The sequence below is a fragment of the Allokutzneria oryzae genome, from assembly GCF_042429765.1.
Taxonomy (GTDB): Bacteria; Actinomycetota; Actinomycetes; order Mycobacteriales; family Pseudonocardiaceae; genus Allokutzneria; species Allokutzneria oryzae.
Genome location: NZ_JBHLZU010000032.1, coordinates 115,344 through 173,014, shown reverse-complemented (window position 1 = coordinate 173,014; position 57,671 = coordinate 115,344). Strand labels below are relative to the sequence as shown.

Annotated in this window: 25 protein-coding genes (2 of these 25 cut by a window edge); 3 read left to right on the top strand and 22 right to left on the bottom strand. The window is 70.8% G+C overall.

Going from position 1 to position 57,671, the window contains the following annotated elements:
* The 15 genes from eccB to ACFFQA_RS34300 form a co-directional block, all read right to left on the bottom strand.
* Nucleotides 1-327, bottom strand: the 5' portion of a protein-coding gene (gene eccB, locus ACFFQA_RS34370; protein WP_377861386.1) for a type VII secretion protein EccB. 1,095 nt of this gene lie to the left of the window's left edge; only the first 327 of its 1,422 coding nucleotides appear in the window; it begins with the start codon at nucleotides 325-327; the stop codon falls past the left edge of the window.
* A gap of 9 nt (nucleotides 328-336) precedes the next feature.
* Nucleotides 337-1,698, bottom strand: a complete 1,362-nt coding sequence (gene eccD / locus ACFFQA_RS34365) for a type VII secretion integral membrane protein EccD (RefSeq protein ID WP_377861383.1) — start codon at nucleotides 1,696-1,698, stop codon at nucleotides 337-339.
* On the bottom strand, nucleotides 1,695-5,636 hold the full coding sequence (gene eccCa / locus ACFFQA_RS34360) for a type VII secretion protein EccCa (RefSeq protein WP_377861381.1): 3,942 nt from the start codon (nucleotides 5,634-5,636) through the stop codon (nucleotides 1,695-1,697). Before eccCa ends, eccD begins: the two co-directional genes overlap by 4 nt.
* Nucleotides 5,633-6,787 (bottom strand): type VII secretion-associated serine protease mycosin, encoded by a 1,155-nt coding sequence (mycP, locus tag ACFFQA_RS34355; RefSeq protein WP_377861378.1) that lies wholly within the window; start codon nucleotides 6,785-6,787, stop codon nucleotides 5,633-5,635. Before mycP ends, eccCa begins: the two co-directional genes overlap by 4 nt.
* An 87-nt stretch (nucleotides 6,788-6,874) precedes the next feature.
* Nucleotides 6,875-8,401 (bottom strand): hypothetical protein, encoded by a 1,527-nt coding sequence (locus tag ACFFQA_RS34350; protein ID WP_377861376.1) that lies wholly within the window; start codon nucleotides 8,399-8,401, stop codon nucleotides 6,875-6,877.
* 37 nt (nucleotides 8,402-8,438) lie between these two features.
* Nucleotides 8,439-8,990 (bottom strand): hypothetical protein, encoded by a 552-nt coding sequence (locus ACFFQA_RS34345; RefSeq protein ID WP_377861373.1) that lies wholly within the window; start codon nucleotides 8,988-8,990, stop codon nucleotides 8,439-8,441.
* 1 nt (nucleotide 8,991) lies between these two features.
* The gene (locus ACFFQA_RS34340; RefSeq protein ID WP_377861371.1) at nucleotides 8,992-9,297 is read right to left on the bottom strand and encodes a WXG100 family type VII secretion target; all 306 of its coding nucleotides are present in this window, start codon (nucleotides 9,295-9,297) and stop codon (nucleotides 8,992-8,994) included.
* 31 nt (nucleotides 9,298-9,328) lie between these two features.
* The gene (locus ACFFQA_RS34335) at nucleotides 9,329-9,643 is read right to left on the bottom strand and encodes a WXG100 family type VII secretion target (RefSeq protein ID WP_377861369.1); all 315 of its coding nucleotides are present in this window, start codon (nucleotides 9,641-9,643) and stop codon (nucleotides 9,329-9,331) included.
* Between the two features lie 51 nt (nucleotides 9,644-9,694).
* Nucleotides 9,695-10,288 carry a helix-turn-helix transcriptional regulator gene (locus tag ACFFQA_RS34330; RefSeq protein WP_377861366.1) on the bottom strand — a complete coding sequence of 198 codons (594 nt, stop codon included), beginning with the start codon at nucleotides 10,286-10,288 and terminating at the stop codon, nucleotides 9,695-9,697.
* 237 nt (nucleotides 10,289-10,525) lie between these two features.
* A complete protein-coding gene (locus tag ACFFQA_RS34325; RefSeq protein WP_377861363.1) occupies nucleotides 10,526-30,154 on the bottom strand; it encodes a WXG100-like domain-containing protein in 19,629 nt (6,542 codons plus the stop codon).
* A 5-nt stretch (nucleotides 30,155-30,159) separates the two neighbouring features.
* Nucleotides 30,160-30,492, bottom strand: coding sequence for a WXG100 family type VII secretion target (locus ACFFQA_RS34320; protein WP_377861361.1), 333 nt, complete (start codon nucleotides 30,490-30,492; stop codon nucleotides 30,160-30,162).
* Entirely contained in the window at nucleotides 30,489-30,911 is a 423-nt protein-coding gene (locus tag ACFFQA_RS34315; RefSeq protein WP_377861358.1) for a YbaB/EbfC family nucleoid-associated protein, read from the bottom strand. Before ACFFQA_RS34315 ends, ACFFQA_RS34320 begins: the two co-directional genes overlap by 4 nt.
* 10 nt (nucleotides 30,912-30,921) lie before the next feature.
* Nucleotides 30,922-31,479 carry a DUF899 family protein gene (locus tag ACFFQA_RS34310; protein ID WP_377861355.1) on the bottom strand — a complete coding sequence of 186 codons (558 nt, stop codon included), beginning with the start codon at nucleotides 31,477-31,479 and terminating at the stop codon, nucleotides 30,922-30,924.
* Complete coding sequence (locus ACFFQA_RS34305; protein WP_377861352.1) at nucleotides 31,454-32,377, bottom strand: oxygenase MpaB family protein; 924 nt, start codon at nucleotides 32,375-32,377, stop codon at nucleotides 31,454-31,456. Before ACFFQA_RS34305 ends, ACFFQA_RS34310 begins: the two co-directional genes overlap by 26 nt.
* A 7-nt stretch (nucleotides 32,378-32,384) precedes the next feature.
* Nucleotides 32,385-33,374 (bottom strand): terpene synthase family protein, encoded by a 990-nt coding sequence (locus ACFFQA_RS34300; RefSeq protein WP_377861350.1) that lies wholly within the window; start codon nucleotides 33,372-33,374, stop codon nucleotides 32,385-32,387.
* Nucleotides 33,375-33,545: 171 nt separating this feature from the next.
* Between ACFFQA_RS34300 and ACFFQA_RS34295 the strand changes: the two genes are divergently transcribed.
* Entirely contained in the window at nucleotides 33,546-34,643 is a 1,098-nt protein-coding gene (locus ACFFQA_RS34295) for a polyprenyl synthetase family protein (RefSeq protein WP_377861347.1), read from the top strand.
* A gap of 219 nt (nucleotides 34,644-34,862) precedes the next feature.
* On the top strand, nucleotides 34,863-37,670 hold the full coding sequence (locus ACFFQA_RS34290) for a helix-turn-helix transcriptional regulator (protein WP_377861344.1): 2,808 nt from the start codon (nucleotides 34,863-34,865) through the stop codon (nucleotides 37,668-37,670).
* 40 nt (nucleotides 37,671-37,710) lie between these two features.
* Here the strand turns inward: ACFFQA_RS34290 and ACFFQA_RS34285 are convergent, their stop codons facing one another.
* From ACFFQA_RS34285 to ACFFQA_RS34275, 3 genes are all read right to left on the bottom strand, one after another.
* The gene (locus ACFFQA_RS34285; protein ID WP_377861341.1) at nucleotides 37,711-38,853 is read right to left on the bottom strand and encodes a hypothetical protein; all 1,143 of its coding nucleotides are present in this window, start codon (nucleotides 38,851-38,853) and stop codon (nucleotides 37,711-37,713) included.
* A 166-nt stretch (nucleotides 38,854-39,019) separates the two neighbouring features.
* A complete protein-coding gene (locus tag ACFFQA_RS34280; protein ID WP_377861338.1) occupies nucleotides 39,020-40,039 on the bottom strand; it encodes a pentapeptide repeat-containing protein in 1,020 nt (339 codons plus the stop codon).
* Nucleotides 40,040-40,166: 127 nt separating this feature from the next.
* Nucleotides 40,167-41,072 (bottom strand): LysR family transcriptional regulator, encoded by a 906-nt coding sequence (locus ACFFQA_RS34275; protein WP_377861336.1) that lies wholly within the window; start codon nucleotides 41,070-41,072, stop codon nucleotides 40,167-40,169.
* A gap of 575 nt (nucleotides 41,073-41,647) precedes the next feature.
* Here ACFFQA_RS34275 and ACFFQA_RS34270 point away from each other — a divergent pair.
* Nucleotides 41,648-42,352, top strand: a complete 705-nt coding sequence (locus ACFFQA_RS34270) for a type 1 glutamine amidotransferase domain-containing protein (protein ID WP_377861333.1) — start codon at nucleotides 41,648-41,650, stop codon at nucleotides 42,350-42,352.
* A 24-nt stretch (nucleotides 42,353-42,376) separates the two neighbouring features.
* Here the strand turns inward: ACFFQA_RS34270 and ACFFQA_RS34265 are convergent, their stop codons facing one another.
* From ACFFQA_RS34265 to ACFFQA_RS34250, 4 genes are all read right to left on the bottom strand, one after another.
* Nucleotides 42,377-53,026, bottom strand: a complete 10,650-nt coding sequence (locus tag ACFFQA_RS34265) for a protein-glutamine glutaminase family protein (protein WP_377861331.1) — start codon at nucleotides 53,024-53,026, stop codon at nucleotides 42,377-42,379.
* A gap of 13 nt (nucleotides 53,027-53,039) precedes the next feature.
* Nucleotides 53,040-54,308, bottom strand: coding sequence for a hypothetical protein (locus ACFFQA_RS34260; RefSeq protein ID WP_377861328.1), 1,269 nt, complete (start codon nucleotides 54,306-54,308; stop codon nucleotides 53,040-53,042).
* A 4-nt stretch (nucleotides 54,309-54,312) separates the two neighbouring features.
* Nucleotides 54,313-54,726, bottom strand: a complete 414-nt coding sequence (locus ACFFQA_RS34255) for a YbaB/EbfC family nucleoid-associated protein (protein WP_377861325.1) — start codon at nucleotides 54,724-54,726, stop codon at nucleotides 54,313-54,315.
* A gap of 113 nt (nucleotides 54,727-54,839) precedes the next feature.
* A protein-coding gene (locus ACFFQA_RS34250; protein WP_377861322.1) for a right-handed parallel beta-helix repeat-containing protein crosses the window boundary here: on the bottom strand, nucleotides 54,840-57,671 show its 3' portion. Its footprint extends 492 nt past the window's final position; only the last 2,832 of its 3,324 coding nucleotides appear in the window; its start codon lies beyond the right edge, outside the window; the stop codon is at nucleotides 54,840-54,842.

The following is a 57,671-nucleotide window of genomic DNA, read 5'->3' as shown; positions in this document are numbered from 1 at the left end:
GCCCGCACCCGTGACGGCGAGCTTGGCGGAGGCGTAGTTCAGCGTCGGGCGCAACGTGCCGTCGAGGTAAAGGTACCTGGTGCCCGTCTCCTGCTCGACGATGATCGTCCCCGGTTGCTGCCACGCGGTGCTGCCACCCGGCGCCACAAGGCCGTAGAGCCCGAAGCCCACGCTGAGCAGGAGCGCGACGACGACCCCGATCACCGTGCCGGACCCGGCTCGGCGCAGCGGCGACTCCTGGAGGTCCGGCTCACCTCTGACCAGCGCGGCGACCATCCTGCCGACCAGGAACTGGTGCGCGTGCAGCTGATCGCGCTTGTTCTGCATCCCGCTCCCCTATCCGGCCAGCGAACGCACGAGCGCGAACACGTTCAGCACGGTGAGCGCGAGCGGCACGACGGCGATGGTCAGCACGGTCTCGGACAGGTCGGCGGCGCGACCCCAGATCGGCAGCAGCCGCCGCCCCGGCAGCCGCCGGGCTCCCGCCACGAACAGACCGGCGACCACGACGGCACCGACCAGCAACACGACTCGCCACACCAGGCCCGAGACGGCGACCAACGCGACCAGCAGCAGCGCGAGACCGAGCACGCCGGGAAGCACCGCGGCGAGCCGCTGCCACGCGCTGACGAGCACCCGCGACCGCAACAACAGCGCGGCACACAACACTGCGACGAGGCATCTCGGCGCCCAGGCCGGTTCTGTCACCAGCACGGCAAAACTCGCGGTGCACACCGCTCCCGCCGCGACGAACAGGGCCGAGACGTACCGGTCGGCCAGCGCGGCGCCGTCGAGCACTGCCCGCTCTCCGACCGGCTCGATGTCCTCGTCCAGGTCCTGTGCGCTGGTGGGCAGTTGCGGCAGCCGCAGCCGCACCATGCGTGCGGCGAGGTTCGGGGTCCTGATGCTCACGGCGAAGGCGACCGTGGCCACGGCTGCCGCGGCCTGTGCGCCGGACAATCCCGGCCACACCAGGAGAAGCCCGGCGAGCGCGGCACATCCCGTCGCGGTGGTCGCTCCGAGGAAGACCGGGACGGCGGTGCCGACACCGACCCACGCCAGCGCGGCGGCCAGGGTCGCGGCCGAACCCGCGAGCAGCACGGTGGGGCCGATGTGACCGGAGCCGAACACCAACGCTGCGGCCAGAGCGGCGAAAGGCAGTGCGGCGACGCCCAGCACGACGCCGGTCCTGCCGTCGCCGAGCGCCCGTGAGCACACGGTGCCTCCGACGACGAGGAGCAGCGCGACAACGCCCGCGAGCACCGCGCGCAACGCCGACGGCCCAGGAACCAGCAGACCGGCCAGAGCTGCGAGCAGGGCGATCCCGGCGAGGCCGAGGAACAACACGCGGGTCATGCCGGGCAGCCACTGGTCGGGACGATCCCTGATCGCGGCGCCGACCCCGTCCACAACGTCGTCGAAGTCCATCGCGGGCATGGCCAGCTCGCTCGGGCGCAGGTGCACGACGTCGCCGTCGCGCAGCCCGAGCCCGGCGGGGGTGTCGTTCTCGTCCAGCGGTGGCTCCCCCAGGCGCTGCAACACCCAGGGGCCGCGGTGGGCCAGTTCGGGGTCGGCGTGCCGGACGAGCGTCGGCAGCAGCAGCGCGACGGGGACGCCTACCGGCACCGCGAGATCCGCGCTGCCGTTGGGCGTGGCGACCGTGAGCCGGCACAGGTCGCCTGCGGCAACGGTGTTCATCGATCCTCACCATCCACAGTGGACAATTCGGGGGCGAGTGCGGTGTGCACGAGCTGGCTGCCTCTGCGCGTGACGAGCTGGGCGCGACCTGGTGGCAGCTGACGGGGCTGGGCGTCGCCGAGGAACTTGCCCTCGTCCTTGGCGCAGGACAGCAGCAGGCCCGGTGTTCCCAACTCCCACAGGCGGTTGAGGACCGGGTCCATCATCGCGCGCATGCCGCCGTTGCTGGAGCGGGCGAGGACGACGTGCAGCCCGATGTCGGTTCCGTGCGCGAGCAGGTCCAGCAACGGTTCCAGCGGTCCGCCGTGGCCACCGCCCGCCAGGTCGTAGTCGTCGATGAGCAGGTACAGCTGCGGCCCCTGCCACCAGTCCCGGCGGCGCAGCCGTTCCGGAGTGATCTCCGGGCCGGGCATCCGCTTGCGCAGTGACACCGCCGCATTGCCCGCGAGGTCGGCGAGGGCGTCGGAGGTGACGGCGTACCCGACGCGGTAGTCCTCGGGCACCGCGTCGTGCAGCTGGCGCCGGAAGTCCGCGACCACCAGCCGCGCGCCCGCCGGGCTGTAGCGGCGGGTGACCGCGTGAGCGACGAGCTTGAGCAGGTTGGTCTTCCCGCTCTCGGTGTCGCCGAGGACCATCAGGTGCGGCGTGTGCGCGAAGTCGTGCGCCACGGGCTGGAGCCGGTGCTCGTCCACACCGAGCGCCACCCGGAGATCGCCGTCGGGCTCGGGCAGCTCGGTGACGTGCAGGGTGGACGGAAGCAGGCGTACCGGCGGCGCCGACCGGCCCTGCCAGTACCCGGCGATCTCCGCGACGAGCGCCTTGCTGGCCTCGGCCAGGCCGTCCGTGGTGGCGCAGCCGTCGATCCTGGGCAGCGCCGCGAGGAAGTGCTGGCCCTCCGAGGTGAGGCCGCGCCCGGCAACGGCGGGCACTCCGGCCGCCGCCCGGCTGCCGACCTCGGACTCAAGCGGGTCGCCCAGCCGCAGCTCGAACCGGGTGCCGAGGAGGTCGCGCAACCACGGGCGGATCTCCGACCACCTGGTCGCCGCGACCACCACGTGGACCCCGTAGCCGAGGCCGCGCGATGCCAGCTCGGAGACACCGGCCTCCAGGTCCTCGAAGTCCTGGCGCAGGGTGAACCAGCCGTCGATCACCAGGAACACGTCACCGTGGGGGTCGTCGACCTCGCCCCGCGCGCGCATCAGCCGGTAGTCGGCCATCGACTCCACCCCGAGCTGGGCGAAGCGTTGTTCCCGTTGTTCCAGCAACACCAGCATCTCGGCGACCGTGCGGCGCACGCGGTCCCGGTCCAGCCTGGCGGCCACCGACCCGACGTGCGGCAGGCCCGAGAGCCCGCCGAGCGCTCCGCCGCCGAAGTCCAGGCAGTAGAACTGCGCCTCCTCGGCGGTGTGCGTCAACGCCAGCGACAGCACGAGCGTGCGCAACAGGGTCGACTTCCCGGCGCGCGGCGCGCCGACGACACCGACATGTCCTTGTGCACCGGCGAGATCGGCGGTCAGCAGGTCGCGGCGTTGCTCGAACGGTCGGTCCACCAACGCCACCGGGGCCTGCAACCGCCCGCAGGCTGGCCAGTCCGGCGCGGTCAGGCCACGCGCGCCGTGCGGGCTCAGGCCGGGCAACAGCTCGTCGAGCCCCGGCGGCGCCGACAACGGCGGCAGCCACACCTGCCGGGCCGCCGGGCCCTGGCCGCGCAGGCGGGAGATCAGCGTCTCCAGCACGCTGCCCGGCTTCCCGCTCTGCTCGCGCGCCGTCTCAGTGGTGCCCGGTCCGACGGTGGGGACCAGCCTCGGCGCACGATAGCGGGTGTCGAACCGGATGACCTCCCGGGCGATCTTCGGGCCCGGGCGCGCGCTGCCGGCCGACTCGGGCAGCGGGCCGGAGACGTAGCCGGCCTTGAACCGCACCAAGGTCTGCGTGTCGATCTTCAGGAAACCGTTGCCGGGGGACGACGGCAGCTCGTAGGCGTCGGACACCCCGATCACGCTGCGGGACTCCATCGAGGAGAACGTCCGCAACGCGATCCGGTAGGACAGGTGGCTCTCCAACTGGTGGATGCGACCTTCGTCGAGTCGTTGCGAGGCCAGGAGGAGGTGCACGCCGAGGGACCGGCCGAGCCTGCCGATCATCACGAACAGGTCCATGAACTCCGGCTTGCTCGCCAGCAGCTCGCTGAACTCGTCCACCACGATGAACAGCGTCGGCAGCGGTTCGAGCAGCGTGCCACCGGCCCGCGCCTTCTCGTACTCCACCAGTGAGCTGTACCCCTTGTCGCGCAACAACTCCTGACGTCGGATCAGCTCACCGTGCAGCGCGTCCTGCATCCGGTCGACCAGGGGAAGCTCGTCAGCCAGGTTGGTGATCACCGCGGAGGTGTGCGGCAGCGCCTCCATGCCCATGAACGTCGCGCCACCCTTGAAGTCGGTCAGCACGAGGTTCAGGGTCTCCGAGGAGTGCGTCGCGGCGAGCGCGATCACCAGGGTGCGCAGCAGCTCGCTCTTGCCGGAGCCGGTCGCGCCGATGACCATTCCGTGCGGCCCCATGCCGCCCTGGGCGGACTCCTTGATGTCCAGTTCCACCATGGAACCGTCCGCGCCGAGGCCGATCGGCACCCGGAGCTTCCCCCAGCGGGCGCGGGCCTGCCACAGCGAGCGCACGTCGTAGGACGCGGCATCCTGGATGCCCAGCAGGCGGGTCAGGTCGAAGTCGGCCTCCAGCGGTTCCGCGGCCTCCACCGCACCGGCCACCCGCAGCGGGCTGACCAGCCGCGCAAGCCGTTGCGCGGCAACAGGAGTCAGCGCATCCGGCGCCCCGAGCAGAGTCGTTCCCGCATCTCCGACCAGCTCCAGCCGCTCGGGTCCGACCACCACACGCAGACCGTGCCGGGCACCGGCCTCGATCACCACCGCGTTGCGGAAACCTCCGCGCAGGAACCGCGACTCCTGGGGAACGGCGACACCGTCGGCGATCAGCACCAGCAACGGTTCGGCCGCGCTCGGGCGCGCAGCGGCGTCGAACCCCGGCCGGTCCAGCAGCGCCGTGCCGAGCAGGCCGACGAGTCCTTCGCAGTCGTCGGCGACCAGCCGCACCGGCCCGGCGGCGTCCTCCGCGGTCGGATGGGCGTTGTGCGGCAACCACTTCACCCACTCCCAGTCCGGCAGGGAGTCCGGCGCGACGAGCACCGCGATCTTCAGGTCGTCCGGCGAGTGGAAGGTGACCAGCTGGGCCACCATCGCGCGCAGCACCGCACGGACCTCAGCGGTCGGGCCGGTCACGCCGATGCTGGGCAGGCCGGGCAGGTGCAGCACCACCGGCATTCCCGACGCGGTGGAGTATGCCCGGATGAAACGGCGCAACGCACTGGCGCACAACGGTTCCAGGTCCTCCACCGGCTTCGTCTGCGGTGGTACGAGCCGGACCTGGGAGCGCTGGTCGCCCAGGCCGATCCGGACCTCGCCGAAGTCGGTGTGGCCAGGGCGGCGCTCCCACAGCCGCGGTCCCATCGCGATCGCCCACAGACCGGTCGGATCCGGGTGGTCCCACGTCGCCGCGGCGCGCTGACGGCCCAGTGCCTGGCGAACCTGGCGGCGCATCTGCGTGAGGTAGCGGAGGTAGTCGCGGCGTTCGCCCTTCAGGCGCCGCTTGCGCTCCCCCGTCGCACGACCCATCTGACCGAAGAGCATGCCCACAGTGGACAGTGCCATCAGCCCGGAGGCGATGTAGGACATGGGTCCTGCCGAGGGGCTGGCGAACAGCAGCACGGTCGCGCCGGATCCGAGCCCCATCGGCAGGTACATCAGCACCGCCGACATGTCACCGGCGGCGACCTCCGGCAGCGCGGGCGGTTCTTGGAGTTCGAGCTCGCCCTGGGGCAAGGCCGGGCCGGGCTGGCGCGGCGGGCGGGTGATGATGCTCGTGCTCACCGACGGGTCTCCTCGGTTGTTCCTGGCCGCCATCCACGGCGGCGGCCCTGCGGAGCCAGTTGCCGCACACCGGCCAGTCCCGCCAGCGCGACCGCGACACCGGCCGCGGCGGCGAGCGCGATCCAGACAGCGGGCTCGACGGGTTTCGGTGGTGCGGGTGCGGCGATGGTGACGGGGCCGTTGCGGGGCTTGGTCTCGGGCAGCACGGCGGTGACGGCGGCGTAGGGGTTCACCACGCCCCACCCCACCTGTGGATCCGGCATGGTGCGGGGTGGGTGGTCGGCCGTGGCGATGAGGCGGTCCTTGACCTGGGCCGCGGTGAGCGTCGGGTGGTAGGCGCGGACGAGCGCGGCGGTGCCCGCGACGAACGGAGCCGCGTAGCTGGTGCCGGTGCCCGCGAGATGCCCAGGGCCGCGTGGACCGACGCTGAGCACGTCGACTCCCGGCGCGGCGAGCGAGATGTAGTCGCCGGTCTCGGAGAACTGGCCTCTCGCCCCGTCGACCCCGGTCGCGGCGACCGCCACCACCGCGGGGTAGGCGGCAGGGTAGGCCTTGGGATTGCCTTCCTGGGCCGCGTTCGCGGCGGCGGCGACGATGAGCACGTCCTTGGCGGTGGCGTAGTCGACCGCGGCGGCCAGCTCGGGCACGGTGTAGAAGGCCGCGGCGGAGACGTTGATGACCCGCGCTCCGGCATCCACGGCGGCGCGAATCCCCGCCGCCAGCCCGGAAGCGGAGCCGTCCTTGCCGTCACCGCTCTGCCGGATCGGCAGGATGGTCGCCTCCGGTGCCACGCCCGCGAACCCGATCCCGTTGACCTGCGCGGCGGCGATGATTCCCGCGACGAAGGTGCCGTGGCCGACGCAGTCGTCGTCGGCGCCACCACGACCGGATGTCACGTCCCGCCCGGGGAGCACCCGCCCGGCCAACTGCGGCACATCCCCGTCGACGCCCGTGTCCACCACGGCGACGGTGACTCCAGCTCCTTTGGTCAGCGGCCACACCCGCTCCGGCATCAGGCGGTGCTGCGCCCACGGCCGCCGCGCCTCGACAACGGTCGCGGGCGGGATGCAGCGCTCGCCGAGCCCACCGGGCTGCTCCACCGGCGGCACCACCGCCAGCGCGATCGCCGCCACCACCGCCAACCCCACCACTGCACACCACCCTTCCAGGAAGCCATTCGCGGGCTTATGGACCTCGTGTAGAGGGCGGAGAGGTCCATAAGCCCGCGAATGGCGGTATTAGTCGTCGCGGCCGATGACGCGGGGTGGGAGGGCGGGGGCGGCGCCCCAGACCTCTTCGTCCTCGACCAGCCACGTGGTGCGCTCGCGTTCCTGCTGGTTTCCGCCGCCCGCTCCGCCCATCGGCGGTGCCATCGGGTAGCCACCGGCGCCCGGTGCGGTCGAACCACCCGGTCCGGTTCCGCCGCGACCGCTCGTACTTCGGGGGCCCGTGCCCGTGGGGTGCGGGGCATCAGCGCCACCGGCGGCGCCCGCGGAGGGGCCCTTGCCCGCGCCGGCCCAGGGCTTGACCGAGCCCGAGCCGCCCACGCCACCGGCGCCGCCGCCGAAGCCACCGAGCCCGCCCGCGCCGCCGCCGGACCACGGCTTCACGCCACCGGCGCTGGGAAGAGAACCGCCAGGCAGCCGGAGCCCACCCGGGCCGGTGCCGCCCGCCCACGGCTTGACGCCACCGCCGGTGCCACCGGGGAACACCGGCGGCATGCCGGGCAAGGGCACCCCGCCGCTGAGCCCGGGCAGCGCACCGGGGCCACCACCGCCGGGGGACCACGGGGCGACCGAGGGCGGGGCGCCGAGCGTGGGCATCGCGCCGGGGGTGTGCAGACCGCCCGTCCCCTGCGCCCGAGCCGCGGCGTCGGCACCGGGGCCGGCGGGATCGGCGCTCAGCCCGAACGCTCCGGGATCCACCGTCGGTGGCAGCGAGGCGGGAGAGGCCGAGCCACCGCCACCGGGGCCGGAACCCGCCGGCGAGCCCGGTGCTCCCGCCCCGTCGATGCCGCCGAAGCCCGGCCCGGACGGTGAGCCCGGCGCTCCCGGCCCGGTGGGCGGGGCGCCCACGCGCAGTGCGTTCGGATCACCGCTGACCGGCTTGCCGCCCTTGAAGAACGTCGGCTCGGGCGGGGTGGGCTGCACCGTGCTGTAGGTGAGGTCGTAGTTGCCCGCCAGCCCCACGATGACGTCACGCATCTGCGCGGTCATCATCTTGACGATCTCGGGTTTCTCCGAGATGTGCACCAGGTCGCCGCCGCGGTCGGCGTGGTTGTGCACGCTCGCGCCGGCCTTCTTGGCCTCGTTGGCGTAGTGCGAGTCGATGGCTTCGATGCGCCAGATCGCGTCGGCCAGCTTGTTGCCGGCGGCGTGCAGCCCCTGCGGGATCGGGTAGGCCCCGGAGGGGTTGTCGGCGATCTGGTCGATGTGGCTGCGCACCTCCTTGCCGAAGTAGTCCATGCCGGTCATGAAGCTGTCGGCGGCGGGCCCCTTCCACGGGCCGTCCGGGCCCGCGACGGCCTTGCTGTGCTCGTCGATCGTGCGCCGGACCTTCTCCAGCACCCGTTGGGTGAACAGGAAGATCCTGGCGGCCTCGCGCAAGGACTCCGGCTTGCTCACGTCGTTGATCGAATCCACATGGGACTGGGTCATGTCCGAGCCGCCGGTGATGGCCGCCTTGATCTGCCGCCACGTCCAGCCGTCGTACCGATTGTCCGTCGGGATGTCGCTGCCGTAGCGCTGCGCGTTGTTACTAACCATGTTCGGCTCGTTCCATGCTGAGTCCGGGTGGTCGTGATCAGGTTCTCGGGGCCGCCGGACCGCTCCTGCCCAGCGCCGTGCCGACGTCCTTCATCAGGCGGGTCACCTCGTCCGCGCCGGCGGAGTTGACGCCCTCGGTCGTCTCGTACCGCTTGGCCAGCTCGTTCATCCGCGTGGACAGCGTCATCAGCCCGGACTTGAGCTTCTGCATCCGTCCCGAGTAGACGGACTTGAGCCCGTCCGCGGAGGTGTCGCTGACCTTCTGCACGATCCGGTCGGCGTGGTAGAAGTTCCCGGGCCGCACGTCCACCTTGCCCAGCTCCCGGATCGCCTCGTCGACGTCCTTGGACAAGGTGCCCATCACCTCGGCGAAGTACTTCACCGCCGCGGTGCTCACCGCCACGTCACCGGTGCCGCCGTGTTCCCTCCGCACCGGAGGGATGTCGAAGGCGGCCCTGTCCTCCAGCGGAGGCCACGACGGGGGCTTCTGGCCGTCGTCCCAGCGGGCCGCACCTGTCTTCGGATCCTTGGTTCCTGGCGAGCTCCAGCGCTTGCTGAGGTCCTCCGCGTACTTGTCACCGACACCCATGTCAGCGTCCGACGCCAGTGCCACCGAACATCTCGGTGCCCGCCTTCTCCGCGCCGGTGTAACCGGCCATGATGTCGCCGAGCGCGGTGCGCGCCTGCGCGAGCAGCACCGGCATCTGCCGCGCCGAGTGGTCCCACTTCGCCTTGCAGTCGCGGTAGGCCAGCTGCGCGTCGCTGTTCCACTGCGCGAGGTTGTGCTGGGCGTCCTGCTCCAGCTTGGCGAGCATCGACTTGATCTGGCTGTCGATGGCCGCCATCTCGCTGAGCACGCCCTGCACGCGGCCGAAGGTGACTGTGTACTCCGCCATGGTGTTCTCTCCTGTGTCGCTCGAAGGGTGATCAGATGGGCAGACCGCGCATGGCGCTGCTCGCGGCGTCGGTCGCGGCGGCCTCGGTCTTGGCGTAGGTGGCCTTGCTGCCCTCAAGCGCGCCGAGGATGCGTTCGAGCTGGCGCAGGATGTTGGCGTACTCGGCGGACCAGGCGTTGAGCGACCGGTTGAAGCGGGTCGCGGCCTCACCGGTCCACGCCACACCGAGGGTGGAGATCTGGGTCTGCATCCCGCTCTGGGTGCGCCGCGAAGTGGCCAGCGCCGCCCGGAAGTCCTCGGCGGCCCGCTGCATTCCCGGGGTTGTGACGGAAAGCGGCTGGTTCATCGTCTTCTCTCTTTCGAGCTTTTCCTTGGCACGCCCGGAAAAGGCGTGCGGTTAGATGATTCCCGCGCGAATGGCGTGCGCGACCACGTGCACGCGGTTGCGGAGACCGAACTTCCGCATCAGCCCGTGCACGACGGATTTGACCGTTCCCTCGGAGAAGCACATCCGCTCGGCGATCTCCCCGGTGTCAAGGCCCTCGGCGGTCAGCCGCAGCACCTCCGCCTCGCGGACGGTGACCCCGGCGGCGGTCAGGCCGATCGGGCCCAGCACCTCCCGTTGCAGGCGGGCGAGCTGGGTCAGCAGCTCGCCGAGCAGCTCCGGCGGCAGGTCCGCACCGCCCCGGTGGGCGGTGAGCACCGCGTGCACCAGCCGCTCCGCGGTCGCCTCGGCGCGCGGCACCACCGCCCGCAGGCCGAACTCGACCGCGTCGAGAACCTGCGCGTCGGTGACCCGGTTCGCCACCAGCACGACCCGCGGCCTGCCGAGCTCCCGCAGCAGTGCGACGGTGCCGGAGTCCACGGTGTCCACAACCAGCAGCGCGACGTCGGAGTCCGCGGTGACCACGTCGACGGCGGGCCACTGGCCGAGCTGGCCCGCCACCCCGGCGAGGCTGATCGGGTCACCGGCCCGCACCAGGACCCGCACGGCGGCGACGGAACCGACATCCCGGCACGACCGGGCGTCTGCCGGAGCGGGCCGTGGAGTCGATTCCTGAATCACTGCTCACCTGCCATTCGATACCGCCATTCGACGACACCGAGCATGGGCGGCCGGATCAGACCGCGACAACCGCAAGAAATCGACTTTTCGGTGTCGCACGGCGCGCTTGTCAACCCTTCGGTCGACATTTCTTTCGGTACCCGAACGGGTATCGGTTGACCGCTACCAGTCGATCTCGACGTCGGCGAACGGGGGGCCGTCGGGGGTCTCGGTCCCCCGGGTCACCTCAAGGGGGACGTCCAGGGGACGCACGCCGGGCGGGGTGTGGCGGACGAAACGGGACAGTGCCCCGGCCAGCTCGCCGATCACCATTCCCGCCACGGTCTCCTCGGGCAGCCCCGGCCCGTGACCGGTGACGCGCAAGCGCGGCCAAGCACTGGTGTGCCGGTGCGCCAGTTCGAGGACGACCGCCTCGGCGCGGTTTCTCAGCCCGGTGACGTCGGCCGTCGCGTCCAGGACGATCCGGAGACCACCCGGCCGCGGCGGCGGAGCCGGGCTCGGATCGGTCGGCACCTGTTCCTTGAGGTCCTCGACGGTGATGGCACGGTGTCCCGCCTTGTTCTTCGCCGCCGGCACGAGGTCGACCACGGCGCGACGGTCGGCCATGGACACATGCGTGCTCTCGTGCCTGCCGAAGACGGTGCGCACCAACGGGTCCAGGTGCTCCGCGCGGAAGCCGCCCCCCGGCCCGCCCGTCCGGCTCACCAGGTCGGTGAGCCGACGGAGATCCGCGAGCCTGCGGACGTCCGGAGTGTCGACGCCGTCGACGTGACGGGCGAGCTCGACGAGGTCGTTCAGCCTGTCCGGTGCGGAGTCACCGAAGGGTCGCGGCAACACCGAGCCGAGGCCGATCTCCCGCGCGAGCCGTGCCGCCTCCGCTCCGGTCACCGGCGCGCCGCCCGTGGAGACCAACATCACCAGCTCGGACTCCTCACCCTGCCGCTTCCGGTGGGTGACGGACACGACGACGTCCGCGGCGCCGACGGCGGCACCATCCTGCCGTTCGGCCAGGTGGTGCTCCAGCCGCCGCCGGACGTACGCCGTCACGTCCTGCTCCCGTTCCCGCCTGATCGGCCAGTCCGACGGCGCCGAGGTGATCGTCAGGCGGATTTCGGGCAGGCCGAGGCGATGCGCCCCGCGCCAGGCCGCGATCGTGGCGACGCGGGCGAGCAGGGAGTCCACCTGCTCACGGCCACCGGTGTCCAGCGCCGGCTCGCCCGGGGCCAGGACGACGACGCGCGACCGCGGATAGTGGCTGTTCACCACCATCAGCAGCGGGTTGCTCGTCGACGGCGTGGCCCGCTGGTCACCGAGGCTGGTCGCCTGTTCGAAGAACGTCTCACCGGCGGCCATTCCGGCCATCCGGAACCGCCAGTCGTCACCGCTGTGCGGGTAGACGGCGACGCCGGAAATCTCCCGGTGCCACCGGTCCAGCAACCCTTTCAGGCCGCTGGGATCCTCGTGCCCCTCCGCTCGCGCCCGCATCGCCGCCAGGAGCGCGAACCTCGGGTCCTTCGCGTCGAGCTCGCCCCGGTCGACCGCCTCGCGCAGCATCCGCTCGACGTCGTCGAAACGGTCGCGGTACAGGTCCACGTTCTTGTCCAACGCGTCAAGCAAGACCTTCTTGTTGTCGTGGCGCGTGTTCGCGTTCTCGATCGTCAGGTGGTGCTGCCCGTCCTCGCTCTCCACGACCACCGTCGCGAAGTGGTATCCGTATCCCCGGTGGTCCCGGTACTCGGCGTTGTGCCCGGGTGTGGAGCGCGAGAAGTCGCGGAACGGGGGTGCGCCCGGGCTCGGCTCGGGCTCGACGCTCTGCAGCAGGTATCCCTCACTGATCCGGGGAAAGGCGTACTCGTTGAGCCCGAGCACGGCGGCCTGCTCCGACAGGACGGCGCGGGAGGTCTGCCCATCCGGCAACGCCTGGTTGAGCAGCCTTCCGTACTGGGCGCCGACGCGTGGGGAGCTCTCCTGCCGCCGCCACGCCATGACCTGCTCACGCGCCCATCGCGGGGTGAGGTCGACCAGGCGGCGTTCGTCGGCGGCCACCCGGACCAGGGCTTCGGCGAGGTGGGCGGTTCCGCCCACGACGACGCCCTCACTGGTGTCGATGTCCGCGACCGCCGTCTCCCCGGTCCCGCCTGGTCGAGTGTCGTGCAGCACGGCGTACATGTGGTTGTCCCCCGCCATGTCCGCGGCGAAGTCACGGCAGACGTCCTTCGGGGTCCCGCCGAACTGGGCGGTGACCCGGAACAGCCTGTGCGGCCGCCCCTCGTGCAGGAACTCCACGAAAGTGTTCTCGTCGGTCCGCAGCACCAGCCTGCTGCCCGCGAACCGCAGTTCCCGCCGGGCGTTGTCGATCACCGCCCGGGTCGCGTAGAACTGCCTGGCCCTCCGGAACCCACCGGGCAACGCCAGCGTGCCGTCGGCGGAGACGTCCAAGGGGGGCTTGAGAACGGACCTGATCGGACGGGTCGGCCGGAAGAGCGGGAAGTTCAGGGCCTGTCCGCCGCCGGGTTCCTCACGGACTTCGAGCTGTTCCCGGTACGCGAACGGCGCCCGCTCCAGGATCTCCCCGGCGGGCGAGGTCTCGTCGATCCCACTGCCGTCGGTGAGCTCGTAGTCGATGGTCGTGCGCATCCGCCCGGCGCCTCGCAGCACCGGCGGACGACCGCTCGGCACGGACGACGGTTGTCCGGCCGTGGCCGAGTAGTGCGAGCCGTCGTACAGGAGCGTCACCTCGTGCCCCTGGCCTCCGACCGTCAGCACGGTTCCCCGCGGATCCACCAGCCGCAGCCGCAGACCGAACTCGTCGGCGGCGAGCAACGGCACCAAGTCACCCGCGGCGCTGGCCCACGACCCGGCGCGTCGGATGTCGGCCTCGGCCCTGGCTGGGTCCTCCCCGGTCAGGAACGCCCCGTACTCCGCGATGTTGTCCCGGAACCGGTCTGCGAGCCGGTTGCGCAGATCGAGCACGGACTTCCCGCGGACACTCGCGTGACCTCCAGCGGTGACAAGCAACGCGGAGAAGAAGCAGTCTCCGTCACCGGCGATCGGGATCTCCCGCCGCCCGTGCGTCACCAGCCATCGGTGCTGTGCCTCGGTCGCCTGGAACGCGGCCGGTCGAGCTGGTCGCGCGGCGTACCTTGTGTCCGGGGACAGCGCCACCGTGACGCGGCGGCGGGCTCGGGAGCCGGCACCGTCCAACGCATCCAGCAGACCGCGCCGAGTGGACTCCTGACGGATCTGGTCGATCCGTAGCTCCGCGACGGGAAGCGGAACCCGGTACTTGTCGAAGGCGACGGCCAGCGCGGAACGCAGCTCCTGCTCGACGGCGGCACGGCGCTGCCGGCCCACCTCGTCAGCCCGGTCCTTCCACGGGCTGTTGCCGACACCGCCGGAGATCGTGACGACGGGCGGGGGCTGGTCCTCGGAACGCAGCCACGCCACCAGTTTCGCCACCTGCTCTGCGAACCCGGCCAGCTTTCCCGGCGCTCCGGCCACCTCCGCGAGCCGGTGCACCTCTTCCTCGTACCGGGGGTCCGCGTCGTCTGCCGAGGTGACCGCCGCGAGCGCCGCGCCGAGGTAGTCGGGGTCTGCGAGCAGCCGCGGCTCGAAGGGGCTGGGCCGGTCCTCGTGCGGCCTGGTCAGCTCCGGCATCCGTGGCCAGGCCCGGCGGGACCACGCCACCGTCCCCGGCTCACGGGAACCGACGTCGAACTCGACATAGCGGTTCGGTGCCGGGTTGTGACCGGTCATCACCATCGCGAGGGGCGCGTCGAAGAGGCCGTCGCGACCGAAGACGTCGAAGAAGCTCTCGTTCGGCCCCAGAACCCGGAGACCGACCTCCGAACCCCGGGTCTCCAGCACGAGCTGCGCGCCGTCCGTGGTCTCCGCGATGACCGGGACCAGGTAGTAGTCCGCGTTCGCATTCCCGATTCCCGACACGGGTGCCAGGACGTACGCCTCGCCCACCCTTGCCCGCGCCGCCTCGTTCACGCCCCAGCGCCGCGCGACCTCAACTGTGGCCGGATCGACCAGTGCGGTGCGGTACTCGGCCACGATCTCGTTGTCCTGCTGCGCTTCCCGGGCAGCCAACCCCAGCGCGAGCTCCTGCCGTGTCAGTCCGTCCCGCCCTGCCGTCACCATCCTCCGCGCGAGGGCGTGTGCGCCGTGCACGTGATCACCCAACGCACTGGGCACCATCACTGCCCTGGACCCGTTGGGGCGCAACACCAACGTACTCGGCTGACCACCGAGGACCTGTGCGGCGACATCCCGGGAGCCGGTGGCGTCACCGAGTTCGATGCGCACCACGCGCAGATTCCCGGCCCTGGCCGTCTCCGTCAGGCGGATCTTGCTCCCCACCGACCGCAGCGCCTCCCGGGCCGCGTTGAGGATTTCCGCCGTGGCACGGAAAGTCAGCTCCTCCTCGATCACGAGATCGGCAGGCTGCCCGTACTCCACCGCGAGGTAGGGCGTGTCCGCGTCGGTGCGGACGGGCCCGGTCTCAACGACGTGGTCGGACAACGGGGTCAGCGCATCGGCCTCGATCCGCGCATCGGTGCGGTGTGCCCAGGCGAAGAACTCGTCAGCGCGGAGGAAACGGGGCTCGCTCTCCTTGGGATCGGCGAGCGAGTAGCCGCGGACGCCGTCGACCGTCGTCGCCCTCAGCGCCAGTGCGTGCTTCGTGATCGCGTTCTCGGTCTCCAGTTGCGCCACACCGCTGTAGCGAACCCTGCGCCAGAACTCCAGGCGGGTCTGCGCCCGGTCACGCGTCCAGTCGGTGATGCCGACGAAGCGACGGGAACGCCCGTCGACATCGGCCATGCGCGCATCGAGCGACTCTTGGTACGCGGCGCCGTTGACGGCGGACACCCGGCGGCCCGGTCGATCCACTGCCAGCGGCGTCATCAGCGCGGCGCTCACACCCCACGCGCCCGGCACGGGCTTCTTCGTCAGCACGGGAACCGAGTCCGGACCCGCGGACAAGTCGACCACCGCTGCCAGCTTCTGCATGACGCGGCCCCACTGCCGGGTCAACCGCGCCCACTCCGCCATGGGCGCACCGATCCCGGCGAGCCTGATCGCTTCGGACTCCACCGTGGCGAAGACTCGCTCCGCCTCACGGATGCGTTGCCGGACAAGCTCTCCGATGGTGCGCCCCGGCCGGTCCGCCCGCGAGAGCTGGTCGGCGGTCGCCGCCGCGAGGACGTCGTTCACGTGCTCCACCATGGCGCCTCCGATGTGGAGCAGCCCGGCGATGGTGGGCACCCGTCCGAGCAGCGCGGTGTTCATCGCCGCCGGGTCGCAGGTGTTGAGGAACTGTTGCTCGTCATGGCCGGAGGCCGCGAACAGCGCGTCCACAAGCGACGGACTGGCCACGATCGCTCGGAACACGGGATCGGCGGCGAGCGTCGACCGTGACCGCGGAACGAGATTCGCCAGTGCCAGCACCGCCAGTCGCACCGGCATGGGGGCGTTCGGCCGGTAGTCAAGGTGCTCCAGCACCGATCCAGGTGTGCCGAACGGATCGGCGCCAGCCTCCAGGTGCAACGCGATGTCCGTGAGGACAGCCTCCAGCCGCCGGTGGGAGAACGGCTGGATCACCCGATGACCGCGAGTCGGCACGACCGCGGTGGAGAGCACGGCGTCCCGCACCACGGAACGGATCCTGACCGCACCCCCACTTGGCAGCGCCGCGTCGATTCGCCTCAGCATCCGGCGAACTTCGGGCGCGGCCATCACGTCCGCGCTGTGGTCGACATCGGCAAGACGAACGAGCTCACCGACATGAGCTGAGACGTCGACTCCCTGCCGCAGATTCGGCAACTCCGCCAACAGGGCCGCGTACTGAGTGGCCTGGGGACCGCCGCCGTTCAGCGGGCCCGAACCCATGAACCGTGTTCCGTCCGGCTCCGCTCCGAACAACACGACCGGCGTTCCCGTTGTCGGCCCGAAAGACCCGGGCACGCCGGTCCCGGGGACGAAGCTGATCAGCAGACCGAACTCCTCCGCCGCCACCCTGCTCAGCAATGGTGCGAGGTCTGACCGGTCGTCGCCCGGGTCGAGCAGCCGAGCCGCCAGCGCGAAGCCGTTCTCAGCACCGGGAACCGGGGCGCCCACAACGGCAGCGGAGGCCAGCCGCCGAGCCACCCGCTCCCGGAGCCCGTCGGCCCCCAGCCCGGCAAGATCGGGCCGCTGCCCGGAAACGGACTCGTGCAGAGCACCGAAGAAGTCTCCAGCACCCGTGAGACGCAGACCGGCGGAGATCAGCGCGCGTGTCTGCTGCACGGACAGTCCGGAGGGTCCCGCTTCGCTCGGCACGGCCTGTCGCGCGCCACCGCGAAGCCCCGTCTCGATCGTGCCGGGTTCCCTCGGCGGAGGAACGAACTCACGCGGTTGCTCGCCCCTGCGCTCGGCCTGGAGCACCTCGTACGCGCGGCGCATCACCAGTTCGTGGTGGTAGGCATCGCCACCGTCGAGGTTCAGACGCGACCGGACGTGGACGTCGACCTCCCCGGCGGCGGCACGCATCCGCTCTTCCCACTCGGACTCCGGCAGCTTGCCCAGCACCTTCTCGATGCGCGCGAGAGGAACACCGGTCGCGAGAAGGTAGTCCGCGAACCGCTTGGTGTCAGCCCATGTGGTCGCAGCCCGCCGGGCGGCTCGCTCAGCTTCCGCAAGCCGTCCCCTGGCATCGTGGTTGCCGGGCCCGGTCTCCAGGATCTCCCGCACCAGTTCCTCGGCGGTCAGGTGTGCGGTCCCGGCGAACAGCTCGTCCATCCTGCGGCGGTTGACCGCGTCCGCGTCCTGAACCGCGCGCCGGGCCAACCGGGCGGCCGTCTCCGCCTCCTGCCACAGTTGCGCGGCCTCGGTGACGGCGCGGTGAGCGTCGAGCACGAGTTCTCCGACGTCCACCTGCCGCACGGCGTCCTCCTCGGACATGCGCAGCCGCGTCGCCGCCGGAATGGTGAGGTCGGAGACGACATGACGCGGCGCACGCCACTGGGGGCCGGTGCCGAGCACGAGATCGGCGACCTTGACGACGACTTTGACGTCGAGGTCGTACTCGACGAGTCCGGTTCGCCCCTGGGGTTTCGCGTTCCTGTCGGCCTGTGCCGAGCCTCCGGTCGCGACCCCGCGTGCGTGCTGCGCCCGCCCGGTGTGGCCCATGTCCTGGAGACCACCGCCCAGCGCGGGCTGGCCGCTCTCGGTGGCCGTCGCGCCGATGCCCGGCCCGACGGACGGGTTGACCATGACGAACGGAGCCCGTCTGATGTCGCTCTGGTGCGAGGAGCTCCGCTGCCGCGGACGATCCATGCCGATGTCCCCGCTGAGCCCGACCATCCGGGGCTCACGAGCGCGCATGTGGACGGTGACGGTCGCGATCTGGCCGTCGCCCCGAAGTACGGGGAGTTCCAGTCCACGGCTGAGCATCTCCGGCAGAGCCGGTCGCACCAGCTCCGCGGACAGTGCCGCGTCGAGGACCGCCTGAGCGGAGGTTTCCGGCCCCAGCAGGACGTTTCCAGCTCTGGCCTCGCGAAGCGCCGCGTTCACCGCCTCCCGGATCAGGCTGACTCCAGCAAGGGTCTCCGGTACGGCGCGATCGGGAACCACTACGCCGTCGGCACGCCACTCATCCACCGCAGCGCGGATCCGGGCTCCCCGGCCCTGTCCGGCCCATCGGGCGACGACGGGCTCAGTGCGCTGGTCATTCCTGTTCCGCGCCCTGGTGGTGAGATCGTCGGCAGGGAGCCGGAACACCACCTCCTGTCCGTCGAGCGACGCCTCCGCGATGGTTCGGCCGCCCCGTTCGAGGGTGAGCGTGAAATCCGCGACCACGGCATGACGCACAACGGGACCACTGGTGTAGCTGACCATCGAACTCTGATCGGTGGCGGTCGTTGCAGTCCCGTGCAGTCGCTGTTCTCCGGCTCGCACGGCTGTGGTCGCCCCGCTCTGCCCTGCACGGTGCTGAGCCGGATCATGGTGTGCGCCGCGGGCTCCCGCACGCACACCGGCGTCCCACAACGGACCGTGCGCCCGCGCGGTGGAGCGCTGAACGGAGAATGCCTGGTAGTTCCCGATTCCCGTGCCGTCGGCCGTTGCACCCAGCGACCGATGCTCCCGCACGTTCGCGCGGAGCACGGCGCGTTGGGTTTCGCTCCCGAACAGTCGGGGCCGATGCACCGTGATGGCCGCGCCGCCGTTCAGGGCGCTGTCCAGCAACGCCACAGCGCCACTGCGGGAGGTGAGGGCGTTCAGCCGCTGGAAGGTGCCCATCAGGTCGTCGAGCGCACGCGTCTCGACATGGGGAGCGACGCCGGCTACCAGCCGGGTCAGGTCGGGGAACACCTCTACGGTTCCCAGACCGATCGAAGCACCCGCCGGGTGGGACAGGGGCGCGGGCACGACCAGGTCCGGCAGCGGCATCGGCGGACCTGGTTCGGCGGGTGGCAGCAGGCCGAGATCCCTCGCCTGGTCTTCGGAAACCCTGAAGTACGCGCCGAGCGAGTCCACCGTCGCACCGGCCACGTGGTGGCCGAACCTCAGGCCCAATGCCTCCCGGCGGCTCTCCGCGACCATGGTGACCGCAGCCGGGACACGGATCAGCACGGTCCTGCCGGACGGCGGCGTGGTCAGGGTCCGTTCGACAGTGCCGCTGATCTCCGTGCCCCGGCTCGTGGCCCACCTGCGCCCGACCACCACGGACGCGCCGAACACGCCAGAGAGTCCGCCACTCGTGGCGGTGCCACTGGGCCCGAGGCCGCCAGCCAGCTCGGTCGCCGCGCTCACACCATCACCCGCGCGCTGCGTCGCTTGGCGGGAGTTGTCCAATGACACATCATCCGCTGTGGACACCAGTTCGGCGTCGGCAAGGCGAAGTCGCGCGACCACACCGAGCGCCGCGACGCGATCGGCGGCCCGTCGCGGATGAGCGAGGCGCGTGATGACATCGCCGTGAGCCACCATCCGCTCGAACCGCGCGGCGATCATGTCCGGATTGATGGCCCCATCAAGCTGTTCCCGTGCCGGAGACCCTTCCAGCACCAGGGCTCGATCCCCTCCCGCTGCCTGGGAGACAAGGTCGACCGCGGCCCGGTGCATCACGTCCGTTCCTTCGAGACCGGCGAAGTACAACCAGTCGAACTGCCGCGAAGCGTTCTCCCGCCTGTGGTTGGCGAGCAGCTCGTCGATACGCGACGGCGCGGCAAGGGGCAGTGCAACGGGTACCTCGGCACGCGGTCGTGGCTCCGCCGCTGTCGTCTCGCTCGCCGGAACCAGCAGCCTCATGTGCGCCCCGGGTGGTCCTTCGACCGGAATCCGTCGCACTGCGGGAACATGCTCGCCGGGGCGACCCAGGACGAGTGAGCTCAGTTCGGTCCGGAGCGTGCGGTGGTACCGGATCTCCGCATGCAACTCCAGTGGGACCTCGAAGGCATGCGCATCCGTGCTTCCGGAATGCGAGGTTGTCCGTGTGACACCAGGACCTGCCGTGGCCTCGGTGCCGCGGGCATACGCGACGCGGCCGGAGAACGCCGCGCCTCCGGCCGGTCGCACCCCGGCATCGACGGTGATCCCGATGCCTCGTTCTCTGCCACGCACACCGTGGAGCCGCTGGCTGTCCGACAGCTGGCCCCGCACAGCCGTGTCGGCCCGCAGCCCCAGGTGCTCCGGTGTGCCGGAGATCCGCGCCCGCAGCAGGATCTCGTAGACGTGCTCGTGCCTACCGCTGATCGTCGACAGCATGGCGGAAACACCGGTCGAGGTCAGCGTGTCCGTCAGCGCGTGCAGGTTCTCCGGCGAGAATACCGTGGTGAAGACGCGGTGATTCGCCGCGGCTCCCTCGATGTCCGCCGCGCTCCAGGATCGTGCTTCCGCACCGAACCTGGGGAACAACCGGTTCGCGCCCGGCAGAGCAACGAGTTCTTCCCGCACTCGATCCAGCGTCTCGGTCAACCCTGCGATTCGGAGAACCCGCGCGTGCCCGATCGTGTTGCCGTGATGCAGGTACGATGGCGGAAACCTTCTCTCTCCCGCAACGGGTTGCCGCGCGGTAGCCATCCGGAAGTGCGTCGTGCCGTTCACGGTGATCGGCTCGCCACCGTGGGGACGAAGGGTCACGAACAGCGGCGCCTCGTACAGCTCTGTGCCGTCCACCTGCACACCCCGGCGGCGAGTAGCCGCACCCCCGACCGCGGTCTGGCCGGTGCCCGCCATCGAGTAGCTCAACCCGAGCGTCGCGCCGACGTTCGGCAGCACGACCCCGCCCGCCGACAAGCCGACGTCGAAGCCACTCCGGACGGTTCCGACGTGCTCGGACTGCCTTGTCGACTGCTCCTGCGACCGCATCTGTCCACTGTGAACAGATCCGAGCAGTGCCGGTGCGCCAAGGCTCGCGGTCAGCTCGACGACACCCCGGGTACGCCCAGAGCCGTCAACGAGACCGGCTGAGGCCACCGACCCCCGCAGCATCGCACCGAGGTGGGCGCGAAGGAACTCAGGGCTGATCACCCGAAGCAGCTCCGCCCGCCCCGGTGTCCCGATACCGGTCACTCCGACGGGCATGGCCGCCAGGACTCGCTCCGCCGCGCCCGGCAGCTGAACTGTTTCGGGAACGAACTCGGCCGCCACCTCAGGCTGGTGCGGCTCCACCGGCTCCGAGGTCGTGGCAAGGGCCGTGAACTCTTGTGGAACCAGCAGATCCACCGTGCCGGACGTGGTTCGGGAACCGAGTTCCTGTCCGGTGCGGTTCACGGTCGAGACCGTGAACGCGACCGGAACCCGCACCCTCCGCGAAGGGTCATCGCTGACAACGTCTCGGCTGTCCTGCACCGAGATGCCCTGGGTGATCCGGGAGAATGCCCTGCCGGTCGGCACCGTGACCCGTCCGGTCACCGTCACACCCCCGGCGAGCGCGCCCACCGCGGCCGTGACCGAGCCGACGGTCGCGGGACCGGTGGTCCTCGTGGTGTTCCGGTTCGACTGGATCGCCGCCTCCACCGGATGAGGCGGCGTGTCGGTGGTGATCTCCCTTGCTCCGGCGGTATCCAGGGTCGCGCGCAGATTCAGCTCGTACCACTGACCGGCGACGCGCGCCGCCAGCGCCCGCCCGTCACCGAGCAGGCTGCCGAACTCCTCGCGCACAACGCGTTCAACCTCGGCGAGATCTCCGGCGGCCATGGCCGGGAACTGCTGTTCGACGACACCGCGCACGGTTTCCGCACCGGCAACCCGTTCCACCGCAACGGAACCCAGCCCGGCGTTCGAGCGCAGGAACGGGGGCAGCGTCACCACAGGAGCCGCGTGCTGGGCCGAGGTCCCCACGTCCGGGTCGTGGACGCTCTCGGGCCTGCCCGCGCCGGACGGTGCCTCGTGGACGGGCACACCACGGGCTTGCCCCATCCTCTTGGCGAGCTCCAGCGCCGCTTCGTCTCCCTCGTCCACCAGTCGCCGGGCCACCAGCCGCACAGCCGCCTGCGCCTCCGGATCGACGCCGTCCACCCGCAGCCGATAGTGGTTGTAGGTGTGCACGAGCCCGGAAGCCGCGGTGATCGCCTCTGTCCACCGCTCAGGCGAGACGCCCTCGGGCGCGGTGTCCCCCGCGTCGGGCTCGATCTCGATCAGCCGGATCTCGTTGGCCTCGTGATCGCCCTCCTCGACGAGGAAGCGACTGTTGGGCGGTAGGACGATCACGGCGTCGTCGGCACCGATCAGCGGCGCGGTGTCGCGCCCGGTCGTCGATGTGATCCGCAGCGTGTGGGCGGTGCTGTCCGCGGGGGGCGCGGTCGTCGTCGCCACCGTGAACCCGGGCTCGGTGATCTGCATGCCCGGCACGTACCGCGCCGACTCGGCCTCGGTCAGCCCCACCTGCCGGTAGACCTCCCCCCGGTGGACCGGCAGATGCGCCAGGGCCGCGGTGGCCGTGACGACCACGGGGCGCAGGGCCCGATGGTCACCGGAACGCATCGCCAGGTCCACGTCGAGACGACGCCGGATGAGGTACCAGGTCAAGCCCATCAGATCGCGGATGTCGGCGGTGTCCTCGATGGCACTGTGGGCGGAGGCGCGCAACGTCCTCTTCATAGCCATCGACGTCACCCAGTACGGCTCGCCCACCAGGTCTTCGAGCGCGGCCCGCTCCTCCTCGCTGCTCCGCCTGCCGGACAGCACGGGCTCCAGGACGGCATCCGGGGCGGGCACGGCCGACGGCGTCTCCTCGGCCTGCCGGAGGGTGATCACCAGCCTCCCGTCGGACTCCTCGGCCGACAGCACGTCGAACTCGGTCCCCGGCGGCAGCAGGACTTCACGTTCCTCGGTGAACCTCGACACCGACGCGATGTAGGCGCCGTTGCGGACGAACACGCGCTGTACCACTCGCCGCGCGTCCGCGGACACGCCGTCACCGTCCACAGTGGCGCGGGCGAAGGAGCGGTCCGTGACGCGTGTCCCCGGTTGGAACCTGCTCCGCACCTGGTCGGGTTCGTCTCGCAGCGTCCTGGTCGCCCAACCCGTGTAGCGCAACGGGAACCGGGTCACGGCCGAGGTCAGCACGGCGATCAGAGCTCGGGCGTGCGGTGCCTCGTCCTCTCCGCGCAGGAAGTTGTCGATGGCGTGGTAGAGCGTGTGGGTGTAGCCGTGGATCGCAGCCAGCTCCTCGGGGTGGAGCCGGCTCAGGCCCGGGTCCACCCGCGCGATCTCCCCGGCACTGCCCAGGTAGTCCGCCAGGATCTCGAACGATCGGAAGTCCTCCAGGTCCGCCTCGGTGGCGACGGGAGCCTCGGCGCGGGCCGCGTGCTGTGCCGAGGTCCCCGCGCCAGGATCGGAGTCGGGCTCCGGCCTGCCCGCTCCGGAGGGCGCCAGGTGGATGGGCACACCACGGGCCCTGCCCAGCAACCTGGCGAGCCGTTCCGCCGCCCCCGGGCCGTCGTCGAGCAACCGCTGCGCCACCGCGCGGACGGCCGCCTGCGCCTCCGGGTCCGGACCGTCCAACCGCAGTGGGTAGTGGTTGTAGGTGTGCACCAGACCGGATGCGCCGATCAGCACGGCCTCCGGGATGGGGCCGGACTCCTGGGCGCCGCTTCCCCTGCTGTGCAGGTAGAGCTCTCCCAGGGAGACGCCCGTGAGTCCCCTGCCGTTGGCGGTGTCCCGGCGTCGGAGCGTTCCCGGCCGCCGGATCGCGGTGATGTGCGCCCGATCCAGGGTGTGCCGCGGCAGCCACAGCCGTCCGGCCGCGTCCTCGGGGGTCATCTCCGCCAGTTCGGGCGGCAACGCAACGCCCTCGGCACGGTGGCGCTCGATCGTCGCGGTCAGCTCGATCGCCCCACCGGCGTCGACGCGGACCTCGACCAGCCGTCCCGCCTCCGGAACCAACCGCGGCCGGCTCAGGCTCACCTCGACGTGGCCCGGGCGGTGGTAGCGGTCCTGGTGCGCGTCGGGGGCGAAGAAGTACTCGGCGAAGTCCCTGGGCAGCTCGGCGATCGGCCGGTGCCACACCACGTACCCGGTGCGTTCGGCCCGGGTGTACACCGGCCTGCTCGGCAGCGCCGGATCATCCGCAGTGGACATCCACACCGGTCGCTGCCGTTCGCCCAGCCACCACCGGTGCTCGCGGTTCTGGAAGTCCAGCAGCCGCAAAGCCTCCTGCGGCAGCACCACGGTCACGTCCCCGTCCGCGTCGTGCCGGTGGTCGGTCACCGTGCGCACCCGCATGGCCAGTGCCGGGTCCTCGGCGATGAACCGCAGCACGGCCGTCCACACCCGAGCGGGGTCGGGCTGGCGGGACACGACCGGCTCCACGAGGGTGAGGTGCAGGTCTCCCTGCCGGTTGCTCAGCTCGCGAACGAGGGTGGCCACGACCCGCCTGACCACGTCGAGGGACTCCGCGCGGTCCGGTGCGACGGGCTCCGGGCTCGCATCGTCGGCCTGCGGTTCCGGTTCGGCGTCCAGCCAGCTGTTGGCGTTGCCGACCTGGATGCCTCGGACCGCCGGCATCTGGTGAGCGCCGTCCGAGCGCAGGCCCAGGTCGACGGCCACATCGCGGAACACGTACGGACCCGTGCGGTGCATGACCGAGTTCCGGTACGCCCGCCGGGCAAGACCGTGTTCGGTCCAGGTCGCGCGCTCACCGGACTCCAGTACGTCGAGGCCGACTTGATGCTGCTGTCTCAGGTACAGCTCCCGCTGGCCCATGCCGTAGCGCTCGGCGACGCGCCCCAGGTAGATGTCCAGGAACGGGTGCCGGGCGAACGCGACGATCGCGGAGTTGCCCACACCCCAGCCGCCCACTCGGTGCACCGCGAAGCCGTGGCCCGTTTCCGGGTCATCGGACGGTTCGGCGATCTGCCGCACGCTGGCGGGAAGACTGCCCCTGGCGTCGGTGGGCCACATCCGGTTGTCGCCGTCGCTGTAGACACCGCCGAAGCGACGCAGGATCTCCAGGCGCAGGATGTCGCTCGCCGCCGCGTAACCGGGCCCGACCTGCTTGGCGAGCTCCACGCGATAGGGCTCGTTGAGTGTCATCGGCGCGGCGGCCGAGAACACCTCGTCCACGTTGACCAGGAGCACTCCGGTGTTCTCGGCCCACTCCACCATGTCCCTGACGTCACGCAGCTGAGCGGACGCCGTCTCTCCGGCGGCGCGGGCCTGTTCGACCCTCTCGCGCGGCACGTCGGTCCACAGCACGACATCACCCCACTCCCCGTGCTCGCGCACGGCGTCAGTGAGGTTGCGGCGGAAGACCGCGCCGCTGCCGGTGGCTCGCAGTGGCCCGCCGAGCCAGATCGAGTGCACCTGGTGCGGGATCTCGGTGCGCTCGGGCAGCGGGGGCAGGTCCACCGGGGTCCCCCGGTCCGGTTCCAGCCACACTCCCCACCGCCGCTGCTCGGCGGTGGGACGGAGCCCGACGGTGACGCGCTCCGGATCACGTGCCAAGCCCGCCGCGGAGAGCCGCCCCCGCGGCCGGGAACGGGTCAGGCCGATGGCCTCGAAGAACGCCGGCAACTGGTCCGCATGAACTGCCCGGAAGTCGAAGCCCTCCAGGAACTCCGGTGGTGGTGGCGCCTGACGCAGGCCGAACGGGTCAGGTCCCAGCAGCTCCTCCCCGGCGGGAACTCCTTCGGCCACCGAGGCCCTGAGCTCGGCGAGGAGATCGTCGGGAGCCTCGGTCCCGGTGTCCACTTCGGACTGGACCGCGGTGTTCTGCACACCCCCGGGCAGCCGCGGGCGTTCCCGCAGCGAGTCGGCGAACCACCGGCGGTGCGCCTCGGTCAGGCGGTTCGGGTCGTTGCCCCAGGCACGCAGGTCCGCCTCTGCCCGTCCGAGCTCGTTCCGCGCGGCCCGCACGGCGTCCTCGACCCCGGCCAGGGTCGCCGGTTCGGCGTCGCGGGAGCTTCCCGCCCCGCCCGCAGCGACGCGCGCCAGGGCCTCATCGCGGGAGACCACGACCCGGGCGAGGTCCTGACGGGCACGGGTGAGGTTCGCCCATGCGTCGCTCCTGGTCGCCGGGAACACCTCGGGATGCCTGATCAGCGCCGTGTCGGGCTCGGTGCGGCCACCGGCGTCGGCGTCCAGGATCGCCTGCCACTCGGCCGCGTCCCTGCGCCACAAGCGTTCCGTCCCGCCTCGTGCGGGCTCGTCCGGCAGGATTGTCGCCGCCGCCGGCTCCGGCCGGGCATTCCGCTCGCTGGGGACGCCGAAGGCGTCGCCGGTCTCCTTCTCCCGCTCCGCCCACTTCTCCGCGTTCTGCCGGCGCCACAGTTCGTGCAGTCTGGAGGTCAGCTCCCTCCGGTAGTCGGCACCGAACCGGTCGAGCACGTCCGCCTGCACCGCGTGCGGCCCGGCGATGGCGGCGAAGTCCTCGGCGCCTCGCCGCAGCGCGCCGTCCGCGCGGAGCTCGAACTCCAGGTCGTCCTCGACCCGTCGGCCGAGATCCGCCCGCATCCGCTCGATCGCCTCGTCCAGCAACCGGTCCCGCGGATCGGTACCCGGCCGCCCCCGCCGGGCGATCTCGACCCGGGCGACGACGTCGTCGATCACGCCGCGGCCGAAGCGGTTGAACGCGGCGGGAACGACGTCCACCGGATCCGCTCCGGCCCCGATTCTGGGCCTGCTCTGGTGGAGCAGTTCGCGGTAGCGGTCGAGGAACGCCCGCCTGACCCGCTCCTCGGCCCGCTGCCGCCACTGCGCCGCGGCCACGTCACCGATCAGCCCGAACGCCGCACGACTCTGGAGCTCTGCCGCCAGCCGAGCGAGGACGTCCAGCTCGTGCTGCGAGACATCCGCCAGCGCCGTGCCGTTCTGCCACTCCCGGATCGCGTCGGCAACCTCTCCCAGCCGCGCGGTGACGATGTTCCTCGCCCCCGCCAAGGGCACCTGGTCGTCATCGAGGACGTCGAGCATGACCTCGCGGAGCTCGGCGGCAACGGATTCGAGCGTGCTCTCGACGGCCACGCGTGCGGGCACTTCGGGCGCGAACTCGGCGAATCGCTGTTCCGCCGCGTCCAGCAGTGCTTGACGTCGTTCCGATGCCAGTGGCTGAACGCCACTGCGGTGAACCTCGTCGCGCACCGGAGTCACGACGGCGTCGACGAAGGCGTCCCGCACGCGCTCGACCGCCGCCGGACGGTGGTCGTCCCGGTGCTCTCGCAGGAGCGGATCGACACGACCGAGGAGCCCGTCGAGCTCACCGCCGAGCTGCACCCAGTCGGGCAGGCCGCGCAGCAACCTGTCGAACTCGGCCGCGGCGGTCATATCCGACAGGCCGTTCTCGGTGGCCTGGAGTTCGGAGACCCGATGCCGGACCGACGCGTCGACGGCGGACCGCACCGCGTGCTCCGCCGTCGCGGACAGCGGGCCGTGAGCCTCCAGCTCGCCTGCGAGCGCGGCCCGGGCGGCACGGAGCGCACGATCGAGCTGGACCACGTCCTGTGTCCGTGCGGTGAAGTCCGCCGCGAGATCGGCCCGGTGCTCTTCCCATGTGGCAAGCAGTTCCGGCACCGGCGGCAGCGCGGGCGGAGGTGGCTGTTCACCGACCGGTCCCGGCACGTCCACGTCGACCGGTCTGTCGGGGACCGGGCCGGTTTCCACATCGCCGTCCACCCACGCAGGTCGCCACGTGCCGATGTCCGGTCCGGTCGGCGTGGTGCCCGGAAGGGCAGCCGTCGCGGACTCCACCGCGGGCGATGGGCTCGTGTCCGGCCGCAGGGGCGTGGCGGGTTTGCCGGCCCCCGCCGGGGTGTCCGGAGCCGGGGTGTCGATCGGATCCGATCGCTTGTTCGCGGGGACAGTGGCGTCCGGCCGGTCCGGGGCGGGGTGCTCGCGCTGAGGCCCGGCCTCGTCGATCACCGCGGGTTCGCGGACGGGGGCGGGCGGCATCTCCACCATGGTGTGGCTTCCGCCGCGCGATGTGGTCGCCGTACCGGGGCCGTCCCCGCCCGGGTTGTTGGGCGCCAGGTCGCCGTGGGGCTGGTCCCGGTCGGTGCCGAGGATCTCGTCCACGGTGACCACCCGCGGTTGCCTGCGCGGCGGGCGAGCTGGGCTTTCGGGCGATTCCCCGGAGTTCTTCGCCCGCTCTCGTTGATCCGCGATCTGGCCCGGCCGGTCCATCTCCCGCAGCGACTCGCTGTTCTTCCTCACCGCGGCGGCGGTCTCGGCGTCGCTGTGCCCCTGCCGAGCGGTCTCCGCCTCCCTGTGCCGCCTGGCCTGGTCGGCGATCTGGCCCGGCCGGTCCATCTCCCGCAGCGCGGCGCTGTTGTCCCGCACCGCCTCCGCTGTTCTGCGGTCTGCTTCCTTGCGTGCCGCCGCTTCGGCCTCGGCCTGCTTGGCCAGCTCGGTCTGACGTTCACGGAACGCCCTCACCCGCTCCGCGTCGGCGGCCACTCGCTTCGGGTCGACCTCGGGCGTGGACTCGGTGGCCCTGCGTTCGGCGTCCACCCGTGCGGCGGTCTCGGCCTGCTTCGCCCGCTCCGCCTGACGCTCCAGGAACGCCTTCACCCGCTCGGGATCGCTCGCCGTGCGCACCGGACCCGACTCGGACGGGGTCTCGGTCCGCGGCAGGGCCTTGGCCCGTTCTTCCTGCCGCTGCTGGCGCGCCGCGTCCAGCTCCGCCCGCGTCTCCGGTGAGTCGGGGTGCACACGTGGGGATTCCGTGCCCCCACCCAGCTGCCTTCCCTTGCCGGCGAACGGCTCGTGCTGAGTAGCCGTGCTCGCGGACGCGGTGTCGGTGCTCGCCCGGATCTGGTCCACCGTGGCCGTCCGCTGCGCCAGCGGCACATCTCGCGTCGGCGGTGGCGGCGGCGGTGGCTCCTCTCCCCGCTGCGCGGCCCGCTCCATCGCCTGCTTGTGCAAGCTGGCCATCGTCTCCGGGCCGCCCTGCACCGCTGGTGAAACCCCGTCCCTGCCCAGGGGGATCCCCTTGCCAGGAAAGGCATCCTTGACCGCGGGCGTGGCCTCGGAACGGGGTGCCGCGGTCGCCGCCGGGGACTCCGTGGCGCGGGACGAACCAGGTTCGACGGTGGGCCGCACCTGCTGTGAGGTGACAACCGGGCGCTCCGCTGCCTGCGCAGGCGTGGAGTCGCCGACCGGGGAACGGGAGGAGGACTTCGCCTGCTCCGACGACACCGACGGCAGCCGCTGGTCCGAAGTGGACACCACTGTCGGCTCGGTCGCCCGGGAACCGGTGGGCGAGTTGGTTTCCGTCGCGGGCCGGCCGACACCCACACTCTTGTCCATTGTGGAGGGACTTGCTCCGGCGAGGTCTTTCGTCCCTGTGGTGGCGGGGCTTTCGAGTGCCGGCAAGCCCTTCTTCGCCGACGGGGAGGCCGCCTCGGCGACCGGGGTCCTCAGGCCTCCCTCCGCGCCCGCGCCGGGACCGTGCAGCAAGGACTTCAGACCGCTGGTGAGGGCATTGGGCAGCCGCCCCCGCGCGGCGGCGATGCCCCCGATCGCCCCGGAGGTCACCGCGCGCCAGTCGAACTCACCGTCGTTGAGCGGCATCATCACCGCGGCGGTCGCGGCCCCAGCGGCACCGGCCTCGATCACCGTCTTGCCGACCTTGGCCGCACCTCGCAGCGCCCGGTTGGCGATCGTGCTGATCGGCTTGGCAACGGCCATGTTCCCCGCCACCGAGAACACCCCGCCGAAGGCACCCGATATCGCGCCGAAGGCGGCCGCGTGCCCCGTCTTCGTCGCGTCCCACTCGCCCGCGTGCCGATTTCCCTCGATGAACTGGCTGGTCTGGATGACCCCGTCGAAGGCGACGCCGACCAGCGCGCCGCGCAACGCACCCAGGAGCGCACCGCGAGCCAGTGCTCGCCAGGTCGCGCCCCGCAGCAGCGCCTGGAACAACTGCCGCAGCACCATCCGCACCGAGATCTGCGCCGCCGTGGTCAGCGCCGGCACCAGCACCGCGCCGAACAACGACGCCAACGCCAGCGCGACCTCCACCGCCAGCCACACCAGCGTCAGGACGATCATCTTCTTGGCGTAGTCGACGTTCAACCCGGTCTGCCGGGCGTGGTTGCCCAGACTGTGCGCGGCCCCGGCCAACTCGGGCACCGCCTTGCGCAACTTCTCCGCATGCCCGCGGAAAGCATCCGCGGCCGCGCCCTCCACCGCCGACAACGCCAGCGCGAACGGACCATCCATCCGCCCGGCCAAAGCCTTCAACTCAACCGAGGCCTGCTCCCACGCCCGCCCCAGCGCGAACAACTCGTCCTCGTCTGCCTCCGGCCACTCCTGACCGACGACGATCTCGAAGAAGCGGTTCGCGCTGGGAGGTACCTGTCCCACAGCCGTCAGGTCCCGGGGCGCTCAGGAATCACCGGAACCGCGTCCACCGCCGCCCGTTCGGCGTCGGCGAAGTTCTTCGCGGTCTTGCCCAATGCCTCGCCAGTGCCGCGCACCGCGGTCACCAGCTTGCCCAGGTACTCGCTCATCTCGTTCTTCTTGGGCACGTAGTCCTGCGCGAAGGCCTTGCCGAGCTTGTCGTTGCCCCAGCAGCCCTCCTTAGCGGCCAGTGCCGCCGTCAGTTGGCTCACCGCGGACTGGGCGTCGTCGGCGAGCTGCCGGACGCCGTCCGCCGCGCTGTGCAGCTGGTCGGTGTTGACGCTGAGTCTGCGCTCGCTCATGACAGTGCTCCTCCGCCGTTGAGGGCGTCCTTGACGAACGCGGGCATGGGCGGCCGCTCCGGCAGGAGGTCCTCCACCCCGGCCCGCCCCGCGTGCAGACCGGCGACGTCCAGGCCACCGGGGAACACACCGGCCAGTACCTCGGCCACCGACTCCAACGCCTGCTCCCGCGCCGTGGCCACGGTCTTCATCAGCAATGCGGCCAGCTCCTTCGGCGCCATCGTCCGATAAGCGCCGGTCGGGAAGTCCACATTGGTCAGTTCACCCTGGGGCCCGACGGTCACGGTCAACGCCCGCTTCGGAGCCGTGACGGTCACCGACACCTCACGCATCCGCCGATGACAGTCGACGGCGTCGTGCCGCTGCTGCTCGTACCGCGCCAGCAGCGCCTCGATCTCGTCGTCATACGGGGTCGACATGTTTCCTCCACTAGGACCGTGAACGCAGAATGCGCAGGTCCTCCCCGGCAGACAACCGAAAAGTCCTAACTTCTCGGTCCTTGTCCACCTCGTCCACAGCTCGGTCGAGCCCCGGCCATGCGTTCTCCGGATCAAGGCAGGTCCGAAGATGACGCAGAAGGTCACCCTCGTGCTGAACAGCGGCCGTGTACGTCCAGTGCACATCCATGCCGTAGTGAGCAAAGGCGTCGAGCGTCAACGTGTGACCAGAAGGCGGTCCGTGGACGAGGCCGAAGCCATGAGACGCGACCCAAGGAATGTTCCAGCCTGCCGAGTTCTTGGCCGCCGCGATTTCGGACACCGAACAGGCGGACACGAGAGCCAGGGTTGTGTCCCGCACGTGCATGCGCAGCATGTCCAGAACATCGCCGACCAACCGTGCAGGACCCGAGAGAGCACTCCCGTTCTCCTCCCCTGGAAGTCCGCAGAGGACGAGTTTCGGTCGACCGGCGAACAAGTCCAGCAGCGACGCACTGGCACCCGGTCCTTGGAAGGAACACCAGTCAGCTGGACGAACGATGCGGTTCATGTCTGCTTGGCCTCAGCCATCGTGGGTCAATGCCTGTGGGAGGTCCGCTGCGGGCGAGATCAGGCAGGTCGTACGCCTCCGGATAACCGGGATAGGAATGGTTGTCGCGATCCCGGACCACCGGCGCGACGGCCTTCCGCGCGGGGAGCAGGCGCACCGCGCGCGCACGCAGGCGCAGCGCCTTGACGGCGAGGAAACGGGTCACCGGCGATGGCGGGGCGTAGCCGAACGCGGTGAGCAGGAGCGGGTCCAGCAGGGCGAGCACACCCCGCCGGATGACGCCGCGAACCGGCCGGGGGTACCACGAGCACATCAGCCGCAGGGATCGCTCGCCCAGCTCACGACTGCTGGCGGCGTAGCGAAAGCGCGTCCGTTCGTAGTCCAGCTTGAACTGGAGCAGCTCGTCGTAGCACTCCGGGATGTCCCGAATGGCCATACGACGGCCGACCTCGCGATAGAAGTGGAACGTCGCGTGTTTCTCATGCCGGGACAGCGGCCTCCAGCCGAACCGGTCGATCCACGCGATCGGGTCGAAGATCAGCCCGGCCAGCACGTACAGCATGTCCTCGTTGCTGATCGCGTAGTGGCTGTGGACCCGGTTCATCATGCTGATCACCTGGCGGCCCCGCGCGGAGTCGTACCCGTTGTGCGCGAGCTCGGTGATCAGGATCGCCGTGTTGTCGTAGCGCCGTTGGTTGTCCTCGACGAAGCCCTGCGACGCTATGAGCAACTCGGAGATGGAAGGCGCGCAGAACGTGTTCAGCAGGGCTACCCGCCCGGCGATCCGGTACTCCCAGGGAAACTCGTAGCCGAAGGAGAGTCGATAGATCTCAGAATGATCCGAAACCGGGTCGAGCTCAAGAATCCTGCTCAACTGCCCGTACTTGCGCACGGTCACACCACCCTCACCATTGACCGACACCGCTATAACGTTCGGATGTGGTGCGATGCCAGTCCAGGCATCCCGACATGAAATACCGCATGCTCTCGACGACGCGCTCGACCTGATCCCAGGTGCGACCAGCGACAGCGGACAGATCGCGTTCCGCGCGCTCGAAGTCGTGGGTCCGCCGCGCCACCAGGCGCACCGCTCGGTCAACGGCTTCGGCCAAGTCGAGCCGTTCCGCGTGCCGCATTGCGATGACAATGTTCTTCATCTCGCCTTGAGCGAGATCTTTTGACAACGAGAAGACGTCGTTGGTCACACAGACAACGTCGTTGACGGCGTTGCGAAGCGACCGGAACTCGGCGGTCTCGACGACCTCCTCCGGTAGGGCCGTCGCGGCGGTGACCTCGATCAGGTCCAGGGTCGGTGCTATCCCGCTGCAACGGCGACGAAGCAAGAGACACGCCTCGACTGAGGGCGGGGTTCCGGAGCTCCAGTCGGCGATCCCCTCGGCCAGGCTGTCGAGCGTGTCACCGAGGTCGCGCACGAAGCGAGTGCGCCACGACAACGGCGCCGCGGGGGCGACTCGACACCAAAGGTCACCGAGAGCCGCGGCCAACCCGAGTTCGGCGCCAGGCGTCGGCTCCGGATCGATGGGCACCACGGCCAGCAGTTCCCGCTTGATCTCACGCGCCTCGGCGACCGAGATCGGGGGATCCCCGTCGTCGAACATGTCGTCGAGCAGCACGCCCCACGCGACCCATTCGGCGTCGACCGCGAGGCTGCGACTCACCGGGTTCATACATGCCGCGAGGCGACCGAGCCTGGCTTGCTCGAACCGCTTCTTCGCCATCACACCACTCGTCAGGGAAAACCGGCGCTCCCATGCGACCAGGTGTTCTTCCACGCTCGCCGCTTCGGGATGGACAGCCAAAGGAAACGGGCAGTACAGATCCAGGCCGTAGCACGGGATGGTCGTTGCACCCAACCGATGGTGTGTGCGCGTCATAGGTGGCGAGACTAGAAGGCAATAGACCCGACGTCACCGAAAACTCACCGAAGTTTCGGTTGCCACCGCAAAAGTCTTCGGTGCGCCGACACCAGCCCACTGCTTCACTGTGCGCACGTATCGGCAACGTGCCGATAACCCAGGAATTCGCGCAGCCCGGGGGACACAAAGATGACTCTCACAACATTGCCACCACCTCACCACGAGCCGGTCGCACCCCATGACCTCAGAGCCCGCGTCACGGACGTCCTCCTGCGCTTCATCGACGATCAGGACCAGATCCTGCGGGACGTGGACCCCGAACTCAGCACGATGACCACCGCGCTACGCGAGTTCGTCCTCTCCAGCGGCAAGCGCCTTCGGTCCACCTTCTGCTACTGGGGCTGGCGCGGCGCGGGCGGAGCCCCTGACGACGAAGGAATCCTCGTCGCCGCCTCCGCTCTCGAACTCCTCCAGGGGTGTGCGCTCATCCACGACGACGTCATGGACTCAAGCGACACGCGAAGAGGCCTTCCGACGATGCACCGGCGGTTCGCGCGCTGGCACCGGCTGGGCGACCTGCACGGCTCACCGGAGGAATTCGGGACGTCCGTCGCCATCCTGCTCGGCGACCTCTGCCTCTCGTGGTGCGCGCAGATGTTCGACGGGTGCGGCCTGAGCGAGGCGGCGATCAGCAGGGCCAAGCCCGCCTTCCACCAGATGCACACCGAGCTCATGGCGGGCCAGTACCTGGATCTGCTGGGACCAGCGCGCGGCGGCGGCTCGTCCGAGCGCGCCCGGCTGATCATCGACTACAAGACCGCCAGGTACACGGTGGGCCGCCCGCTGGAGTTGGGCGCCCTGCTCGCGGACGGCGGCCCCGAGCTCAGGGCGCGGTACGCGGCGTACGCCCGTCCACTGGGTGAGGCGTTCCAGCTGCGCGACGACGTGCTCGGCGTGTTCGGCGACACCGAGCGAACCGGCAAACCGGCAGGAGACGACCTTCGAGCCGGAAAGCACACCGTCATGATGGATCTCACTCGTTCACGCGCCACCGCGGCACAACGCGCCGTACTGGACGCCCTCTTCGGAAATCCGGACCTCGACAGGGACGGGATCGGGAAAATCCAGGACATCATTCGCGAAACGGGCGCATTGGCCTCCGTCAACGCCCTGATCGAAGAGCACCGCACGGCCGCCCTGTCCCACTTGACGGACAGCTTGCTGGAGACGGAGACCCAGGCCACCTTGACCGAGCTGGCCATCACGGTCACGAATCGCGATTACTGACCCCCCGCCGACCGTGAATCGGCAACAGCGGATGCGGCCATAACGGCATTCTTTCCCGCAATCGATCAAGAAGATCTGGATACTATCGCAAGAGCAACGTGTTCACTCGATTGAGGTGGATCTCCCCACCAGCTTGCCTGGCATTTGCGGCAAGGAAGTATTCTCCGCACGGTTGCGTAAACCGAGAATGACTTCCCTGTGCCCTGAGGAGGCCCCGGCATGCTGGTTGGGCGCGAGCCCCAGGTGGACACGCTGGTATCCCTGTTCACCAAGGCCAGTTCCGGCGAGAAGGCGACAGTGCTGATCGACGGTCCGATGGGCATAGGCAAGACGGCGTTGCTCACCGAGGTGACCCGCCGCGCCTCCGACACCGGGATGAGGGTGCTCACCGCCCGCGCCGACCGGCTGGAGCAGGATCTCGGGTTCGGTGTGGTCCGCCAGCTGCTGGAGCGGACGGTGCTCCGCGACCCGTCGCTGCTCGACGGGCCCGCCGCGCTCGCCGGTCCCCTCTTCGCCCCGGACGCGCTGATGCCCGAGGAGCACTCCGGCTGGGCCGACACCTCGGCGACCGTGTTGCACGGTCTGTACTGGCTCACCGTCCGGCTCACCGAAACCACCCCGGTGGTGTTCGCGATCGATGACGCGCAGTGGATCGACCAGGCGTCCCTGCGCTGGTTGGCCTACCTGTTCCGGCGGCTGGAAGGACTGCCCGTGGTGGTCCTGGCGACGCACCGGGGCGGCATGCTTCCCACGGACGACCAGCTCACGCTGCCCCGCTTCGACCACCGGATGCGCTTGACCGGACTCGACGAACGCGCCGTCGAGCAGGTCGTCCATTCCACATTGGACCAGCCGGCCGCCGAGTTCGTCGCCTCCTGCCGCACTGCCACAGGCGGCAATCCCTTGTTCCTCACCGCCTTGCTGAGCACCTGCCGCCAGCAGGCGCTACCCCCCGACGCGGCCAGCGCCACCCGGATCTCCGAGTACGGCCCCGAGGAGGTCGACCGGCTCGTCCGCGACCTGGTCCACCAACTGGGGCCCGACGGCGTCACGGTGGTCGAGGCGGTGGCGGTCCTCGGCGACGGCGCGTCGCCGGAGATGATCGGCGCGGTCGCGGACACGGCACCGGACGTGGTCTACGACATACTGCACCGGATGCGACGAGCCGGCCTGATGGTCGGCCGAGACGATCACACGGTTTCCTTCACCCACGCCGTGGTCCGCGCCGCGATCGCGGACGGCATGCTGCCGAGCGTCGCCAACCTGATGCGGAGACGGGCCGCGCGGACGCTGTTCGACGAGGGCGCGGACCGCGAACGGATCGCCGCGTACGTGCTCCGGCTTCCCGTCGTCGGCGAGCAGTGGGTCTCGGACGTGCTGATGGACGCGGCGATGGTGGCGACCAAGCGCGGCGCTCCGGAGAGCGTCGCGGCCTACCTGCGGCGGGCGCTCGGCGAGCCGCTGGCGCGCTCCCGCAGGGCCAGCGCCCTGATCGGTCTCGGCACCGTCGAACTGGGAACGGATCTCCCCACCGCCATCGCGAACCTGACCGAGGGCATCCACCTGTCCGCAGAGGACGACGAACGGGAGCGCTCCGCGGTGCTCCTCGGCAGAGCGTTGTGCGTGAACGACCGCTACCCGGAGGCGATCGGCAAGCTCCAGCAGACCCGGCAGCTGATCGCGTCGCGGGACTCGGGTCTCACCCTGCCGGAGATCGAAGAGGTCTTCCTGGGCACGCTGGTGCCCGAGTTCGCCACCGCCGCGTGGAGACGCTGCGCCGAGCTGAGGCTCACCGGTCACGAGGGCACCCCCGTCGAGGGGCTGGCCGCCGCGTTCCGCGGTTACGAGCAGACCGTGCGCACCGGATCGGCGGCCGAGGCGATCCGGTGCGGACGGCGGGCGTTGGAGCTGCGACCGTGCACCCGCAGCGACGCGGTCGCCTTCGGCGGCGCGGCGCTGGCGCTGGCGGCCGCCGACGACGTGGAGGTCGGCTGGCAGTTCAGCGACCAAGCCGTCAAGGACGCCGTCGCGACGGGGTCGGTCTTCACCTACGCGGTCTGGATCAGCCACCGCGGCCAGTACCAGTACCGCTGCGGGCGTCTGCTGGAGGCCCAGGCCGATCTCCAGGCGTCCATCGACATCCGGATCGACCACCTCGGAGTCGGCGCGCGAAGCTCGCACGTCGCCGCGACCGCGGGCGGGCTGCTGGACGTGCTGGTGGACCGCATGCTCGTCGATGACGCCGAGGCGCTGCTCCGGCGCTGGGACCTGGGCGGCGGGCTACCGGACCACCTGCTCTTCGTCAGGGTCCTCCAGGCAAGGGGACGGCTCCGGCTGGTCCAGGGAGACCCCGTCCGGGCACTCGCCGACTTCCAGCAGGCGATGGACATGGTCGAGCGCTGCGGCTTCAGCAATCCCTTCGTCTACCCCTGCCACTACGAGACCGTCACCGCCTTGCTCACGCTGGGACGCACGGCCGACGCCCGTGATCTCGCCGAGCGCACAGCGACCCTGTCCGACCAGTGGGGAACCGACCACGCCAAGGGAACCGCGTTCCGCACCCGGGCACTGGTCGAGCCGCGCGGTCAGGCACTGGAGCTGCTGCACGAATCCGTGCGGCGGCTCAGCGGGTCGCCGAGCAGACTGGACTACGCGCACTCGCTCGCCGACCTGGGCGCTCTGCTGCTGCGCGACGATCAGCCTGTTCCGGCGCGGGACCGGCTGCGCGAAGCCCTGGATCTGGCCGAGCGCATGGGAGCTGTCGCGTTGTCCGAACGAGTGCTGGTCGAACTGAAGGCGGCGGGTGGCCGCCCCCGCAGCAGGCGCGTGCACGGCACCGAGGCGCTGACCCCCAGTGAACGGCGCGTAGCGAGCCTGGCCGCGACTGGTGCGACCAACACGGACATCGCGCAGCAACTGTTCGTCGGCCTGCGCACCGTCGAAGTACACCTGACCAACACCTACCGGAAGCTCGGAATCCACGGCAGGACCGAACTGGCGTGTGCGCTGTCGGCCAGCGTGTCCTGAAGTCCCGCACCGTTCTCAGCTCGCCACGGACCGGTTTCGATCAGTACGTGATCGTGTTGTCAGAGAAGATGCTCTTGGCGTCCGGGTTCTTGTTCAGCATGTCCGCGCGACCGTAGTACTCCTCGAAGTTGGCCGGTCCTGCGTTGTCGTGCCGCGGGTTGTTGCTCCCATCGAGGTGGGTGACTGTCCCCTTCAGGCCGCCGCTTCCGGGATACGCCCACCACTCCAGCAATGAGCCCGCAACCCGGCCTTGCGTGTCGTCGCCGTCGTTCCAGTTCCGGTCCGGCCCGTTGACCATCAGGGGCTTACCAGGGTCGTGCGGCTCGTGGTTGACCAGGTCGACGGTGCCGCCGTTCTCGTCGACGTAGGCGTTGTCGCCCTTGATGTGACCCGCGACGGCGTCGGCGAACCCCTCGGTCCAGGCGCACCGCCTGGTCAGCTTCCGGTGAGCTTGGTGCCCGGCGCAGTTGTCGTCCGGCCACCACGTGTGGTCGAACAGCTTCCACATCAGGGAATGCCCCGCTTCGTGCAACACGATGTGCTGCGAGTCGGGTGACTTGTCGCTGAGGTAGACGGTGTTCTCGGCGAAGCGGTACTCGGTGGGCTCCGTCGAACCGGGCCACCACTTCATCAGGATCTTGCGGCACGCACCCTGCGCGTCGTTCGCGGTCCAGCACCCGGTGGCCGCCTTGACGACCGGGAACAGGTTGTTCAGCGTGTCGAAGGCGTGCCACGCGGGATCATCACCGCCCGTGGGCGCGAGCACACCGAAGTCGACCTCCGCGGCGGCCGGGACATCGGACAGCGACGCGGTGAGACCGTACGGGTTGTTGTCCTTGTCCAGGGTCGCCCACACGTCGTTCTCAGTGGCCAACCGGACGATGAGCCGGTTCAACCTCGATGCCGCGAAGCAGATTCGGTACTGACCGTCCGTTCCGGTGGTTCCCTTCGCGAGTTCTCCCAGGCCGCCGCCGCTGTTACCCAGCACGGTCACGCTGATGTGCCGAGCCATGTAGTACCGGTTCGGCTGTGTCGGAGCCGGCGGCGCGGAGAACTTCGCCCCGCCCTTGACGCAGGTGCTCGCGGGTTCCGCGCCGTGCGCGGGCACCACGCCGAGTACGGCGGCTGCCAACAGGATCGCGGAACCGCCCGCTGCGACTCGCCAACTGGAAGCGCGATACATGAATGGACTCCCCCGTTGTCGGTAGCCGAGGTCATCGCGCGCGAGCGCGTGATGCGATCATGTGCCCCAACGTCGAGCGCCAGCAGAACAGGGTTGCGACGCAACGAAAACGAAGCCCCTGCTCCGGTCGCGGCCGGCTCGACCGAAACGCCGACCGAAAAATAGATCAGTCGGGTCGCGGGGTTCCTGGTGGGCACTGGGAGGTGCGCACCTTCGACCGCGACCACGCGGCGCAGGCAGCGATCCGCGCGAGGACCCACGGGTCGTCGCGTAGCGGCTCGGGCAGGATCGTGTCCTCGTCGATGAGCGCCACGGACAGTTGCTCCGCCGTGAGCCCGCCGGTCTCGGTCAGGTTCGTTCCGTTGAGATGCGTACCGGTGAGGTCGGCACCGACGAGAACGGCGTGCCGCAGGTCCGCGTGACGGAGTCGGGAGCTGTTCAAGCATGCCCTGCTCAGCACGGCGCCCCGCAGGTCCGCGTGGTTGAGGATGGTTCCCGTCAGGTCCGCGCCGCTGAGGTCAGCTCGCCGCATGTCAGCGGCGGTGAGGAACATCCAGGTCAGGCGCGGCGCGTGCTCGAACTCGAACTCGCGGGCACCCAACCCGGCGAGGGAGGCGCGGATGAGCATGGGACGATGCGGCTCCGGTCGGACCGGCCGCCGGGCCAGCACGGTCATCGCCGCTTGGACATCCCTCGCGGGCCTGGTCCCGGGCTCGGGCAGATCGGGTTGGCCGGTGCGCTTCCACGGAGGCGCGAAGTAGTCCGTGGGATCCACGTTCCCCGGCGCGGGGGCTTGTTCGCAGATGAAGGCGCACAGCACCTCCAGGACGGTGGCGTGATCGCGCGGCGATTCCGCCATGACGTGTTCCAGCGCGTAGACACCGCCGAGTCGCTCCTGCACTGTGTCCGAGGCGAGCTGGGTCACCGCCTTGCCGAACCGGTCGGTCACCTGACCGCGCCGCGTCAGCGCGAAGGTGCGGGCGGCGAACGCGACACCGATCGCGGTGACCACCCCACCGCAGGCGAGGAGCACCGACTGCCGGACGGCGTTGATCGCGTCGGCCCGCTCCTTGCCGGGCAGGGAACGCACCGTGTCACCGCCGATGAGCCACGCCAGCGGCCCGAGCAGGACGACGACCACACCCACCACGCCGAGGAGAATCCCCAGCGCCTCAAGCACTTTCACGACCAGGCGACGTCCTCCTCCAGCGGAGGGCTTGCGTCGTGCCACACGTCTGCTCAACCAACCCCCCACACGACACGGCGGACTCCGGCCCCACATGGTGTCGCGGACCGCTGAGATGATCAAGCCGCTACAGCGCGCCCCACGTCCGCGCCTTGGCCAGCAGGTGATCGTGCGCCAGCGCGGTGGCCGGGTCGGTCAGTCCGCCGCGCCGCACGGCGAGGTACAGCGTGTTCAACGGCTGGACCTGCGGTTCGTGCAGCACCTCCACCGAGCCACCGGCCAAGGCGGGCTCGGCGAGGTAGCGCGGCAGCGCCGACACCCCGGCACCGGCGACCACCGCGGCGAGCACGGCACGCAGGTCGGGCACGACCACCGAGACGGGATTCGGGGGCCTGCGACCGAACTCCGTGCGCCAGTAGCGGCGCACGATCGGCAGGTCCTCGGCGTAGGCGACCAGGGGAAGGTGGCTCAGCGCGGCGGCGGGGTCGCTGGCGAGCAGGGCGCGGTCCACGGTGCGGGCCAGCGCGACCGGGCCGACCAGGATGAACTCCTCGTCGGCCAGCGGTGTCGCTGCGAAGGCGTTGCCGGGCGGCTTGATCGCGGAGACGACCAGGTCCAGCTCCCCCTCGGCGAGCGCGGCGAGCAGGGGCTGCGCCAGCCCGGTCACGACCCGCAGGCTCAACCCGCCCACGGCAAGGGGTGCCAGGGTCGGCAGCACCCGCAGCGCGAGCAGCTCGGCGGCACCACCGACCCGCACGACGCCCGAGGGAACACCGCTGTCGGCCCGCAGAGCCGCGGAGAGCTGGTCCAGATGCGGGCCGACGGCCCGCGCCAGGGCGTCGCCCCGTTCCGTGGGGACGACGCCTCGCCTGGTGCGGACGAACAGCGGCTCGCCCACCTGCCGCTCCAGCCGGGCGAGCTGGCCGGTCACCGCGGGCTGGCTCAGTCCCCGTCGCGTCGCCGCGACCGTGAGCGACCCGCCTCGATGCACCTCCAGGAAGGTGGCCAGCAGGTCGAGGTCCGGCAGAGTCATAAGCAAAGTGATAACACGTGACCAGGTTGCGCGACTCAATGAGCGCAAGGACACTCGAATTGCAAGCGCCTGACCTACACGTCATCCCGACGCCCCGAGCTGGCGCCGCCCCCGTACCCCGGTGTGCCCCGGCGTGCGCCTCAGCCGACTGACGCGGCCGCCGTACCCCCGTACCCCGGCGTGCGCCTCAGCTGACTGGCGCGGCCGGGGTTTTCGCGTTTTGTCACCTTGATGCGCAAAAGAGCGCTCCCATTTCGCATCAAGGTGACAAAACGCGAAACGGGGGCACGGGGGTGAGGAGCGCACGAGGGTGAGGGAGTGAGGGGGTGAGGGGGTGAGGGGCGCACGAGGGCGAGGGGGTGAGTGGGCGAGGGGCGCGAGGAGCGCGAGGAGCGCGAGGAGCGATGGTGAGGGGGTGGTACCAGGTGCAGGACGCGGAGTGGTCGTGGTAGTAGGTCTTGCTCGTCGGCCACTGCTCAGTCATAAGTCTGGTGATGACTGTCGTGTTGGGGGCGGAAGAAGCCCGGTGCGAGAGTCGTTGCCAGCGACGTTCACCCACACCACAGGAGCATGTGATGGCAAAGGTTCTGATGGTCGTCTCCGCGGCCGACTCCCTCACGCTGGCCGACGGCACGCAGCACCCGACCGGGTTTTGGGCCGAGGAGCTCGCGGTCTCGCACCAGGTCTTGCGCGACGCCGGGATGGAGGTCTCCTTCGCCACCCCGCGCGGAACCGCCCCCACCGTCGATCCGATCAGCCTGGACGCACGCGGCGGGGTCGAGCCCGGTGACGCCGACCGCTTCCGGGCACTGCTGGCCGGGCTCACCGAGGAGCTGGCTCACCCGCTGGCGCTGTCGGCGGTGGACGTCGCCGACTACGACGCGGTCTACGTCCCCGGTGGCCACGCGCCCATGGCGGACCTCGCCACCGACCCCGACCTCGGCAGGCTGCTGCGGGAGGCCGACGCGCAGGGCAAGGTCATCGCGGTGCTGTGCCACGGGCCGGCCGCCCTGCTGAGCACCACCCAGACCGACGGCGGCTTCGCCTTCGCCGGGAGGCGGCTGACCACCTTCACCGACACCGAGGAGCGCGAGGGCGGGGTCGGGGAGAACACCCCGTACTTCGTCGAGTCGCGGTTGCGTGAGCTCGGCGCGATCGTCGAGACCGGTGCGCCGTGGACCAGCAAGGTTGTCGTGGACGGCACGCTGATCAGCGGTCAGAACCCCCAGTCCAGCGACGCCACCGCCAGGGCCGTGCTCACCGCGCTCGCCGCGAGCTGAGCGACCGGCTCCGGCGTGCCCGGGTCAGGTGTCGCCCAGGACCAGGTTCCGCATCTCGTGGGACTCGCCCGGCAGGTGGTCGCCCGGCAGGTCTTCTTCCTGGTGCCGGACGGGCTCGGGGACCTGTGCCGCGTAGATGGCGGCGATCTCGCGGTCGTAGGCGTGTTTGGCGTCCCACCACGCCTGCTCCGCTGCCTGCTCGGCGCGAGCCGCCGCACGCTCCCGTTCCAGGGCCTCGGTGTGGCGCGCCAGGATCTCGGGGTCCGACTGCGGCGTGGGGCCGGTGCGGAGCCGGTGCCGACGGTCGACCAGGGAACGCAGCTCGGCCTCGGCCTCGGCCAGCCGGGTCCTCGCGGCGGATCGGTCCTCCGCGCGTTGGCTGGCGGCCGCGATCGCCTCGTCCAGCGCTGACTGGAGGTCCGAGCGTTCCTGGTCGGTCTCCGCCGCCAGCACGAGCGCGGCGAGCATGTCGACATCGCTCTTCGCGCCGGCCAGCAGCTTGGTGTCGGTGGTGAACTCCTCCCGCAGCTCGCGCACTCGCTCCTCCTGCGCGGTGATGCTCCGCGTCAGCTCGCGCAGTTGGCGATCCCGGTTCTCCCGCTGCTGCGCCGTCCGACCGTCCTCGGCGTCCAGCGAGCGTTCGGAGGTCTCGGCCCCTGCGCGGGCGGCCTGCTGCTTGCGCACTGCCTCCGACCACTTCTTTCCCTTGTCCGCCAAGTCTTTCGTCGCCTTGACGAGTGACTCCGGCAGGGTGTGGCCGGTCATGGTCTGCGCGTCGCTGTCGCGCATCCGCAGCGCGTAACCGTCGTGCACGCGGACCTCGCGCCCGGCGACCTTGCGGTCACCGAACATCGGGGAGGACGTCTGTCGCGCGACGAAGCGGAAGTCCGCACCGGAGAGCACGGCACGCGTCAGTTTCTCGTCGCTCTTGACCGCCGTCGCCGACTGCGGGTCCTTGGTCCGGTAGGAGTGGAGTTTCGCGGTCTTGGTGAGCTTCGCCGAGGGCTGGGACTCCAGCACCGTGACCTGGCGAGCGCCGGAAGCTCCCTTGTCGCCGAAGGCCTTGCGTCCCTCCTTGAGGTCGTCCTTGCCCGCCGGGGGCGCGACACCACCGGAACCGAAGGGCGCCGTCTGGATCACCTTGGCCCCGTGCCCGGTGACGACCTCGGACTCCTCCTCGTCGGTCGTGGACCGCGAGGAGGAGACCTCGACGGCCGCGCTGGTGCTGGCGAACCGGGGAGGACGCGGGAGCCGGATGTGCATCTCCAGGTCGCGGTCCAGCCCGGCGGGCAGCGAGAGCCGGAACGTCCCGTCGAGTCCTGCCGACAACGCCGCCTTCACCGTGGCCGGGGTGAGTCCGGCTCGCAGCGCCGCCTCGGCCTGCGGCGTCACCGTCGCCCCGGAGTCCCTCAGCGCCTGGCGTGCTGCTTCCCGCATGACCTCGATGTCGCCGAAGAAATGCTCAGCCCAGTAGGTGCCGGTCTTGGGCATCGGCGGCGCGGGCGTGCCGTCCTCGCGCTGCCCTCGCCAGTCCCGCAACGTGTCCGGGGACAGCTGGGTGGCAGTCACTCTCCTGGTGTCCTCCGCCGCGCCGAGCCTGCCGTCCAGCTCCGGTGTCGGGAAGGACTCCTCGGCGAGCTTGGTGATCCCGATCTGCCGGACCACGGGTGCCGAGGCCACAGTGCGGCCGTGCCGTTCGATGCGCAGGTCGACTTCCAGCCGCCCGCGGTGCTCGGCGACGGGGCCGCTGGTCTCGCCGGACTGGGAGTACTCGACAGCGGTGGTGTCGGTCTTCTTGCGTTCCCGCGCGCCGATCTCGACCTCGACGCCCGCACCGGCGCCGACCACGCCGCTGGCAGGTCCGTTCCCGGTCGTCGGCAGCGGCTGTCCCGGTGGCGGCGAGTCGGTCTTCTGTTTGATGCCCATGGCCGGGCGCGCCGAGGCGAGCAGGGTCAGCAAGGTGCGTCCCCTGCTCCGCTCCTCCTTGGTGCCCAGCTTCGCCGTGTTGGTGACCTTGAGCTTGCCGACGTGCTTGATGCCGCCCGTTGTGGGCGCTTCGGTGAACTTCGCGTCGACCGAGACGTAGTAGGTCTTGCCGCTGAAGCGGTCCTCCAGCCGCAGCGGCGCGATCTGACCGCCGTTGACCAGGCCGTGGACCATGCGGTTGGCGTCGGAGAGGAACCGCATGAGCTCGGCGTGGTTGGCGTGTCCGGTCTCCACCGAGCTGCTCGGCAGAAGCCGCTGTGCCACCTTCGCGCCGAGTTCGCGCGTCAAGTCCTGGCGCAGCAAGGGAATCTGCTCGGTCAGGTCGATCGGGTCGATCACACCGCCGAGTCCGATCGACGGCTTCGCCACCTCGTCCGGACGCAGTGAGGACGGCACGTGCACGCCTCGGTCGTCCGGGGGTGCGGTGAGCTCCTCCTCCTGGGGCGGCCGTCCGGTGCTCAGCTCCTCCAGCTGCTTGGGGGTGAGCCAGACCAGCGCGGACTCGGGCAGCGTGATGAGCTCCCCCGCCTTGCGCGGGTCTTTCGGCGAGGTGATGTCGAAGTCCAGGTTGCCCTTGCGCTGGGCCTCGGCGACGACGGCCGCGTGGATGTCGATGCGGGCGAGGACCTTCTTCTGCGGCAGCTCGGTGATGGTGAGCCGTTCGCCGCTCTCCAGCTCGCCGGTGGTCTTCGTGCCCCGGCTGACGCTGTACGGGGACGCCGACACCACGATGACTCCGCGCGGGCTGACCTCGTTGCCGCCGGTGGGTTCGGCGTTCTTGCTCGCGGGGATGCCGACGCCGACGACGTAGCCGCCGTACTGGTCGTTGACGCCGCCGGTGCCGGTGACCTTGCTGCTGCCCGCGATCTCCCGGGTGGCTTCCTCGTACTCCTCGGCGGTGACCTGGCGCGCCGACAGCGTCGGCTTGAACGACACTCCCACGGACGCGAACAGGTCCTCGCGGCGGCGCGGGTGGTGCAGCCCCTCGACCACGGTGGGCCTGCTGAACAGCCGGGGATCCCTCGTCAGCACCTCCGGGGCGAGCCGGTTGCCGAGGATGTCGGAGATCTTGCCGTCCCGGAAGCGGATGATCGGGTCACCGCCGGAGGCATCGGTGAGCATGTCGTGCGCGGACTGCTTGAGCGCGGCGGCGCCGGTGAAGGCGACCACCTCAACGCCGTCGAAGGACCGGGACGTCCCTGGCGGCAGCGACCGCGGCGCCGGTGGGCTGGGCAGGGGCTGGTTCGGGGGACGCTCCGCCTCCGGCTCCGGCCGGGGGTCGGTCCGGCTGACGTAGACCTCGGGGATCAGCATCCGCACGTCGATCGTCGTGCTCGGCGGCGCGGGCAGCGCACGGGACTTGGGCAGGCTCCGTCCGGGCGAACCGAAGCTGATCTTGCGTGCCGCGCGGTTGAGCCGGACGTCGGCGGTGATCTCGGCGCTGACGGTCAGGTCGGCACGGAACTGGCGGAAGGACCGGTCGCCGACCTTGCCGTCCTCGGCGAGCGCGTCGCCTCGCTTCCGGTCGAGGTTGGTGTTGCCGCCGGAGGTGACCGAGGCGGACTTGGACCACGTGCGAGAGCCCCGGACACCCATGAGGAGCACGCCGAAGAAGCTGGTCCGGGTGTTCCCGCCGAGACCGGCCATCACCCGCCCCTGGACGCCGCCGCCCGCGGTCAGCTCCTTGCTCCCGGTGCCCTCGCCCGCGACGACGTCCTTGGTCCGCTGGACGTCCTTCACCGCCTCCGCGTCCAGCAGGTCGCCGTCGCGGAGCTCGCCCATCGTCGCCTTGAGGGTGACCGTGGTGTGGTAGTCGTGCAGGAAACCCTTGCGCACCAAGGGGATCTCCAGCCCGGGGCCCAGCATGAGATCGACGAGGTGAGCCAGCTCCTGGTCGGACAGCGCCGTGCGCAGCCGGTCTTCCCGGGCCAGGATGTCGGCGACCTTGGCGGACAGCCCGCCGGAGAACGCCGGATCGTCGAACTGACGGACGAACTTGCTCGTGCTGAGGTGCCACCCCTTGCGCAGCGGCACCTTGCGCAGCAGCGGCGCGACGGCCTGGTAGAAGCCGTCACCGCTGGTGAACTCCTCGAACACGCCCATCGAGACCTGGCCGCGTTCGAGCTCGGCAGGTCCGAAGTGGGTCCGGTCCTCCCCCGAGCGGAACCCGTCGTCCTGGGCCGTGGAGTCGGTGAGCCCGGCGCGGTCGGCCCGGTCCTTGGTCGTCCACTGGTAGCCGGTGACCGTGCCGTTGAGCCTGCGACCGCGCATGCCGACCGGGCGCACCTCGATGTCGTAGACCAGCTCGTAGCGGACCGCGTCCCCGGTGACCTCGATCTTGTCCTTGCCCGCGATCGAGTGGTCCTGCTGGTTCTTGTGCCCCTTCTCCCCGCTGACGCCGAACGTCGCACCGACCGCCGCGGTGGCCTTCTGCTGGAAGTCGAAGCCACCGCCGACGAAACCGGACACCCCACCCTGGCGCTTGGTGCCGTTCCGGTCGGAGTGCGCGAAATGGTCGCGCCGGGTGTCGGTCGTGGTCACCTTGGACTTGGTGCCATCAACGCGCACCCATCGGGCGACGGCCCGCATCTCCACCGCGGTGCTCTTGGGCGACCATTCGAAGCCGCCGCGGTTGCGCCCCTTGAAGATCGGTTCGGAGCGGACCCACCCGGCGTCCGGGTTCGCCTCACCGTCGAACACGGCCATCTTCGGCAGCTTCGACTGGATGCTGGCGTCGCTGAGGAAGTCCCGCAGCACCTCGCGGCCGTGCGAGCCGATCGCGGTGGCGTGGCGGAAGCGGTGGCCGAGCCGGACGACGGTCTGGTCGAAGAAGGACGGGAACAGCCCGTGGTCGACGCTGACCGCCTCCACCGCGAACTTCTTCGGGGGTGGCGTGGTGAGCGGCCGGATGCCCTCGGCGGCCAGCCGCCGACGCCGCTGCGCGCCGACGCGGTGCGCGGACCCGTCCGGGGAGTGCCGGATCACGCGCGATCCAGCGTCGGTGTCCGAGGACAGCTCGGTGGGAACGCTGAGGTCCACCTCCGCCTGGGTGGTGGTGCGGCCGTAGCCGTCGGTCTCCGGCGACCGCACGCGGGCTCCGCGCTCGTTGACGAGCGAGAAGTCCAGCCGCACCGCGACCGTCACGTCGTGCGCCTTGCTCACCTCGACCTTCGTCGAGTCGCCGAACTCCTGTTTCAGCTCGGTGCCCACCTCGGTGGTCGGGGCGATCGGGATCGTCGGGTTGACCTGCACGATCAAGCCGGGCGTTCCGGTGAACCCCACCACAGGGCTGATGCTGTTCTCGCGGACGTCGGTGTGCGTCGTGGTCGTCTTGCGCTTGACCTTCGACGAGGAGCTGAGCGGGTCCTCGCTGGCGCGCAACGGTTGCACGTCCTGCCAGTCGAAGCGCGCGCCGATGGTGAACTCGTAGTGCTTGCCGTCGCCCTTGACGGTGAACGTCCTGCCATCGCCGAGCAGGGAGCCGATGTTGCCGTCCACCTGGCCCTGCACCGCTTCCACGCCCTCCCACTGCCGCACGTGGGGAGCGATCCGGCGCAGCTGCGCCTCGACGTCGCGGCCCGGTCCGCGGGTGGTGTCGAGCTGACGCGCCGGGCCGAGGGACCGGCTGTCCCGGAGGTAGGCGGACAGGTTGTCCCGCACCTGCCGCGCGGTCGGCGGCGGGTCCTGGTGGGGGAACTCCTGCCGAAGCTGCTCGGCGAGATCCTGGGCTTCCTGCTCCCCCGCGCGGTGAAGTTCTCGGGCGACCGCGAGAACAATGTCCTCACGGTGGTCCGGGTCTACGTTGGCGTCACCGAGGATGGCCTCGGCCCGCTGTGTCAGTGACTCGGCGACGTCGGAGCTGAGCTTGCCGATCGCTGTCCGGGCCGAGCGGAACTCGGCGGCGCGACCGGTCGGTTCGTTGTCCACTGTGGACTCTACGTCATCCCGCGTGCCTTGGTGCACGGGCACCTCACCGATGTGCAGCGCGATCACCTGGAGGTACCGCTCGGGCATCCGCACGTCCGGCATGGGGCGCACCTGGCCGTCCGGGGCGACCTCGGTGTTGCGTCCCATGAGGCTGCCGACGACGTCGAGACCGCCATCGCTCGCCGAGTACTCGTCGGGCAGGCCGATCATGTGACCGACCTCGTGCGCGTAGGTGACGGCGGGCTGTCCTGGCTGCCAGTGCGTCTGGTCGGTCCTTCTGTCGGTGCCGAGCCGCACGCGGTGGTGCACGGGTCCGTCGCCGGTCGCTTGCTGGATGCGGACGCGGAAGCGATCACCGTTGGGCAGCCGCAGATCGGGCGCGTTGAAGTGCTGGTCCACTCCGCGCCGCGCGTCCGCCCACACCGCGTCCCGGGTCTGCTGGTCCATCCGATGGTCCGGGTCCAGGTCGATGACGACGGTCACCTCGGTGACGGTGTCGCCGTTCTCGACGGCTCGCCGGACCTCGAAGGCTGAGCGCTCCACGGCGGTGCGACCGGGCAGTTGCCGGATGCGTCCCCGTTGGTGGACAGGCGCATTGTCGAGGTTGTCGCGCGAGATCGGCGGGACGTCCCGCGTCTCAGTCGGTGCGGTGGACGTCTGCCCGTTCTCGGTGGCGGTCGGTGGCGGGGCCTGGGGCGCGTAGTGGCCGGCGTCGAAGTCCACGAACATGTCGAAGTCGAAGGGCTGATCCAGGCCCATCGGCGCGTCCACCGCGATGTCGCCGAGTCCGGCGAAGGCGTCCGCGCCCCAGTCGATCGGCGGCATGAGCGCGATGTCGATCGCCAAGTCCTGTCCGGGCAGCAGCCCCGAGAGCATCTGGCGGATCGCGGGATTGCGGTCAAGGACCCCGAGCACGCCGACCGGCTCCTGCTCCGCCACCTGGGTCAGCAGCGGGAGCACGAGGTCGGGTTGTCCGGCCATCCCGCCGATCTGGGCGGTGATCACCGCGTCCGCCAGCGCCCGGTCCGCCCGCCGCTCGGCCGCGCGGATCGCGTGGTCCCGCAACAGGTCCGCGTTCTCCCGGACCAGCGTGTCGGTCTCCTGCAACGACCCGGGGGCCACCGTCAGCGGACCGGGGAACCCGTACGCCTGGGCGTCGGTGATCAGCGCCACCGCCTGCCCCGACGGCCAGGTCCCGTCCTGCCAGGCGTCCGGATTGGCCATCCAGTCCGCGAACAACGAGAGCTGGACGGTCTCCACGGAGCCCTCGAAGTAGCGGGTGTTGGTGTCGTTGAGCCCCATCTGCGCCAGCCACTGCTCGGCGCTGAGCAGCCCCGCCCCCATGGCCGGGTCGTACACCGCCCACCACGGGCCGTGCTGCCCCTCGACCTTCACCACCGCGGCGACGTGGTAGCGCCACTGCACCGACTGGGGCACCGCGCTCAGCGCGCCCTGGGCGTTGGTGGAGTAGACCTCCAGCAACGGGTCGACCCTGGCCGTGAAGATCTTGTACGGCCGCGCGCCGAGCTGCTGCAACGCCAACGCCGCGAGGTGGGCACGCAGGTAGCAACCGTCCTCGGGGTGGTCGAAGGGCACCGATGTGTTCCCCGAGGCGTGGTGATCGAACGTCAGGTTGCGCAGCTGCTCGTACCAGCTGAGGGCTTGTTCCTGGGACACCGGCGCGGCGCTGGAGGACCCGAGCCGGTGATCGACGTAACCGGACCCGGACGGCCGCAGACCGCGCAGGTCGTTGTCCAGCTCGCTGCCGAACTGAGTGCGGTAAGCGTCCTTCACCGCCCAGATCGCCTGCTGGTCGCGGCCGAGCTGGCCCAGCAGCGCCATCGCGGCGTCGAAGTCACGCTGCTGGACCCTCGCGCGCACGGCGGTGGCCAGGTCCTGAACCTGGTGCAGCTGCGAGGGGTTCCCGCCGGGCGGTACGGCGGTGGACTCCACCCTGCGGTCATCGGCGGGGTTGGCCATGAAGGTGTGCGACAGCCCCATGATCTCCAGTGCGCGGTCGTAGTCCACCCGCCGCAGCCGCCCACCCGCCACCGCCTCCGACAGCGGGTCGGCGAGGCGATCCGGGACCTGCTGGGCGTGGTCCGGCTGCCCCATCAGGCGATGCAGCTCCCCGAACAGGTGCGTGGTGTCCACCCGGGGCTGCCCCAGCAGCTGCACGACGTTCCGGAAGGGATCACCCGGCGCGGCGTGGCTCGCCTCCCAGGTGGTGCTGCCGTTCAGCTCGCCCGCGAAGTCGGCCACCACCGGGGGCGGCGCCTGCGGGACATCGACGTCCAGGGAGATCTCCGGGGTCACCCGCGCCTGCGGCGTCGCGGCCGGTGGGATCGGGCGCGAAGGCTGCGGTGCGGGCTGCGACTGGGTGTTCGGGGTGTTCTGGCCGGTCTGGGCGCTCTGGTTGGTCTGGGTGGCCTGGGGGTTCTGGGTGACCTGGGGGTTCTGGCTGGCTTGGGGGTTCTGGGTGGTGACCGGCGGAGCGACGGGGCCGCGATCCCCTTGCTCCGCTGCGGGTTGACCGGTTCCATCACTGTCCACATCGGACTCAGGAGCCGGGACCTGGTGCGGCAGAACGATCTCCGGCGCCGGGGTCGGCGTGACCGCGACCGGGGGTGGCGTCTGTCCCTGCGCGGTGGTCGAGGTTCCGCCGGGAGCGCCGTCGTGCTGGGAGCCTCCGCCCCGGACCGGCCCGTTCTGGTTCGCCCCGCTCTGGCCCGTTCCGCCCTGGGTGGCGCCGGTCGGGCTCGTCCCGCTGTGGCCCGTTCCGTTCTGGGTGGCGCCGGTCGGGCTCGTCCCGCTGTGGCCCGTTCCGTTCTGGGTGGCGCCGGTCGCGTCGACATCGGTCGGGTTGGTCCCGTTCTGGCTGGTGCCGGTCGGGCTGGTACCGCTGTGGTTGGTGCCGATCGTGGTGGTCCCAGTCGGGTCCGTGCCAGTCGGATTGCCGCCGTCCTGGTTGCCGCCGTCCTGGTTGCCGCCGCTCGGGTTGCCGCCGCTCGGGTTGCCGCCGCTCGGGTTGCCGCCGTTCTGGTTCGCCCCGTTCTGGTTCGCCCCGCTCGGGTTGGTACCGTTCTGGTTCGCCCCGCTCGGGTTGGTGCCGTTCTGGTTCGCCCCGTTCTGGCCGTTCTGGTTGCCGCCGCTCTGGTCCACGCCGCCCGGCGTCACGCCGCCCGGAGTGGTCCCACTGTGGTCCCCGCCGCCCTGGTCCGCGCTGCCCGGGGTGGTTCCGCCCTGACTCGGCTCGCCCTGGTTCGCCCTGTCCTGGTTCGCACTGTCCTGGCTCGCGCCACCCGGCGTCACGTCGCCCTGATCGGTGCCACCGGGCGTGGCGTTTCCCCGACCGGCTTGGCCGTCCTCGGCTCCGTTCTGGTTCGCGGTCCCTTGGTTGACGCCACCCGGCGTGACGTCGCCCTGGTCGCTCCCGCTGTCGTGGACGCCGCCCTGGTTGGTTCCCCCTTGGCCCACCGGGTTCTGGTTGGCACCGGAATGATTCGCGCCCCCCTGGTTCGCACCGCCCGAACTGCCACCGCTCTGGTTCGCGCCACCAGAAGCCGCGCCACCCTGGCCAACACCACCCTGGCCCGCGCCGCCCGGCGTGACGCTCCCCTGACCGGCGCCTCCCTGGCCGAGACCGCCTTGGTTCGCGCCGCCTTGGCCGCTCCCACCGTGGCTGGCACCGCCCGAAGCGCCACTCCCCTGGTCCGCACCACCAGATGCACCACCCGAAGCACCGCCAGCGGAACCGGACCGGTCCCCGCCCTGCCCACCAGAACCGCCCTGCCCACCAGAACCGTCCGAAGTGGACTGACCACCGGGGAGGCCGTTCTGGCCACCACCCGCGCCGAACCCGGCGCCGATGTCGTCCAAGCCGGAGATGTCCGGGACGTCGACCTCGGGGGTCGCGTCCGCGTCGGGGCCGATGCTGTCGCCGAAGTCGTCCGCGGCCTTCTGGGCGCCGCCGGTGAACGCGCCGCCGACGGTGCCCGTCCACACGTCGTTGAGGCTGTTGCCCAGGGCCAGGGCCGCGCCGATGCCCACCAGCGTGTCCGCGGTGGCCTCGGTGAGCCCGTGGAAGACGATGGTGTCCTCGAACTTCGGCACCCAGTTCTTCCCGGCCATGTGCATGCCGCCCATCAGCCCGCCCGCCGCCGCGCCCGCGATCGCCGACACCACGGTGTTCTGCACGTCCCACTCGGTGCGGTTGCCCTCCAGGAACTGGATGATCTGGGCGATCGCGTCCTGGACGACCTCCTCGATGCCCTCCTGCAGCGCCTCGACGAGCAGGCGCACGACCCAGTGCATCTTGGACAGGATGCGGCTGATCGCCACGCGGGCGCTGGTGATGATCGCGGGGACCAGCGGGGCGGTGAACGGGCTCGCCAGCGCCCAGGCGATCGAGGCGAGGAAGAACGCGATCTCGATCATCATCGAGTAGATCGCGTGCTCGACGTTGAGCGCGAGCTTCATCAGGCTGTCCGCCTGCCGCTTGGCCAGGTTCACCAGCCCCGGCACCGACTCGGCGAGGTTGCCGACGAACTCGCGGAAGGCGCGGGCCACCCGGCCGCCGACCGACTGCTCCACCGCCGAGGACAGCTCCACCAGCCGGGCCCCCAGCGACGCCAGGACCTGGGCGCTGCCGTTCCAGTTCTCGGCGAGCCCCCGGGTGGCGGCGACGTCCACCCTTGGCGCCTTCTGGCCCGCGAGCAGGATCCACGCCCAGTCGAAGTCGGGGTCGAACTTGATGTCCATCGGCGGGCTGCGCTCAGTCGGAGCCGCGCGGCAGCGTCGGGCGGCGGGCGAGGCCCGGCTGGGCCTCGTCGAGCGTGTGGTCGCCGAACGGCTGGAAGAACCCGATCTCCCTGCCCTGGTCGTCGCGCAGGACCTGCCGGTCGTCGGTCTCCTCGAACGGCGTGCCCGCCGGGGCGAGCAGCCCGATCTCCTCCCCGTCGGCGTTGGTCAGGATCTGCGGAACCTCCGGGATGCCGACCTCAGTGGCCATGGGCAGCAGTCGCACGGCCGGCCGGAGCTCGCCGCGCTGGGCTTCGTCGAACGTGTGGTCGCCGAAGGGTTGGAAGAACCCCTTCTCCGTACCATCCCTGCCCACGAACACCGTGCGGTTCCCATTGTCCTCCAATGCTGTTCCCGCGGGGGCCAGGACGCCGATCTCCTCGCCCCGCGCGTTGACCAGGACCTGCGGGGCCTCCGGGATGCCGAAGTCGGGGTCGGCCGGTTCTCCTTGCGGGTCAACGAACTTCATCACCGTCGTCACCGGCTGGAGCTCGCTGCGCGGCACCTCGTCGAACGCGTGGCCGCGCAGGGGTTGGAAGAACCCCTTCTCCTCGCCGTCCTTGCCCATGAAGACCGTGCGCCTGCCGTTGTCCCGCAACGACGTGCCCGCGGGGGCGAGGATTCCGACCGGTTCTCCCGCCGAGTTCGTGACGACCTTCGGGACCTCGGGAATGCGGATGTCAGGATCCGTCGGGTTCCCGTGCTGGTCGACGAACTTCACGGTGGCGGCCGGGACGGCTTTCTCCGAGCGCCGCATCGGGGCGAGCGCGTTCATGCGCCGTGCGGGGGCGCCAGGACCGTTGCCGTTGCCGCCGTTGCTGCCCGGCGGAGGGCCCTGGAGGAACAGGGCGTTGCGCCCCAGCTCGATGGCGTTCTCCTCGGTCTTCTCGTACCCGGCGGCCATCTGCGCCACGCCGTCGGCGACCGCGTAGGCCGCCTTGGCGAGCTTGTGCACGCCGTCGACGAACTTCTGGGAGCCCTGCTTGTAGCCGGGCGAGAACTTGTCCCACGTCTCGTCCGACTCGCCGTTGACCAGCGGCTCGTAGTTCAGCAACTGCTCGTGGTGCTGGGCGAACCCCCGGAAGCCGTCTCCGACTCCGCGATAGCCGAGCCCTCCTCGGCGCATTCCCTCCGTGTTGACGGTGATCGGCTCGGAGCCGCCGTAGAACTCCGAGCCCCCGTTGCCGCCGGGTGGGGAACTGCTCCCCGAGTAGGAGCCGCCACCGGTGTTCGTCTTCGCCATGGCTTCAGTCCCGGATGTTCATCACGTCGCGGACGGCGTCGTTCAGCTGCGGCTCCGGCGACAACAGCGACTGGAGGTCGACATCGCCGGTGAACAGCTTCCGGGCGTCAACACCTGGGGGCAGCGAGGGCGCGACCGCCTCCGCCGCCTCGGCTGCCGCCTTGTCCTGGGCCTCGGTGATGGTGCTGAGCACCGCCGCCGCCAGTTCGGCGGGCGCCATCCGCTTGTAGGCACCGGTGGGGAACTTGACGTCCGTGATCACCCCACCGTGCCCGGCGGTCACCGACACCGTCTGCCTCGGCGCCGTCACCGTGCACGAGATCTCGCGAAGCCGCCGCTGGGTCCGCTGAAGCGCTTCGTACTGCTCGCGGTACTGCGCCATCAGGTGCTCGACCTGCTCGGTGTACGAAGTGGACACGGCGTGCCTCCTGACGTCGATGCTGTTCCAGTGCACGGGGCCGGGCGGTTGTGGGCAAGGAGCCGAGGCGCGGACGGCGCGTTGGTGAAGGGGTGTTCTTCCCTTATCGCCACTCAGCCGACCGACGCGAGCCCCTCGTCCAGCGAGAGAGCCGTCAGGTCGGTGCGGGCGAGCGCGTGCAGGTCGGCGGCGGCGAGCGTGCGGGAGGCGGCCGTCGTCGCGAGCCGGTGCGCGAGCCGATGCGCTCCCCGCGCGGTGCGGTCGCTCTCGCCGGCCAGCAGCTCCCGCAGCGCCGCCGCCACCTCCTCCGGCACCTCGTGCCCGCGCCGCACGAGGTGCCGGACCGCCAGCTCCGTCAGCTGCGCGCCGTCGTACTCGCCGAAGTCCCAGCGCTGTGCGAAGCACCCGCCGAAGGTGCTGGAGAGGTCGGAGAGCCGGGCCAGCGCGGCCGGTTCGCCCACCAGCAGCACGACCGGCCCCGCCGGGTTGCGCGTGATCGCCTCGGCCAGCGCGTCGACGGTCTCCGCGCGGCGCTCGGCGGAGTCGGTGACCCACTCCTCGTCGGCGTCGAGCACGAGGACTCCGCCGGTGGCGTCCTCGAACGCCTTGGCGACCAGGCTCGTGGCCTGACCGGGCCAGCGCGGGCACAGGTCCCCGCCGACGGACACCCGCACCAGGTGCCCGCCGCCGACCAGGCCGAGCTCGGTCAGGCACTGGGCGTACAGCGCCGCCACCGCCCGGCGCCCCGTTCCGGACCGGCCGGAGAGCACGATGTTCGCCTGACGCCCCAACGACTTCCTGCGGTTGTTGAGGTCGCACAGCCGGACCAGGTTCTGCCCGGCGGCCTCCCGGACCGGCTCCAGCCCGCACAGCCCGGACAACCGCCGCCACCCCAGGCTCGCCCGCACCGCGGCCGCGGGGTCCGTCGCCGCGTCGGGCCGCTCCGACCGGGGCGCCACCTCCGCCAGGGCCGCCAGCTCGGTGTCCAGGTCCTGCGCGGTGAGCCTGCTCAGCTCCGAGTCCTTCGACGGCGGGTTCAGCGCGAGGCGGGACGCCTGGTTGCTGACCATCGCCTCGAACAGCTTGCGGGCGACGCGGCCGTTGCCGAAGGTGTCGTTCTTCGGCACGCGCTCGAAGTAGTCGACCAGCGCCCGCACCGCGTCGTCGGTCAGCTCGAAGTAGTGCTTGCGGCACAGGTTGGTGGTGATGGTGACCAGCTCGTCGACGCTGTAGTTGGGGAACTCGACCGTCTTGGAGAACCGCGAGGCCATACCGGGGTTGGAGGCAAGGAACCGCTCCATCAGCTCGGAGTAGCCCGCGACGATGACGACCAGCTCGTCGCGGTGATCCTCCATCATCTTCATCAGCGTGTCGATGGCCTCCTGCCCGAAGTCCGGGCCGCTGCCGCCGGACTGGCTGGACAGGGTGTACGCCTCGTCGATGAACAGCACGCCGCCCATCGCCTTCTCGACCACCTCGGCGGTCTTGATCGCGGTGGCTCCGATGTACTGGGCGACCAGGTCGGCCCGCGCCACCTCGACCATGTGGCCGCGCTCCAGGATGCCCAGCTCGGCGAGGACCGCGCCGTAGAGCCGGGCCACGGTCGTCTTGCCCGTTCCCGGCGGGCCCGCGAACACCAGGTGCCTGCTCATCGGCGGCATCGGCAGGCCCATCTCCTGGCGGCGCTGGGTCATCTTGATGAGGTTGATCAGCCCGATCACCTCGCGCTTGACCCCGTCCAGGCCGACGAGCGTGTCCAGCTCGGCCAGCGGCCCGTCGAGCATGGCGCCGGCGGCGTCGCCGAGCGAGCTGGGCTCCTCGGCGGAGACCGGCTCCGGCTGCCGGGGCGGGACCTCCGCGCGCTCGGGGGCCCGGCGGTCATCGGTGACGATCTCCGCGACGGTGAGCCGGTCGTGCTCGATCCGGCGGTGCACCGGGCTGCCGCCGCTGCCGGTGATCGTGCAGTCGGTGACGGTCACGGCCTCCTCGGTGTCCAGCAGCACACCGTCGCCCGCGCTCGCGGTGACCTCGCAGGCGCGGACCTCCGCGCGCGCCCCGCCGCGCACGTGCACGCCGTGCCGCCGTGCCGAGCGCACCCGGCACCGCACCGCCCGCAGGGTGCCGCCGGTGTCCACGCCGATGCCGTCCTCCGCAGCGCCGACGACCTCACTGTCCTGAATGGACAGTTCGGCGTCGTCGACGTGGAACCCACCGCCGCGCAGCTGGGCGGAGGTGAGGACTCCCCTGGCACCGTTGGACAGCGACACCAGGCGCTGCGCGGTCCCGCTGACCCGCAGGTCGGTCACCTCGGCGGCGGAGTCCTCGGTCAGTGCGAACCCGACGGCGTCGGTGACCTCGATCGCCGCGTCGGAGAGCTTCAGCGTCGACTTCGCCTTGACGAGCACGGCGGGCCCGGCCGACGTGGTGGCCCGCAGGCCGCCGAGCTCGACCTCGGCCCCCGCGCCGACCAGCACCGAGCCGTGCGTCGTGCCCTCGACCCGCAGCACGGTGAAACGCGGCGTGGCGGCACCGTCCACGACGACGCCCATCGGGCTGTCCGACACCTGGCAGTCGTCGAACCGGGGCGAAGAGCCGCCGGTGACCTGGACGGCGTTGCGGGCGGCGGAGGTGAACCGGCAGCCCCGCAGCAGAGGTGACGCGCCCCCGGCGATGTGCGCCGACTGCATGCCCGCGCCGGTGAAGTCGGAGTCGGCGACCGACACCTCACCCGTGCTCGTCACGTACAGGTCGAGGTTCGCGCTCTCGCTGACCGTGACGTCGCGGATGTCCGCGCTGGCCTCCTGCTCCACCACCAGCGCGGGCTTGCCCGCGCCGACGATCCGGCAGTCCTCGACGACGGCGTGCGCCCGCCCGTTGACGCACACGCCGTTGCCCCCGGCCTTGCGCACGACCACCCGCCGCAGCACCAGCGAACCCTGTTCCGC

What these genes read in the sequence shown, in the direction of transcription:
- ACFFQA_RS34290 (WP_377861344.1), top strand. Translation starts at nt 34,863, where the DNA reads ATGCTGGTTGGGCGCGAGCCCCAGGTGGACACGCTGGTATCCCTGTTC.
- eccD (WP_377861383.1), bottom strand. Translation starts at nt 1,698, where the DNA reads ATGAACACCGTTGCCGCAGGCGACCTGTGCCGGCTCACGGTCGCCACG.
- ACFFQA_RS34275 (WP_377861336.1), bottom strand. Translation starts at nt 41,072, where the DNA reads ATGACTCTGCCGGACCTCGACCTGCTGGCCACCTTCCTGGAGGTGCAT.
- ACFFQA_RS34350 (WP_377861376.1), bottom strand. Translation starts at nt 8,401, where the DNA reads ATGGTTAGTAACAACGCGCAGCGCTACGGCAGCGACATCCCGACGGAC.
- ACFFQA_RS34270 (WP_377861333.1), top strand. Translation starts at nt 41,648, where the DNA reads ATGGCAAAGGTTCTGATGGTCGTCTCCGCGGCCGACTCCCTCACGCTG.
- ACFFQA_RS34345 (WP_377861373.1), bottom strand. Translation starts at nt 8,990, where the DNA reads ATGGGTGTCGGTGACAAGTACGCGGAGGACCTCAGCAAGCGCTGGAGC.
- ACFFQA_RS34295 (WP_377861347.1), top strand. Translation starts at nt 33,546, where the DNA reads ATGACTCTCACAACATTGCCACCACCTCACCACGAGCCGGTCGCACCC.
- ACFFQA_RS34310 (WP_377861355.1), bottom strand. Translation starts at nt 31,479, where the DNA reads ATGAACCGCATCGTTCGTCCAGCTGACTGGTGTTCCTTCCAAGGACCG.
- ACFFQA_RS34320 (WP_377861361.1), bottom strand. Translation starts at nt 30,492, where the DNA reads ATGAGCGAGCGCAGACTCAGCGTCAACACCGACCAGCTGCACAGCGCG.
- ACFFQA_RS34285 (WP_377861341.1), bottom strand. Translation starts at nt 38,853, where the DNA reads ATGTATCGCGCTTCCAGTTGGCGAGTCGCAGCGGGCGGTTCCGCGATC.
- ACFFQA_RS34260 (WP_377861328.1), bottom strand. Translation starts at nt 54,308, where the DNA reads ATGGCGAAGACGAACACCGGTGGCGGCTCCTACTCGGGGAGCAGTTCC.
- ACFFQA_RS34265 (WP_377861331.1), bottom strand. Translation starts at nt 53,026, where the DNA reads ATGGACATCAAGTTCGACCCCGACTTCGACTGGGCGTGGATCCTGCTC.
- ACFFQA_RS34315 (WP_377861358.1), bottom strand. Translation starts at nt 30,911, where the DNA reads ATGTCGACCCCGTATGACGACGAGATCGAGGCGCTGCTGGCGCGGTAC.
- ACFFQA_RS34340 (WP_377861371.1), bottom strand. Translation starts at nt 9,297, where the DNA reads ATGGCGGAGTACACAGTCACCTTCGGCCGCGTGCAGGGCGTGCTCAGC.
- ACFFQA_RS34300 (WP_377861350.1), bottom strand. Translation starts at nt 33,374, where the DNA reads ATGACGCGCACACACCATCGGTTGGGTGCAACGACCATCCCGTGCTAC.
- ACFFQA_RS34335 (WP_377861369.1), bottom strand. Translation starts at nt 9,643, where the DNA reads ATGAACCAGCCGCTTTCCGTCACAACCCCGGGAATGCAGCGGGCCGCC.